The 57671-nt window shown below is 61.4% G+C and carries 49 protein-coding genes and 1 pseudogene (2 of these 50 cut by a window edge); 26 read left to right on the top strand and 24 right to left on the bottom strand.

Annotated features, from left to right (window positions below):
• Positions 1–538, top strand: the 3' portion of a protein-coding gene (locus tag ACQ66J_RS10765; protein ID WP_430431633.1) for a carbon-nitrogen hydrolase family protein. The gene continues 299 nt to the left of window position 1, outside the view; the window shows 538 of its 837 coding nt (coding positions 300–837); its start codon lies beyond the left edge, outside the window; it ends in the stop codon at positions 536–538.
• Between the two features lie 241 nt (positions 539–779).
• Here the strand turns inward: ACQ66J_RS10765 and ACQ66J_RS10760 are convergent, their stop codons facing one another.
• Positions 780–1625 (bottom strand): LysR family transcriptional regulator, encoded by an 846-nt coding sequence (locus ACQ66J_RS10760; protein WP_430431632.1) that lies wholly within the window; start codon positions 1623–1625, stop codon positions 780–782.
• 295 nt (positions 1626–1920) lie between these two features.
• Between ACQ66J_RS10760 and ACQ66J_RS10755 the strand changes: the two genes are divergently transcribed.
• On the top strand, positions 1921–2154 hold the full coding sequence (locus ACQ66J_RS10755; protein ID WP_430431631.1) for a hypothetical protein: 234 nt from the start codon (positions 1921–1923) through the stop codon (positions 2152–2154).
• 324 nt (positions 2155–2478) lie between these two features.
• Here the strand turns inward: ACQ66J_RS10755 and ACQ66J_RS10750 are convergent, their stop codons facing one another.
• A complete protein-coding gene (locus ACQ66J_RS10750) occupies positions 2479–2775 on the bottom strand; it encodes an aspartate decarboxylase (protein WP_273146001.1) in 297 nt (98 codons plus the stop codon).
• Positions 2776–2998: 223 nt separating this feature from the next.
• Between ACQ66J_RS10750 and ACQ66J_RS10745 the strand changes: the two genes are divergently transcribed.
• On the top strand, positions 2999–3916 hold the full coding sequence (locus ACQ66J_RS10745; RefSeq protein WP_430431630.1) for a DUF4349 domain-containing protein: 918 nt from the start codon (positions 2999–3001) through the stop codon (positions 3914–3916).
• On the opposite strand, the gene ACQ66J_RS10740 is transcribed toward ACQ66J_RS10745, so the two are convergent.
• On the bottom strand, positions 3913–4335 hold the full coding sequence (locus ACQ66J_RS10740; protein ID WP_430431629.1) for a secondary thiamine-phosphate synthase enzyme YjbQ: 423 nt from the start codon (positions 4333–4335) through the stop codon (positions 3913–3915). The two genes, ACQ66J_RS10745 and ACQ66J_RS10740, sit on opposite strands and share 4 nt — an antisense overlap.
• 99 nt (positions 4336–4434) lie before the next feature.
• Between ACQ66J_RS10740 and ACQ66J_RS10735 the strand changes: the two genes are divergently transcribed.
• Positions 4435–5283 carry a methyltransferase domain-containing protein gene (locus ACQ66J_RS10735; RefSeq protein WP_430431628.1) on the top strand — a complete coding sequence of 283 codons (849 nt, stop codon included), beginning with the start codon at positions 4435–4437 and terminating at the stop codon, positions 5281–5283.
• Between the two features lie 4 nt (positions 5284–5287).
• On the opposite strand, the gene ACQ66J_RS10730 is transcribed toward ACQ66J_RS10735, so the two are convergent.
• From ACQ66J_RS10730 to ACQ66J_RS10705, 6 genes are all read right to left on the bottom strand, one after another.
• Positions 5288–6400, bottom strand: a complete 1113-nt coding sequence (locus ACQ66J_RS10730) for a serine hydrolase domain-containing protein (RefSeq protein WP_430431627.1) — start codon at positions 6398–6400, stop codon at positions 5288–5290.
• A 98-nt stretch (positions 6401–6498) separates the two neighbouring features.
• Positions 6499–6957, bottom strand: coding sequence for an N-acetyltransferase family protein (locus ACQ66J_RS10725; protein WP_430431626.1), 459 nt, complete (start codon positions 6955–6957; stop codon positions 6499–6501).
• 46 nt (positions 6958–7003) lie between these two features.
• Entirely contained in the window at positions 7004–8374 is a 1371-nt protein-coding gene (locus tag ACQ66J_RS10720) for a mechanosensitive ion channel domain-containing protein (protein ID WP_430431625.1), read from the bottom strand.
• 141 nt (positions 8375–8515) lie between these two features.
• Entirely contained in the window at positions 8516–10576 is a 2061-nt protein-coding gene (rpoD, locus tag ACQ66J_RS10715) for an RNA polymerase sigma factor RpoD (RefSeq protein ID WP_430431624.1), read from the bottom strand.
• Positions 10577–10639: 63 nt separating this feature from the next.
• The gene (dnaG, locus tag ACQ66J_RS10710; RefSeq protein ID WP_430431623.1) at positions 10640–12478 is read right to left on the bottom strand and encodes a DNA primase; all 1839 of its coding nucleotides are present in this window, start codon (positions 12476–12478) and stop codon (positions 10640–10642) included.
• A gap of 58 nt (positions 12479–12536) precedes the next feature.
• Positions 12537–13004, bottom strand: coding sequence for a GatB/YqeY domain-containing protein (locus tag ACQ66J_RS10705; RefSeq protein WP_430431622.1), 468 nt, complete (start codon positions 13002–13004; stop codon positions 12537–12539).
• Positions 13005–13210: 206 nt separating this feature from the next.
• Here ACQ66J_RS10705 and carA point away from each other — a divergent pair, with 206 nt between their 5' ends.
• The 3 genes from carA to ACQ66J_RS10690 all read left to right on the top strand — a co-directional run bounded on the left by carA (position 13211) and on the right by ACQ66J_RS10690 (position 16648).
• A complete protein-coding gene (gene carA, locus ACQ66J_RS10700) occupies positions 13211–14386 on the top strand; it encodes a glutamine-hydrolyzing carbamoyl-phosphate synthase small subunit (protein ID WP_430431621.1) in 1176 nt (391 codons plus the stop codon).
• A gap of 63 nt (positions 14387–14449) precedes the next feature.
• The gene (locus ACQ66J_RS10695; RefSeq protein ID WP_430431620.1) at positions 14450–16012 is read left to right on the top strand and encodes a peptide ABC transporter substrate-binding protein; all 1563 of its coding nucleotides are present in this window, start codon (positions 14450–14452) and stop codon (positions 16010–16012) included.
• Between the two features lie 3 nt (positions 16013–16015).
• On the top strand, positions 16016–16648 hold the full coding sequence (locus ACQ66J_RS10690) for an HD domain-containing protein (protein WP_430431619.1): 633 nt from the start codon (positions 16016–16018) through the stop codon (positions 16646–16648).
• Here ACQ66J_RS10690 and ACQ66J_RS10685 read toward each other — a convergent pair.
• Together ACQ66J_RS10685 and ACQ66J_RS10680 are read right to left on the bottom strand one after the other, a co-directional pair.
• Positions 16645–16863, bottom strand: a complete 219-nt coding sequence (locus ACQ66J_RS10685) for a helix-turn-helix domain-containing protein (RefSeq protein ID WP_133723826.1) — start codon at positions 16861–16863, stop codon at positions 16645–16647. The genes ACQ66J_RS10690 and ACQ66J_RS10685 overlap by 4 nt on opposite strands.
• The gene (locus ACQ66J_RS10680) at positions 16860–17429 is read right to left on the bottom strand and encodes a hypothetical protein (RefSeq protein WP_430431618.1); all 570 of its coding nucleotides are present in this window, start codon (positions 17427–17429) and stop codon (positions 16860–16862) included. The genes ACQ66J_RS10685 and ACQ66J_RS10680 overlap by 4 nt, the downstream gene beginning before the upstream one ends.
• Positions 17430–17498: 69 nt before the next feature.
• Here ACQ66J_RS10680 and ACQ66J_RS10675 point away from each other — a divergent pair, with 69 nt between their 5' ends.
• The 3 genes from ACQ66J_RS10675 to greA all read left to right on the top strand — a co-directional run bounded on the left by ACQ66J_RS10675 (position 17499) and on the right by greA (position 22613).
• Positions 17499–18620, top strand: coding sequence for a serine hydrolase domain-containing protein (locus ACQ66J_RS10675; protein ID WP_430431617.1), 1122 nt, complete (start codon positions 17499–17501; stop codon positions 18618–18620).
• A 211-nt stretch (positions 18621–18831) separates the two neighbouring features.
• The gene (carB, locus tag ACQ66J_RS10670; RefSeq protein WP_430431616.1) at positions 18832–22092 is read left to right on the top strand and encodes a carbamoyl-phosphate synthase large subunit; all 3261 of its coding nucleotides are present in this window, start codon (positions 18832–18834) and stop codon (positions 22090–22092) included.
• Positions 22093–22139: 47 nt separating this feature from the next.
• Positions 22140–22613, top strand: a complete 474-nt coding sequence (gene greA / locus ACQ66J_RS10665) for a transcription elongation factor GreA (protein WP_107711379.1) — start codon at positions 22140–22142, stop codon at positions 22611–22613.
• 115 nt (positions 22614–22728) lie between these two features.
• Here the strand turns inward: greA and ACQ66J_RS10660 are convergent, their stop codons facing one another.
• Both ACQ66J_RS10660 and ACQ66J_RS10655 read right to left on the bottom strand, forming a co-directional pair.
• Positions 22729–23892 carry a M56 family metallopeptidase gene (locus ACQ66J_RS10660; RefSeq protein WP_430431615.1) on the bottom strand — a complete coding sequence of 388 codons (1164 nt, stop codon included), beginning with the start codon at positions 23890–23892 and terminating at the stop codon, positions 22729–22731.
• Positions 23893–24149: 257 nt separating this feature from the next.
• Entirely contained in the window at positions 24150–24545 is a 396-nt protein-coding gene (locus ACQ66J_RS10655) for a BlaI/MecI/CopY family transcriptional regulator (RefSeq protein ID WP_430431614.1), read from the bottom strand.
• A gap of 117 nt (positions 24546–24662) precedes the next feature.
• Between ACQ66J_RS10655 and ACQ66J_RS10650 the strand changes: the two genes are divergently transcribed.
• The 6 genes from ACQ66J_RS10650 (at position 24663) to ACQ66J_RS10625 (ending at position 31003) form a co-directional block, all read left to right on the top strand.
• The gene (locus ACQ66J_RS10650) at positions 24663–25565 is read left to right on the top strand and encodes a mitochondrial fission ELM1 family protein (protein ID WP_430431613.1); all 903 of its coding nucleotides are present in this window, start codon (positions 24663–24665) and stop codon (positions 25563–25565) included.
• A 92-nt stretch (positions 25566–25657) separates the two neighbouring features.
• Positions 25658–26635 (top strand): thioredoxin-disulfide reductase, encoded by a 978-nt coding sequence (gene trxB, locus ACQ66J_RS10645; protein ID WP_430431612.1) that lies wholly within the window; start codon positions 25658–25660, stop codon positions 26633–26635.
• A 230-nt stretch (positions 26636–26865) separates the two neighbouring features.
• Positions 26866–28074 carry a DUF547 domain-containing protein gene (locus ACQ66J_RS10640; RefSeq protein ID WP_430431611.1) on the top strand — a complete coding sequence of 403 codons (1209 nt, stop codon included), beginning with the start codon at positions 26866–26868 and terminating at the stop codon, positions 28072–28074.
• A 40-nt stretch (positions 28075–28114) separates the two neighbouring features.
• Positions 28115–28837 (top strand): ABC transporter ATP-binding protein, encoded by a 723-nt coding sequence (locus ACQ66J_RS10635; protein ID WP_430431610.1) that lies wholly within the window; start codon positions 28115–28117, stop codon positions 28835–28837.
• Positions 28837–30096, top strand: coding sequence for an ABC transporter permease (locus ACQ66J_RS10630; protein ID WP_375550164.1), 1260 nt, complete (start codon positions 28837–28839; stop codon positions 30094–30096). Before ACQ66J_RS10635 ends, ACQ66J_RS10630 begins: the two co-directional genes overlap by 1 nt.
• Positions 30097–30109: 13 nt before the next feature.
• Complete coding sequence (locus ACQ66J_RS10625) at positions 30110–31003, top strand: LysR family transcriptional regulator (RefSeq protein ID WP_430431609.1); 894 nt, start codon at positions 30110–30112, stop codon at positions 31001–31003.
• 389 nt (positions 31004–31392) lie between these two features.
• Here ACQ66J_RS10625 and ACQ66J_RS10620 read toward each other — a convergent pair whose 3' ends face one another.
• From ACQ66J_RS10620 to ACQ66J_RS10610, 3 genes are all read right to left on the bottom strand, one after another.
• The gene (locus ACQ66J_RS10620; RefSeq protein ID WP_430431608.1) at positions 31393–31860 is read right to left on the bottom strand and encodes a Dps family protein; all 468 of its coding nucleotides are present in this window, start codon (positions 31858–31860) and stop codon (positions 31393–31395) included.
• 95 nt (positions 31861–31955) lie between these two features.
• On the bottom strand, positions 31956–33194 hold the full coding sequence (locus tag ACQ66J_RS10615) for a pyridoxal phosphate-dependent aminotransferase (RefSeq protein ID WP_430431607.1): 1239 nt from the start codon (positions 33192–33194) through the stop codon (positions 31956–31958).
• A 37-nt stretch (positions 33195–33231) separates the two neighbouring features.
• The gene (locus ACQ66J_RS10610; protein WP_430431606.1) at positions 33232–33771 is read right to left on the bottom strand and encodes a prephenate dehydratase domain-containing protein; all 540 of its coding nucleotides are present in this window, start codon (positions 33769–33771) and stop codon (positions 33232–33234) included.
• Positions 33772–33963: 192 nt separating this feature from the next.
• Here ACQ66J_RS10610 and ACQ66J_RS10605 point away from each other — a divergent pair, with 192 nt between their 5' ends.
• The 4 genes from ACQ66J_RS10605 to ACQ66J_RS10590 all read left to right on the top strand — a co-directional run bounded on the left by ACQ66J_RS10605 (position 33964) and on the right by ACQ66J_RS10590 (position 38666).
• On the top strand, positions 33964–34131 hold the full coding sequence (locus ACQ66J_RS10605) for a hypothetical protein (protein ID WP_430431605.1): 168 nt from the start codon (positions 33964–33966) through the stop codon (positions 34129–34131).
• Positions 34132–34219: 88 nt separating this feature from the next.
• Positions 34220–35161: a hypothetical protein gene (locus ACQ66J_RS10600; protein ID WP_430431604.1), complete on the top strand. Its 942-nt coding sequence runs from the start codon at positions 34220–34222 to the stop codon at positions 35159–35161.
• Between the two features lie 83 nt (positions 35162–35244).
• The gene (locus tag ACQ66J_RS10595; RefSeq protein ID WP_430431603.1) at positions 35245–37587 is read left to right on the top strand and encodes a methyl-accepting chemotaxis protein; all 2343 of its coding nucleotides are present in this window, start codon (positions 35245–35247) and stop codon (positions 37585–37587) included.
• Between the two features lie 59 nt (positions 37588–37646).
• Entirely contained in the window at positions 37647–38666 is a 1020-nt protein-coding gene (locus ACQ66J_RS10590) for a threonine aldolase family protein (RefSeq protein ID WP_430431602.1), read from the top strand.
• Positions 38667–38737: 71 nt separating this feature from the next.
• Here ACQ66J_RS10590 and ACQ66J_RS10585 read toward each other — a convergent pair whose 3' ends face one another.
• Entirely contained in the window at positions 38738–39025 is a 288-nt protein-coding gene (locus tag ACQ66J_RS10585; RefSeq protein WP_430431601.1) for a hypothetical protein, read from the bottom strand.
• A 91-nt stretch (positions 39026–39116) separates the two neighbouring features.
• The gene (locus tag ACQ66J_RS10580) at positions 39117–39626 is read right to left on the bottom strand and encodes a response regulator (RefSeq protein WP_375549803.1); all 510 of its coding nucleotides are present in this window, start codon (positions 39624–39626) and stop codon (positions 39117–39119) included.
• Between the two features lie 176 nt (positions 39627–39802).
• Here ACQ66J_RS10580 and uvrB point away from each other — a divergent pair, with 176 nt between their 5' ends.
• From uvrB to ACQ66J_RS10555, 5 genes and pseudogenes are all read left to right on the top strand, one after another.
• The gene (gene uvrB / locus ACQ66J_RS10575) at positions 39803–41938 is read left to right on the top strand and encodes an excinuclease ABC subunit UvrB (RefSeq protein WP_430432249.1); all 2136 of its coding nucleotides are present in this window, start codon (positions 39803–39805) and stop codon (positions 41936–41938) included.
• A 125-nt stretch (positions 41939–42063) separates the two neighbouring features.
• Positions 42064–44475, top strand: coding sequence for a hypothetical protein (locus ACQ66J_RS10570; protein WP_430431600.1), 2412 nt, complete (start codon positions 42064–42066; stop codon positions 44473–44475).
• 1422 nt (positions 44476–45897) lie between these two features.
• Positions 45898–46134: pseudogene (locus ACQ66J_RS10565) on the top strand (hypothetical protein); the annotation flags it as partial.
• A 144-nt stretch (positions 46135–46278) separates the two neighbouring features.
• Positions 46279–46719: a hypothetical protein gene (locus ACQ66J_RS10560; RefSeq protein WP_430432267.1), complete on the top strand. Its 441-nt coding sequence runs from the start codon at positions 46279–46281 to the stop codon at positions 46717–46719.
• 512 nt (positions 46720–47231) lie between these two features.
• The gene (locus ACQ66J_RS10555; RefSeq protein WP_430431599.1) at positions 47232–49874 is read left to right on the top strand and encodes an Ig-like domain repeat protein; all 2643 of its coding nucleotides are present in this window, start codon (positions 47232–47234) and stop codon (positions 49872–49874) included.
• 55 nt (positions 49875–49929) lie between these two features.
• On the opposite strand, the gene ACQ66J_RS10550 is transcribed toward ACQ66J_RS10555, so the two are convergent.
• The 6 genes from ACQ66J_RS10550 to ACQ66J_RS10525 form a co-directional block, all read right to left on the bottom strand.
• Entirely contained in the window at positions 49930–51243 is a 1314-nt protein-coding gene (locus ACQ66J_RS10550) for an ATP-binding protein (protein ID WP_375549810.1), read from the bottom strand.
• Positions 51244–51248: 5 nt separating this feature from the next.
• A complete protein-coding gene (locus ACQ66J_RS10545; protein WP_430431598.1) occupies positions 51249–51959 on the bottom strand; it encodes a response regulator in 711 nt (236 codons plus the stop codon).
• A gap of 63 nt (positions 51960–52022) precedes the next feature.
• Positions 52023–52325, bottom strand: a complete 303-nt coding sequence (locus ACQ66J_RS10540) for a hypothetical protein (protein WP_160092200.1) — start codon at positions 52323–52325, stop codon at positions 52023–52025.
• Positions 52326–52450: 125 nt separating this feature from the next.
• A complete protein-coding gene (locus ACQ66J_RS10535) occupies positions 52451–52831 on the bottom strand; it encodes a hypothetical protein (RefSeq protein ID WP_430431597.1) in 381 nt (126 codons plus the stop codon).
• A 146-nt stretch (positions 52832–52977) separates the two neighbouring features.
• Positions 52978–53109: a hypothetical protein gene (locus ACQ66J_RS10530; RefSeq protein WP_430431596.1), complete on the bottom strand. Its 132-nt coding sequence runs from the start codon at positions 53107–53109 to the stop codon at positions 52978–52980.
• A 60-nt stretch (positions 53110–53169) separates the two neighbouring features.
• The gene (locus ACQ66J_RS10525) at positions 53170–56517 is read right to left on the bottom strand and encodes a PAS domain-containing protein (protein ID WP_430431595.1); all 3348 of its coding nucleotides are present in this window, start codon (positions 56515–56517) and stop codon (positions 53170–53172) included.
• Between the two features lie 290 nt (positions 56518–56807).
• Here ACQ66J_RS10525 and ACQ66J_RS10520 point away from each other — a divergent pair, with 290 nt between their 5' ends.
• Positions 56808–57671, top strand: the 5' portion of a protein-coding gene (locus ACQ66J_RS10520) for a calcium/sodium antiporter (protein WP_430431594.1). The gene runs 141 nt beyond the window's last position; 864 of the gene's 1005 nt are visible here — the first part of the coding sequence; the start codon lies at positions 56808–56810; its stop codon lies beyond the right edge, outside the window.

Genomic DNA, 57671 nt, shown 5'->3' with positions numbered 1-57671 from the left:
CGCCTCCCCCGTCATCGATGCCGACGGGACCGTGCTGGGCGTCAGCGACATGGTCCATGTAGCCCAGTTCGACGGCTTCTGGGAGAAAGACTATTACGATCATGGCGAGGGGTTTGAGGTCTATGACACCGCCGTGGGCCGGATCGGCGTGGTGATCTGCTATGATCGGCACTTCCCCGAAAGCTGGCGCGCCTGCGCCCTGAAAGGCGCGGAAATCATCGCCACCCCCGCCTGCAATCTCGCCCATGAAAATCTCGATCTCTTCGCCCATGAGATCGGCGTCATGGCCATGCAGAACTCCGTCTACGCCGCCATGGCCAATCGCTGCGGCGTCGAGGACGGCCAGGCCTATGCCGGCCATTCCGTCATCGCCGGCCCCGACGGCGCCCTCCTCGCCCGCGCCGGCAGCGACGAGCAGATTCTGGTCGCCGAGTGCGACCCAAGACACCGCCTCAAAATCGCCCGCAAAGCCGGCTGGCTCGCCGAACTGCAAGACTGGCTGAAGCCGGGAGCGGAGGGGCCGGTGGGGGTGTCGTGAGGGAGGAAGGCCGCGCAGACTGTTCCGTGGCGCACGAGTTGTTCTACTCCATAGCCAATGACTGTCACAGCACCGAAGTTGACTTGGTCGAGACGCTTCCTAAGGCGGGTTATGCATATCAAGATGCGTTCACGAAGCGCATCTTGATCGAAGGTCGCAGGCTTCACCCCTGATTTCCTCAAGTGCCAGCAGATAAGGTCTGCGTCGGGACAGAAAGACCGTATCGCACTGCAGAGGCGCGTCAGCGCATGGCTTTAGGGCCTCTGGCCCCGGCTGCTGTGACGGCCCGCAACACCACGTCATCCAGCGCATTGCCAGACTCATGATAGATGAAAGCAAGCTCGCGCACAGGCGCCATATTGACGACCGACATCTCAAGCCCACCTACAGAATCAAGGGCTTTCCAATGGGGCAGATAGGCGGCTCCCAAACCTGTCGCGACGAGATTGGCGATTACGAGAGGTTCATCCATCTCACATAGAACCTCAGTCGCCCCCCCTGATGTGACAAGCCAGTTCCAGATCAAGGCCCCGCCCCAAGCCTGCTTGTCATAGAGTAGGATCGGCAGTGAGGCTGGGTCATCATGGCCCTTGGGGCTGATGAAGACCGTTTGTGAGCGGTCGACCGTCTTGAATGTGAGCCCGCGACTGACACTGAAAGGCGGCCTGACGGCCAGGATAGCATCGAGGCAGCCGCGAGCGAGCTTCTCGTAAAGATCAATCGAGCTTCCCGGGATAATCGACAAGTTCGCACTGGGCGCTTCATGCTGAAAGCTGGACACAATCGCCTTCGAGTGGTCCGCGAGCGCGGTTCCGACCATGCCGAGCCTGTAGGGTCCCGACAATCCGTCAGGGTCCGCAAGATGTCTGATGTCGTTAGCGGTTTGCGCCAGCGCCAAAAAAAGGGGCATCAGGCGCTGGCAAGCGCGCGTGGGCTGAGAACGATGTTTGGCGCGGACGAGTAATTGCACCTTGAGCTGGTCTTCAAGGGCCGTAATTCTCTGCCCCAAGGCGGGAGCGGACAGGTTTTCCAACTGCGCAGCCTTGGCGATCGACCCCGCTTCAATCACCGATAGAAGCGTTTTCACATAACGCACATCCAAAAGAATTTCTTTCGTTTGATGAAGTGAAAATAATCTAACTCATTTTTCCAGGATCGAATAGATACCTCCCACCACTGTCAGGAGGGGTCTATGACAAACCGGTTTCACATCTCGATTCCCGTTACGAATCTGCGAGTCGCGAGCACGTTCTATCGCCGTGTGCTAGAATGTAGGCCAGGCCGCACCGGGCCGAATTGGGCCGAATTGGGCCGATTTCAATTTCTTCGGCCACCAGTTGTCCTTGCATGAAACTAAAGCGCAGCAATCCCAAGCGGAGGCGATGGTCGACAAGATCAAGGTGCCCATCCCGCATTGGGGCATTATTCTGACCATGGACGAATGGGTGCTGTTGATCGACGATCTTGTCTCCAAGCGGTTGACCTTTCTGGTCGAGCCGACAGTGAGATTTGCGGGCGCCGTGGGAGAACAGGGAACTGTATTCTTCGCCGATCCCAGCAACAATGTCATAGAGGTGAAGGGCTTCCGGGATTTGGGAGCATTGTTCGAAGACTAGCTGGAGCAGTCTTGTAGCGCCATGCTTCGACTGACCGCCTGAAGCCCAAAGGGGCCTTCACCTGGCAAGAGCGGACGAAGCGGCGAGTCAAGCGAACAGCCGCACTGGCCGCGCAGCCGGCCCCGCGCCCGATTGTTCTGATTGTGCTGGGGGGGGTATAAACCGCGCTTCCTAACTCTCTTTCCCCGCTAAGGCGGGGACCCAGAGCCGCAAGGCGCGGCGCTTGATAATCTCTGGGTCCCGGATCAAGTCCGGGAAAGAGACATCCTGTCAGCGCTGGCGCGCCTCCCTCCCCTATGCCCAAGGGAGAAGAAGCAGAGCCCCCTATTTCGGGTTCTGGCCGCGCCAGGCTTCCATGGACAGGGAGATGGCGAAGGTTTCGCGGTATTTGGGGCTGCCGGCGGGGCGGGGCGGTTGTTCGCGGGTCAATTCCATGATCTCCGCCAGCTTGTTATGGGCGGCGCCCGCCTGGCCCGCACCGATATAGGCGTGCAGCTCCACAAGCGCGTTCGCCAGCGGATCGTCGGCGCGGATGACGAAATAGGGCTCGTCATCGGCGAGGTCGGGCAGGCAGTCATGTTTGCTGGGATTGGCTTTGGATCCGAGCGGGGCGGTGGTCATAGCAGAGCTCCTTGGCGAGGCGGCGCGAATCAGCACGCCGCGCTTTGATTGAGACTAGCAAATCGCGGCGCGCGCGCACCCGCCCAACTGACGCAGGCGCTGACGAGGGGAGGCGGAGGGGTCGCCTCGCAATCGCCTTGAAATCGCCTCGCCCTTTCAACTCCCGTTCAGCTAGGCTCTGCCCATGATAGGGTTCACACGGGCGACCAGAGGGGATGATCACATGGTTCGGACGGCAGGACTGGTTTTGATCGCGAGCGCGGCGCTGACCGCGTGCGGTCAGGATACGCGCTACACCAATGATTCCGAGGGCTATATGTCTGAGGACATGGCGATGATGGAGGCCCCGCAGGCGGCCCCCGCCCCCATGCGCGCGCGACTGGACTCGGTCTCAGGCTCCGGCCCCGCTCAGAACGCGCCAGAAGACGTCTCCGCGCCCTTGCTGGCCTACACCTATCAAACCAGTCTTGAGCTGCCGGGCGAGGTTCTGGCGGCGACGCAAGGCGCCCATGTGGCGGCGTGTCAGACCGCAGGACCTGTGACCTGCCAGGTGATCCGCGCGCAGGTGAACAATGCCGACGGGCCGCGCCCCAGCGCCTATCTGCAGCTGCGCGCCGCGCCGGACTGGATCGTGGAGTTTCGCACCGGGCTGGAAACCGAGACCGAAGATCTGGGCGGCACGGTGCTGTCAGACCAGACCTCGGTCGAGGATCTGACCACGCGCATTGTGGACACCGCCGCGCGCGTTGCGGCCCAGACCACCTTGCGCGACCGCCTGCAACAGCTTTTGGAAACCCGCGACGGCGATCTCAGTGACCTGCTGGCGGTGGAGCGCGAGCTCGCGAATGTACAGGCCAATCTCGACGCTCAGGCGAGCGTTCTGGCCGCCCTGCGCCAGCGGGTGAACACCTCGATGCTGACGCTCAACTATCAGGCCGAGCGTCAGGTGGTGGAGCCTGAAACCTTCAACCCGATCGGCCGCGCGTTCAAGGAGATGGGCGAGGTGTTCGCCAATTCCGTCGCCAGCCTGATCCTGTTCCTCGCCGGCGCCCTGCCCTGGCTGGTGATCGCGGTGCCGGTGATCTCCGGCGTCGTCATCGGCTTCCGCCGTCTGCTGCGCCGGAAAAAAGCGGCGAGCTAGGCCGACAGGTGCAGCACCATTTGCCGGACATGCAGCCGGTCACGATGCTCAAACAGGTAGAGCCCCTGCCAGGTTCCGAGCATCAACCGGCCGCCGCTGACTGGCACGCCCACAGAAACCGCCGTCAGCGCGGACTTGATATGGGCGGGCATGTCATCCGGCCCTTCGGTGGTGTGGCTGAGCCAAGCCATGGACGGATCGTCCGAGCGTGGAACCAGCCGCGCGAAAAACGCCTGCAGATCGCGCTGCACGTCCGGATCGGCGTTCTCCTGAATCACCAATGACGCTGAAGTGTGGCGCACGAAACAGGTCAGAAGCCCCTCGCCCATGCCGGACGCCTCAACAAACCGCGCCGCCTCGCGGGTGACCTCATACAGCCCCGGCCCGCGGGTTTCGATCTCCAGCAGTGTCTGCGGCATGTGCGCGTCTCCTCAAGCCTCACCAGTCTGTGTATCGACCCTGAGGGGTAAATCTGAAACAGTCCGCCATCAATTCAGCGGCGGCTTGAAAGGTCAGACATGCGCGAACAGGTTCGGGATTATTATGGCGATGTGCTGCAATCGAGCGGCGATCTGAAATCTGACGCCTGCTGCGAGATTTCCGCGCCCGAACCCCATATCCGTGACGCGCTGACACACATCCACCCCGAAGTGGCGAACAAATACTATGGCTGCGGCCTGATCGCGCCCGACGACATCACAGGCAAGCGCGTGCTCGATCTGGGCTGCGGCACGGGGCGGGATGTGTTCTTGCTGGCGCAGCTCGTGGGCGAGAGCGGCGAAGTGGTCGGCGTGGACATGACCGACAACCAGCTTGCCGTCGCGCTGGAGCATGAAGCCTGGCACGCGGACCGCTTTGGCTATGCCAAGCCCAACACCCGCTTTCTCAAGGGCTATATCGAGGACCTCGACCAGCTCGACCTTGAGCCGGGCAGTTTTGATCTGATCATCTCAAACTGCGTGATCAATCTCTCCACCGACAAGCCGGCTGTCTTTGCAGGCGTGCGTCATCTTCTGAAACCTGACGGCGTGATGCATTTCGCGGATGTCTATGCCGAGCGCGCCGTGCCGGAAGCGCTGCGCACCGACCCCGTGCTCTATGGCGAATGCCTGGCGGGCGCGCTGGCCTGGTCAGACTTCCTCGCCATCGCTGAAGACACCGGCTTTGATGCGCCGGAGCTCGTCGACCACCGCCCGCTTGCGATCAGTGATGAAGCCCTGATCGAGAAACTGGACGGCCTGAAATTCGTCTCCGCCACGGTGGAGCTGCGCCCGGCTCCGGCCAATGACGCCCCGCGTCAGGAGACCGGCGACCCCTTCACGCTGAAATCCCCGCATGCGCCCTCTAGCGGCTCGTGCTGCGGGTAAAGGCCTAGCGCCAGCAGGTCAGGCCGCCTTCGGGGACGTCCATCCCGGCGGCATGGCCTGCGGCCCAGGCGATGGCCATGGGGGAGATCAGACCCTCCCCGTCCTCGCGATTGGTCAATACGATCACCGACTGCCCATTGGTCATGTCGCGCACATAGGCCGTGCCCGAATACCCGGCATGGCTGGTGATCTGGCGACCGTCCACATCATGGCTCCACCAGCCGCGCGCATAGCCCCAGCGTTCGCAGCTCTCACCGGCGTCAAAGGCGCGCTGGATTTCGGCGGCCTGTTCGATCACCGCAGGCGCCAGCACCTGCGGGTCATCTAGCTCGGCCTCCCAGATCATCAGATCGTTGAGTGATGAGGTGACGCCAAAGTGAGAGGTCAGGCCGAATTGCCAGACCCGGCGGTTTCTCGCCAACTCACCCTCATAAACGCCATAGCCTTCCGCGCGATGAGCCACGATGGCGGATTGATCAAGAATGGCGGTCTGAGACATGCCCAGCGGCGCCCAGAACCGGTCGCGAAGGGCCGTCTCGTAGGGATTGCCCGTCACCTCTTCGATCACCAGACCGAGCAGGAAATAGCCCTGATCGGAATAGCGCCAATCCGTACCCGGTTCGGACTCCAGAGGCGTCTCGATCGCCGAGGTCAGCATCTGATCGGTGGAATAGGCGATCTGGAACTGCCCGTTCGGCATGGCCTCAAACCGGTGCGCCAACCCGCCCATATGGCTGAGGAGCTGATTGACCGAAATCTCTGACCAGGCCTCAGGCGTATCGTCGACATAGCGCGAGATCGGATCTTCCAGCGACAGACGCCCCTCTTCAGCCAGGCTGAGCACCATCAGGGCGGTCATATGCTTGGTCAGAGACGCCAGCTCGAACACGGTCTGGGCGGTTGCGGGCGCCTGATGCTCAAGGCTGGCGAAACCGTGCTCGCCCACATGCACGGGCTCACCCTGCTCAAGCACCGCCACCACGACGCCAGGAAACTGCCCCGCATGCAGGATCGGTTTGACGGCCGCATCCACCGCCTGAAGGCGCGGCGCGGGCGATGTTTGCGCCAGGGCCGGCGCGGTCGTCAGCGCCAGCATCATCAAGCCTGTTCTGAGCATGCCGTCTCTCCCCCTATCGTCGCTCGCCTAACATGGCGGGCGTCTCGCCCCTAATGACAAGCCCTCAAGGTGAAGACTGCAAGACAGGCTGGGTCCTCCTAAAGCCCGTTCAGCTCCCAGCGCCTTACGGGTTTCGCGAAGCCGCCCGAGCTTTCATAGAGCGCTTCGGCGGCTTCGGTTTCAGAGCTGGTCCACATCAGGAAGGTGGCGGGGCTTTCGCGCACATCCTCGACCACCGCTTCAAACAAGGCCCGGCCGGCGCCCTCGCCCCGGCCCGCCTTGCCTACGCATACTTCGGCCAGCCAGGCGCCGGCGCCGCCATGGCCAGAATCGTAATAGGCGTGCCAGACGGCATAGCCGATCGGCTCGCCATCCGCGGCCGCGGCGACCAGAACGTGAAAGCTGGCGTCATGACCAAACAGGGTGGTTTTGATGTTTTCAGGCGTGCAGTGCTCGGTTGAATCGCCGACGACTTGATTGAGTTCGCGCGACAGACGCGCGATCTCCGCCGCATCGCGGGGGCGCGCGGCCCGGACGGTCAGGTCTGACTGGCTCATGGAATCTCCTTTGAGATGTGAAATGAAGCTGAGGGCTCGCCCTCGGCTATTCGCTCGGCGCGTCTTCGGACAGCAAATCGCCTGAGGTGTCCTCCCGGCGCTCTTCCTCGACGCGTTCGGCCAGAGAGGTGTCTGGCGCCACGTCCGTGATCTCAGGGCTCGGCGCCTTGGCGGGCCGCGCGGATGCGCGATTTGAAGTTGGCGCGGATTTTGGCTGCGCCGCCGTCGCTGGCAAGGCTCCGCTGTCGATGCGCAAACGATAGGTCGGATCGGGCAAGGTGAAGCCCGCCTGATCGAGCGCCGCCTTGACGGTCGCAATGGCCACCGAGCGCGATTTGAGGAAGTCGGAGTTAGTCTGGTCGATCCAGGCGGAGAAGAACAGATTGATGGTGGAATCGCCCACTTCGCTGATGCCGGCCGCCGGATCGGGCTCCGCCATCACGAAGTTCAGAGCCTTCATCGCCTCAAGACCCGTTTCGAGCGCGGATAACGGATCATCCTCGGGGTCCACGCCGAGGGTGAAATCAAAGCGGCGCTCAGGGTTGCGGGTGTAGTTGAGGATGACCGCCTTGAAGACCAGCGCGTTCGGCAGGCGCAGATGATTGCCCTCCAGCGTCATCAGCACGGTGGCGCGCGAGGTCAGACGGATCACCCGCCCTTCCTGCCCGTCGATGACCACATGGTCATTGGGACGAAAGGGCTGACGCACCGACAGCATGATCGAGGCGATGTAGTTCTCGATCGTGTCCTTGACCGCGAACCCGACCGCCAGGCCGATCACCCCCGCGGCGCCCAAGAGCGCCCCAAGAAAAGCCGTCGCGTCCAGCAAGGTCAGCGCCGAGACCAGTCCGAACACCACAAACAGGCTGAACACCGTGGAGCCCAGAAGATCCGCCACAAAGCTGTTGGGCGCGAGCAGCCGCCACAGGCCGTCCCACCGGCTCAGAATCCAGCCGATCAGGCCAAGGACCAGAAACACCGCTATCGCCAGCGCCAGCAGCGGAATGATCCGCACGAGGTCCTGCAGCGTCGTCTCCAGCTCGCCCATGGCGGGCGCGACGCGGGTGGAGACCGACAGATCACGATCGATCCGGTTCTCCACCGTCACCACACCCTCGACCCGAAGCGCCAGCGCCTCGGCGCGGCTTGCCGCGTCTGCAGTCAGGGTGTCTCCCATTAGGGTCACAACGCCTGACTCAACACTGATCTCGACGCCGGACAGGGTGTCGATTTCGCCAAAGATCGTGGCGATGCGTTGCGCGATGGCGGCGTCGGACGGCGCGTCGGTTTCAAGCGCGATCTCGCCGCCGGTTTGCTCCCCCTCGGTTTGCGCAAACGCAGGAGCGCTCACCATCAAGACGGCGCTCGCCAGAAGGATCAACAGGGCGAGAGGACGGGACAGGATCAATGAATTCATCCAGAAAGCCTTGCGCAAGGCGCAAGAAAAAGAAAGTCGCTCAAGATGAAACGCCCGGGCGCCCTCTTGGTTGCGGCCCAGACAGCAAAAAGCCCCGGCTCATCGAACCGGGGCTTTGTGTGTCAGCAATCTGCCAGCGCTCTAGCTGTCGAGGAAGGAACGCAGTTTGCGGCTCCGGCTCGGGTGCTTGAGCTTGCGCAGGGCTTTGGCTTCGATCTGACGGATCCGCTCGCGGGTCACGCTGAATTGCTGGCCCACTTCTTCCAAAGTGTGATCAGTGTTCATGCCGATGCCGAAGCGCATGCGCAGCACGCGCTCTTCGCGCGGGGTGAGCGAGGCGAGCACCAGCGTCGTGGTCTCACGCAAATTGGAGTGGATCGCGGCGTCGATGGGCAGAACCGCGTTCTTGTCCTCAATGAAATCGCCCAGATGGCTGTCTTCCTCATCCCCGATCGGGGTTTCAAGGGAGATCGGCTCCTTGGCGATCTTCATCACCTTGCGCACTTTTTCGAGCGGCATGGAGAGCTTTTCCGCCAGCTCTTCCGGGGTCGGCTCGCGGCCGATCTCATGGAGCATCTGACGGGAGGTGCGCACGATCTTGTTGATCGTCTCGATCATGTGCACCGGAATACGGATGGTGCGCGCCTGGTCGGCGATGGAGCGGGTGATGGCCTGACGAATCCACCAGGTGGCGTAGGTGGAGAATTTATAGCCGCGGCGATATTCGAACTTATCCACCGCCTTCATCAAGCCGATATTGCCTTCCTGGATAAGGTCGAGGAATTGCAGGCCGCGATTGGTGTATTTCTTGGCGATGGAGATCACCAGGCGCAGATTGGCCTCCACCATTTCCTTCTTGGCGACGCGGGCTTCGCGGGCGCCTTTCTGGACGGTGGCGACGATGCGGCGGTAATCATCGATCGGAACGCCGGATTCCTGAGCCAGAGTGGCGATCTGTTCGCGCAGCTCGCCCGCCTCAACCTCTTCACGCTCGACAAAGCGCGTCCAGGCCTTGGTCTTGCCCGACATGTCTTTCAGCCATTCAGGATCAAGCTCATGGCCCTGATAGGATTTGAGGAAGTCGGTGCGCGGCACGCCATGGGCTTCGGCCATGCGCAAGAGCTTGCCTTCCATGCCCATCAGCTTCTTGTTGATGGCGTCGAGCTGTTCGACCAGCGCCTCGATCCGGGCGTTGTTGAGGTGCAGCGAATTCAGGTTCGCCACGATGCGTTCAAACACATCGTCATAGGCGGACTGATCCTTGTCGCTCAGATGCTTGCCGGACAGGCGCGAGGAGACCAAGCGGTCCTGCAGCTGACGGAAGACGTCGAAATCGGTGGCGATGGCGTCCAGGGTCTCCATGACCCCGTCGCGCAGTTCAGCCTCCATGGCGGCAAGCGACATGTTCGCGCCGTCATCATCATCGTCGTCATCGCTGTCGCCTTCAGACTCGCCTTCGGCTTTTTCGCCGTCTTCGCTGTCTGAGGTCTCGCTGTCAGAGGTCTCATCATCAGACTTGGCGTCAGCGTCGTCAGCCTTGGTCTCATCACCCTCGGCTTCGCCGTCTTCACCCTCTTCGGCCACCGCGGTGGCGTCTTCGCGCACGCCGCCATAGGTGGCGTCCAGATCGATGATGTCGCGCAGCAAGACCTGGCCTTCGCGCAGCTCGTCGCGCCAGACCATGATGGCTTCAAAGGTGAGCGGGCTTTCGCACAGCCCGCGGATCATCGCATTGCGGCCCGCCTCGATGCGTTTGGCGATGGCGATCTCGCCCTCGCGCGACAACAGCTCGACCGAGCCCATCTCGCGCAGATACATGCGCACCGGGTCATCGGTGCGGTCTTGCGCAGAGGTGGTGTTCTGCCCCGCGACGACGTCCGCCTTGGCTTTCTTGGTGACGGCGGTGGACTTTTCCTCGTCCTCCTCGTCATCGGCCTCGGCGCCGGACGTTTCGTTGTCCGCATCCTCTTCGGAATCCACGACCGTGATCCCCATTTCGGAGAGCTGTGCGAGGATGTCCTCGATCTGCTCGGAGCTGAATTCTTCGCTCGGCAGGACCTTGTTCAGCTCGTCATGGGTCACATAACCGCGTTTTTTCGCGGTTTTGATCATGGCTTTGACGGTCTGATCAGTCAGGTCCAGCAGCGGGCCGTCCTGATTTTCAGAGGTCGCTTCAGCGTTTTCAGCGGCGGCTTTGCTCATTCGGTGATCATGCTCCCGGAGGATTTCATTGGCTGCGCGCACAAAGGGCGGCGTGGGCGCGCGCTAGCGCTGTCGACCCCGCCGCTCCGCGACGAGGTAATTTTTGAGGGCGTCAGAATCACCCTCTTCAAAGAAGTCGGCGTGTCGTGGTCGGTCCTGAGCGTCTTGCGCAACTCTTTCCATATAAGAAGCCGAAAGCCTGCGCCAAGCCTCAAGCCGGCTGTCAGCATCCGCTTCACTCCCCCCAAGGCTGGCGCGCATCGGCGCTTTGTCTACCGCCAACCGTGTCAGTTGAGGACCGAACCCCCGTCGAGACAACGCATCACGCAGTCCGCCGACAGGCAGAGGTTCCCCAGAGAAACACGCGTCTAGAATCGCGTCCCTAAGGCTGTCAAGCGTTCCGAACGAGATTTGCAGCAAAGTCTCGGCGTCCGCCTCGGCGATTTCGGGGTATTCGATCACCGCCAGAAGCAGCTGGCGCAAGGGCGCGGACGGCGATTTGTGCTTGCGCTGCGCCACCAGTTCGGCGGTCGGCGGCTGCAGCGGGGTGAAGCGCCGACCGGCGCCGCGCCCGGCGTATCCGCCGCGATTTCGCTCGGACTGGAACCCGGCCTGCGGCGTGCGCCCGAACTGCGCATCGATGCGCACATCAAACTCGGCGCGGTATTCCGCCTTGATGTCGGGATCCTTGATCTTGGCGACCAACGCCCTGATCCGCTTTCGGAACCCAGCGCGGCGATCGGGATCGTCCAGCGGTTCCAGCTCCACTTCGCGCCGCCAGAGCACATCGATCAACGGCTTGGCGTCGCTGATGGCGTCTTTCAGCGCCTGGGCGCCCTGGTCGCGCAACAGGTCATCGGGATCCTGTCCATCGGGCAGAAACACAAAGCGCAGCGTCCGCCCCGGCTCCAGCAATTCAAGCGCCCGCTCCGCCGCCAGCGCGGCTGCGCGCGTGCCCGCCGCATCGCCGTCCAGGCACACCACAGGCTCCGGTCCGGCGCGCCATAATAAACGCAGCTGGTTTTCCGTCAGCGCCGTGCCGAGCGGCGCCACAGCCTGGCCCAGCCCGGCGCGCGCGAACGCGATCACGTCCATATAGCCTTCGGCCACGATCAACCCCTTGGCTTTCACCTTGGGATCGTGGGCGAAGGCGCGCGCTTCGGGATAGCGGTATAAAAGCGAGCCCTTGTGAAACAATTCGGTCTCGGGCGAGTTGAGATATTTCGCCCGGACATCCTTGCTCATCGCGCGGCCGCCAAACGCCACCAGCCGGTCGCGCGCATCCTTGATCGGAAACATCACTCGGCCGCGAAACCGGTCATAGGGCTCGCCGCCATCCTCGGGCAGGATCGACAGGCCGGCGTCCGACAAGTCTTGTGCGCTGGCGCCCTTCTGGGTCAGCGCGCGGGTCAGGCCGCGGCGATTATCCGGCGCGAAGCCCAGACCAAAGCGCTCCATGTCAGACCGGCTGAGCCCGCGGCGCTCGAGATACATGCGCGCCTGTTCGCCTTCGGGCGCATACAGAGAGCGCGTGAAATACTCCTGGGCGAGCGCGATCCAGTCCAGAAGCGTCTTGCGATGCTGTTCCTGCTGAGGATCGCGCGGCTCCATACGCGGCACTTCCAGCCCAGCTTCCTGGGCCAAAGCCTCGATCGCTTCCATGAAGCTCAGGCCTTGGGTTTTCTGAAGCCAGGTGAAGATGTCGCCATGCTCCTGGCTGGCGAAGCAATGGTAGAAGCCCTTCTCGTCATTGACGAAAAACGAGGGCGTGCGCTCTTTCTTGAACGGAGACAATCCGACGAACTCGCGGCCCTGCCGCTTGAGCGGCACCGTACGCCCTATCAGCTCGGATGGGCGGATGCGCGTCTTGATCTCGTCTTTGAAACCGTCGGGAATCGCCACGAACTGAACATCCTCCAGCCCGACAGCATAAACCGGCCCGGGTCAGACGGCTAGGAGCCTAAGCCTGACCTTGCAGCAAAGTTTTCACTTCCTTGCCAGCCTTGGCGAAATCCATGCGGCCGGTATAGCGCTCTTTGAGCGCCGCCATGCAGCGCCCCATGTCTTTCAGGCCGCCCGCATCCAGCTCGCTGACCACAGATTGGGCGGCCTCGGCGATCTCGGCGGGCTTCATGGGTTCGGGCAGGTACGAGCTGACGATCTCCGCTTCCGCGCGTTCGCGTTCGGCGAGATCGAGCCGGCCCGCATTTTCATACGTCTCGGCGCTCTCTTCGCGCTGCTTGAGCAGTTTTTGCAAGATCGCCTGAATCTCGGGCAAGTCGCAGCCCTCGCAGCGGTCTTCCGCCCGCGCGGCGATGTCGCGATCCTTGATGGCGGCCTGGATCAGGCGCAGCGTGGAGACGCGCGTGCTATCCTTGGTGCGCATGGCGTCTTTGAGGTCAGAGAGGATGCGGTCGCGAAGCGACATGAGGGCACCTATTTTCGGCGGCGCTGCTAATAAGCGCCAAGCCATTGGAATTACAAGAATTTGCAGCGCTGCCTTTAGCTTGACCCGGCCTCACCGCTCGCCTACGTTCCGCGCGTTTAACCGCCCGCCGCTGGAGCCCAGCTCGCGGTCCCGCGCGTGTCAGGAGGCGAGCACCTATGCCGGAAGCGATCAAGAATCAAGAGCCGATGCAATCAACTTCTTCCGATTCCCAGCCCGATTGGGCCACCGCCGCTCTGATTTTAGCAGACGGCACAGTGTTTTACGGGACGGGAGCCGGCGCGACCGGCTCCGCCGTCGCCGAGCTCTGTTTCAATACCGCGATGACCGGGCATCAGGAAATCCTGGCCGATCCCTCCTATGCGGGCCAGATCGTGTGTTTCACCTTCCCTCATGTGGGCAATGTGGGCGCCAACGCCGAAGACGAAGAAGCCGCCAGCGTGATCGCCCGCAAGGCGGCCTTGGGCATGGTCAGCCGTGAAGAGATCACCCCGCCCGCGAGCTGGCGCGCGGAAACCGGCTTTGACGAATGGCTGGCGGCGCGTGAGATCATCGCCATCACCGGCGTCGACACCCGCGCCATCACCCGCCGCATCCGCGAGACCGGCATGCCCATGGCCACCATCGCCCATGCGCGTGACGGCAAGCTCGACATCGCCGCGCTGAAAGCCCAAGCCAGCAAGGCCCCGCCGATGGAAGGCGTCGAACTGGCGAGCGCCGTCGCCTGCGACGCCGCCAATGACTGGACAGACGGCGATTGGGGTTGGTCGGAAGGCTTCGCCAAAGGCCCTGAAGACGGGCCGCTGGTCGTGGTGCTCGATTATGGCGTAAAGGCCAACATCCTGCGCCGTCTCGTCTCCGCCGGCGCCCGCGTACAGGTCGTGCCGGGCAAGGCGAGCAAGGACGATGTCCTCAAACTCAATCCGGACGGCGTTCTGGTCTCCAATGGTCCCGGCGATCCCGCCGCCACCGGCGAATACGCGCTCGATACGGTTCGTGGCGTCATCGACGCCGGCGTTCCGGTTCTGGGCATCTGCCTGGGCCATCAGATGCTGGCGCTGGCGCTTGGCGCGAAGACCGAGAAAATGGTTCAGGGCCATCATGGCGCCAACCATCCGGTGAAAAATATCGAAACCGGCCAGGTGGAGATCGTCTCCATGAACCACGGCTTCGCGGTCGATCGCGACAGCCTGCCAGAAGGCGCGGTCGAGACCCATGTGTCGCTGTTTGACGGCACCAATTGCGGCTTCAAGCTGACCGACAAACCGGTCTGGGCGGTCCAGCACCACCCTGAAGCCAGCCCCGGCCCGCAAGACAGCTTCAAGGTCTTTGAGAGCTTTGTGAGCGCATTGAAAGCCGGTTAAGGCGCTAGCGGCTCCGTCCGGCGCAATGCTAATCTCCTCACTGTGTGAACGGGGGAGACGCACATGGCGGAGCTGACACGGCGACAGACGCTGGCCACGGGATTGGCGGGGCTGACAGGCCTGACGGTCTCCGCCTGTTCTGGACGCACGGATGCGCCAGACAATCTTTTGCGCGTGGCGATCGAGACCGAGCCTGACAGCCTGGATCCGCTGCGCGGTCAGTTCGCCTCCTCAGCCCTTCTATACAAACAGCTTCATGCGCCTTTGACCGAATACGCCCCGTCTGGCGGTTTGGCGCCGGGACTGGCCCTGACCTGGCGTAGCGAGGATGCCCGCACCTGGCGCTTCACCTTGCGACCCGATCTGACGTGGTCTGACGGCGCGCCCCTGACCGCGGACGACGTGGTGTGGACCGCAAGGCGCGCTGTGGATCCGACCACAGGCTTTGCAGATCTGGGCGACTTTTTCGCTGTCATCGGCGCGCGTGACGCGCTGGCGGGCGAGCGTCATCCCGACACCATCGCCGTCACCGCCCCTGACCCGCGCACCGTCGTGTTCGAGCTGGACCGCCCGGTGGGCAATTTCCCGGTGCTGATGCGCGAGTTCTACCCCCTGCCCCGCCATCAGGTGGAGGCCTATCCCGATGACTGGATCCGACCTGAGCACTGGGTCTCAGCGGGGCCCTATGTGCTTGATCGCTATGAAGCGCTGTCTTTGCAGCTGGTGAAGAACCCGCGCTTCCCCGCCACCGACAGCGTCAAGATCAACGCCATCAGCGTGGATGTGATCGACACGCCCTCCGCCCGCGCGCGTCGGTTTCGAGCGGGCGATTATGATCTGGCCGAGCGTCCGCCCACCGACCAGATCGGCTTTCTGCGCGAGACAGTGGGCGATCAGCTGCACGCCTATCCCGCCCCGATCCTGACCTATCTCAAGCTCAATTGCGCCCAGCCCTATCTGAGCGATCCGCGGGTAAGGCGCGCGCTGAGCCTGGGGCTCGACCGGGCGTTCCTGAACACGCATTTCTTCAATGACGAGGCGCACGCCTCAGACACCGTGATCCCGCGTCAGGGCGACGCCTATACGCCGCCGCGCCCAGACCCGGAGCGCGCCCGCGCTTTGCTGGCCGAAGCAGGCTTCACCGCGCAATCGCCCCTGAGACTCACCGTACGTGCGACCGCTGGCGACCGCGACCGCCTGGCCATCGCCCTCCTGGATGACTGGTCGCGGATCGGCGTGGAGGGCGAGCTGCTCGCCAGCTATCCGCTCGATCTCTATCAGGCTGTGGATGCTGGCGATTTCGATGTGGCGCTCGCAAGGTTTGATCGCGGGCTGAAATCGGACCCCGACTTCATGCTGCAGCCCTTCTCTCGCAACGGCTTCGCTGACAACACCAATTGGTCCGGCGCGGCGCGGGAGACGTTCGACGCCTTGATGGCGGACGCCTACGCCATGATCGACCCCGAAGAACGCGCCGCGCAGTTCCGACGCGCGGAAGCGGTTTTTCTGGAAGCGATGCCGAACATCCCGCTCCTGCATGAGCGGGCCTATTGGCTGGTCTCGGACCGGACGCGGACATCGACCGAGATCCAGCCTCAGCTCTGGCGGGATCTGGAGCTGAGATAGACCATGAATAAAGACTTCGCCCTCACCCTCTGGCGCGCGGATCTGGTCCGGTTCGCGCTTGATGATCGGCATTTGAAAACCGGCAAGGCCGTGATCGCCAACCAGTCTGGCTGGCTGCGGCGCTATCATGGGCTACAGCATCTGGGCTTTCTATTCGCCGAGATCGAAGCCCAGGCTGATCAGATCAGCGACCTGCCGCGCCTGACCTACGCCGCCTGGTTTCATGACGCGATCTACAAGAGCTGGCGCAACGACAACGAACAGCGCAGCGCGGACTGGGCGCAGGCGGCGCTTGTGGACATGGGCGCGACCTCAGACCTGGCGTCGCGTGTGCACAGCCTCATCCTGGCGACGGCGGATCATGCCGGCGGCGGGATCGATGCAGATGACGCGCTATTTCTGGACATGGACTGCGCCATTTTGGGGACCGCCCCTGACGCCTATGATCAGTATGCGCGGCAAGTGCGCGCAGAACATCTCTGGGCGCCGCCGCAGTCTTACAAAAAGGGGCGCGCAGCGTTTCTCACACGCCAACTCCAGCGAGAACGCCTGTTTCACACCGCCGCCTATCAAGATCGGTTTGAAGCGCAGGCGCGCGCTAATATGCAGCGCGAACTGGCGAAGCTGACGCGCTAGTCGGCGTCCCGCACCCGCACCAGCAAATCCCCAGGCTCGCACTCCAGCGCCTCACACAGCGCCAGCAGGGTGGAAAAGCGCATGCCTTTGATCTTGCCGGTCTTGATCTGGGACAGCGCGACTTCTGACACGCCGATCGCTTCAGCCAGATCCTTTGATTTCATGCGCCGTTCGGCGAGCAGCACATCCAGCCTGACATCAATGCGTCCGCTCATACAAAAGCGTCCAGCTCATCGCGCTGACGCACCGCCTGTTGCAGCACATGCGCGACGCTGACGAAGACCAGCGCGAAAAACAGCATCGCCAGGTCATGCGTCCCCAGATCCACAATCACAGACCCGCCCTCGCCAGGCTCACACCAACTCAGAAACGCGCTGAGCGCAGCCAGCTCAAACGGGCGCACAATCACCAGCGACACAAGAATCCAGGCGAAGGCGCGAAAGCCAGTGAGCGCAGGGATCGAAAACGCACGATCGGTAGCGCTGCAGATGAAAAATCCGCGCAAGCGCCACAGCCCATACGCCAGCAGCAACGCATTCACACTGGTGATTGCTGTGGCCCCCAGCGCGATGGGGAAGTCAAACCAGCTCATATCCGCCTGGCCGGTGAACCGCTGCAAAGGCTGAGCATGAAGCGCTTCCGGTCCCAGCCAGACCACCAGGTTCAAGACCGGTGAGGCGACAGCGCCCAGCGCGCACAGACCGGCCAGAAACCAGGCCAAACGATGCCCGGTCGAGGGGGACGCAAAATCGCTCAGATCGGGGGGTGCGGGATTATTCATAAAGTTTCACTTTAATTTTTCATAGCGTAACTTAATCTAACCCGGTCTGCTCCTGAAGGGAACCTCATCATGTTGCTCGCACTCCTCCCGGCCGCGCTCTGGCTCAGCGCTGCATCTGTTCAGGCGTGTCATGCGGGCCAGGATTATGACGGACCGCCCGCAAGGCCTCGTCCGAGCGAGATCATCTTGCCGGCTCCCGGCTTTGCTCAGGACACAGCGCGTTTCACAGATGAAGAGCTTGCGCGCCTGAACGCGGTGGTGGACCGCATCTCAACTCAGGCGCCTGATTGGAGCCTGAGCGTCAGCCGCACCGATGGCGCCGCATGGAGCCACAATCCCGAGGGCCGCGTGTTCGCGGCGGCCTCCATCGGCAAATCCATGACCGCGGCCCTGGTGTTTCAGTTGATCGAGGAGGGACGGCTTTCCGCGGAGGATACGCTGGACGCCTGGCGGCCTGACCTGCCCCATGCGGAGCTGGTCACGATTGACGACCTGCTGAGCCACCGCTCGGGTTATTTCATCGCCCAGGACAGCCCCGGGAGCGCGCCTCAATCCCCCGATCAGCTTTACGCCCGACTTCAGCAGGACGGCGTGCTCTTCTGCCCTGGCACGAACTGGGCGTACTCGAATGTGGGCTACATGCTTCTTGGCGACATCATCGCGGCGACTGAAGGGCGCAGCTTCGCCGAGAGCCTTGAAGCGCGCGTGCTGACCCCGCTGGGCCTTGAGCAGACCTATGCCGTCGAGACCGGCCGCATCCGGCCTGGCCTCATCGCTGGCCATCATGACGGCCAAGTCTTGCCAACCGCTGATTACGCCTGGCCCTATGCGGCGGGCCCCGTGCTCAGCACGGCGGAGGACTTGGTGATCTGGTGGCGCGCCCTGCTGTCGGGCGCCGTCATCTCAGAGGCCTCGCTTGAACTGATGTCGGCGAAGAGCTGGCCCTTGTTCGGCCATGACCAGCTCAGCTATGGCCGGGGCGTGCAGATCGCCGATTTTCCCGTAGGCCCCGGCGCCATGCTGATGCATTCAGGCGGGATCAGCGGCTTTGTCAGCGTGGTCGCCTGGTCGCCCCGGCACAATGTCTATGTCGCCGCCATGGCCAATGAAAAAACCACCTCCGCCGAAGCCGCGCTGTGGGCGTTGATGCAGGCGCTGGATGCCGAGCTCCCGCACGAAGCAAACAACTAGGCGAGCAAACAAATCACTTGCGGGCGGGATGGCGCTCGTCAGGTGACTCAATTGCGGAAAAGCCCGCAATCGCCTCTCGCCAAGCGACCGATTCCGGTCTAAGCACGGGTTTCAGCGTACATCATCAGCGCCGCACGCCGCCTCCGCCCCGTTTCGGGCTTGTCAGAGGCTGCGTTTTCGCGCGCGCGTGCAAAACTTTAAGAGGCCGGCCATGCCCAAGCGCACAGACATCCAGTCCATCCTGATCATCGGCGCCGGTCCCATCGTGATCGGCCAGGCCTGCGAATTTGACTATTCGGGCGTTCAGGCGGTGAAAGCGCTCAAGGAAGAGGGCTACCGGGTGATCCTGGTGAACTCCAACCCCGCCACGATCATGACCGACCCGGACCTGGCCGACGCCACCTATATCGAGCCGATCACCCCTGAAATGGTCGCCAAGGTGATCGAGAAGGAGCGCCCCGACGCGCTCTTGCCCACCATGGGCGGGCAGACCGCGCTCAATTGCGCGCTCGAGCTCGACAAGCGCGGCGTGCTGGAATTGTTCAATGTGGAGATGATCGGCGCGAAGGCCGACGTCATCGACAAGGCGGAAAACCGCGAGCGCTTCCGCGTGGCGATGGATTCCATCGGCCTTGAAAGCCCCATCTCCCGCACCGTGCACACCATGGCGGAAGCCGAGATCGTGCTGGAAGAGCTGGGTCTGCCGGCGGTGATCCGACCCTCCTTCACCATGGGCGGCACCGGCGGCGGCATCGCCTATAATGTTGAAGAATTCCGCGAGATCGTCACCTCAGGCCTGTATCACTCTCCGGTCACAGAAGTGCTGATCGAGGAAAGCGTTCTGGGCTGGAAAGAATACGAGATGGAAGTGGTTCGCGACAAAGCGGACAATTGCATCATCATCTGCTCGATCGAAAACATCGACCCGATGGGCGTTCACACCGGCGATTCCATCACCGTCGCCCCGGCCCTGACCCTGACCGACAAGGAATACCAGCGCATGCGCTCGGCCTCGATCGCCGTGCTGCGCGAGATCGGGGTGGAGACCGGCGGCTCAAACGTGCAGTTCGCCGTGAACCCCAAGGATGGCCGCATGGTGGTCATCGAGATGAACCCGCGCGTGTCGCGTTCGTCCGCGCTGGCGTCCAAAGCCACGGGCTTTCCCATCGCCAAGGTCGCAGCCAAGCTGGCCGTGGGCTATACGCTCGATGAGATCGACAATGACATCACCGGCGGCGCGACCCCGGCGAGCTTTGAGCCGACCATCGACTATGTGGTCACTAAAATCCCGCGCTTCGCCTTTGAGAAATATCCCGGCGCCAAAGCCACGCTGACCACCTCCATGAAGTCGGTGGGCGAAGCCATGTCCATGGGCCGCAGCTTCGCCGAAAGCGTGCAGAAAGCCCTGCGCAGCCTGGAAACCGGCCTGTCGGGTTTTGACGAGATCGAGATTGACGGTCTGGATCAGGCCGAAGACGAAGCCGCGCGGCATCAATCCGTGCTGGCGGCGCTGTCACAGCCCACCCCGGATCGGCTGCTGGTGATCGCCCAGGCCTTCCGCGAGGGCCTGAGCGTGGAGCGCATCCAGAGCGCATGCCTGTATGAGCCCTGGTTCCTGCGTCAGATCGAAGCGATCGTGCACGCCGAGGAACAGGTGCGCATGCTGGGCTTGCCGCAAAATGGCGATGAGCTGTTAAAGCTCAAATCCATGGGCTTTTCCGACAAGCGCCTCGCAACCCTCGCCAAGGTCGAGGAGACCGAGGTAAAGGCGCTGCGCAAAACCTTCGGCGTCCGCCCGGTTTATAAGCGCGTGGATACGTGTGCGGCCGAATTCGCCTCGCCCACCCCGTACATGTATTCGACCTATGAGCGCGGCGGCGAGTGCGAAAGCGCCCCGACCAACCGCAAGAAGGCGATCATTCTGGGCGGCGGTCCGAACCGGATCGGCCAGGGCATCGAGTTTGACTATTGCTGCTGTCACGCGGCCTTCGCCTTCGCCGAGATGGGCATTGAATCCATCATGGTGAACTGCAACCCTGAAACCGTCTCCACCGATTACGACACCGCCGACCGGCTCTATTTCGAACCGCTGACCGCCGAAGACGTGCTCGAGCTGATCGAGACCGAAATGCAATCGGGCGAGCTTTTAGGCGTGGTGGTGCAGTATGGCGGCCAGACCCCGCTGAAACTGGCGCCGGAGCTCGAAGCAGCCGGCGTGCCGATCCTGGGGACCGCGCCGGACGCCATCGACCTCGCTGAAGACCGTGAGCGCTTCAAGGCGCTGCTGGACGATCTGGGTCTGAAACAACCGCCGAACGCCATCGCCCATGACGAAGCCGAAGCGCGCGTCATGGCCGAAGAGCTGGGCTTCCCGCTGGTGCTGCGCCCCTCGCACGTTCTGGGCGGTCGCGGCATGGAGATCGTGCGCGATATCGAGAGCTTCAGCCGCTATATCCGCGAAGCCGTGCATGTGTCGGGCAAGGCGCCGCTGCTGCTGGATCGCTATCTGTCAGACGCCTCCGAAGTGGATGTGGACGCGGTGTGCGATGGCGAGGATGTCTGGATTTCCGGCATTATGGAGCATATCGAGGAAGCGGGCGTGCACTCGGGCGACAGCGCCTGCTCGCTGCCGCCTTACTCGCTCTCTGACCAGACCGTCAGCGAATTGCGGCGCCAGACCAAAGCCCTCGCGAAAGCCATCGGCGTCAAAGGCCTGATGAACGTGCAGTACGCGGTGAAGGACAATATGGTCTACCTGATCGAGGTGAACCCGCGCGCCAGCCGCACCGTGCCGTTCGTGGCGAAAACCATCGGCGCGCCGGTGGCCAAGATCGCCGCCAAGGTGATGGCCGGCGCGAAGCTGTCTGAATTTGAAACCCCGGCCATGCCCAGCCGCCATATCGCGGTAAAGGAAGCGGTGATGCCGTTCTCGCGCTTCCCCGGCGTTGATCCGATTCTCGGCCCGGAAATGCGTTCCACCGGCGAAGTCATGGGCATTGACGAGCGCTTTGAAGCCGCCTTCGCCAAGGCGGAGCTCGGCGCGGGCGTGAACCTGCCCAAATCGGGCACGGTGTTCGTCTCGCTCAAAGAATCAGACAAGCCGATGATGATTGAATCCTGTCATCGCCTGACCGCTCTGGGCTTCAAACTGCTGGCGACCTCCGGCACGGCGGCGACCCTGCAAGAGGCCGGCGTCGCGGTTCAGCCGATCAATAAAGTCTTTGAAGGCCGTCCTCATATTGTGGACGCCATCAAGAACGGCGAAGTCCAGCTGGTGTTCAACACCACAGAGGGTCAGCGGTCGATGATCGACAGCTATTCGATCCGCAGAACTGCGCTGGAAATGAAGATTCCATGTTATACGACAGCGTCGGCTTCACGGGCTGCTGTGAAGTCAATTGCGGCGATTGATGCAGGCCAGCTTGAACCGCGCTCCTTGCAATCCTATCGTAATAGGCCGTCTGGCGGCTGAGTAGAGTTGTCAGTTCGTCAGAGCACTGATCACGAGACCGGACATTCATGCAGAAAATTCCGATGACCGCCGAGGGCCATAAAGCGCTCGACGAAGAACTCAGACACCTCAAGAGCGTGGAACGGCCTGCCGTGATCGCCGCGATTTCCGAAGCGCGCGAACATGGCGATCTGTCCGAGAACGCCGAATACCACGCCGCCAAGGAGCGGCAGGGCTGGATCGAAGGCCGCGTGCAGGAGCTTGAAGACAAGATCGCTCGCGCCCAGGTCATCGACATCTCCAAGATGTCGGGCAGCCAGGTGAAATTCGGCGCCACCGTCACCGTGGTGGACGAGGACACCGACCAGGAGAGCACCTACAAGATCGTCGGCGATGACGAGGCCGATGTGAAATCGGGCAAGATCTCGCTCTCCTCCCCCATCGCCCGCTCCATGATCAACAAGGAAGAAGGCGATGTGGTCGAGGTCAACGCCCCAGGCGGCGTGAAAAGCTATGAGATCCTCAAGGTCGAGTGGAAATAGGCTCGGCCAAATTACAGACGACATGAAGAAGCCGGCGGAGAGATCCGCCGGCTTCTTGGCGTCAGGCGGATCAGTCCTGTCTGACCCGCCTGACTGAGGACCGTTCGGGGCGGCCCTATGGAGCAGCTATCGAATGAAGGCCCGGCAGATACATTTCCGGGTCGACCCGTTCGCCATTCTGATGCACTTCCACGTGCACATGCGGGCCTGTCGACAGTCCTGTCTGGCCCACATCCGCAATGACGAACCCGGCTGTGACCTGGTCGCCGACAGCCACATGCATGTCGCCCAAATGGGCGTACAGAGTGGTCCAGCCAGCGCCATGATCAATCCCGATGACATGTCCCCAAGCTGGCGAACCCTGATAATTGTCGCCGACGTAAAAGACGTGGCCGGGTGCGGGGGCATACACGGGTGAGCCGAGCGGCGCAGCGACGTCCACACCGCCATGGTCCCGCGTCCGATCAGGCAGCCCTGAAGGTATGTTGCGAAGGCCATACCCGGACGTGAACCGTCCCTCCAACACGATATGCGAAAAAACTGGCGTGCTGATCGCCCGACCTGACGCCTGGGCCATTTGCAACCCCGCCGAGCCGATGACCAGGCTCATCGCCCCGAGCCCGCCAAGAGCAAGCCGTCGCCATTTCGGAGATGGAGCGGGAGACAGAATTGAAATCAATCGCATTTTGAGCGCCTCTTTGTACGTTACGCCGAAACTGACAGCAGGTGAGGACCCCGACTCCATACGCACTGTGTCCAAAAGCGCCCGGGCGTAAGAACGGACACTTTCAGTATCTTTCCGGCGTAACACGTCTGCATCGCACGCTATTTCCACGGCGAGCTGGCGGCGCTGTTCACACGCCCACCAGGCCGGGTTGAACCAGAAGACGAGCCCGAAAACTCTCATCAGCAGAGCTGTCTGAACGTCATGCCGGCGTGCATGCGCTAACTCATGATCAACGATGTCCAGATGTGCCTGCGTCATACGAAAGTAGAGCGGCAGCACCAAGCAGGGCTGAAACACGCCGCAGATAAAGGGCGAGCCGATCTGCCCGGACTGACGTATCTGCAGATGCACGCCCTGATGCTTGGCCCGAGGTGAAACCACCTGCCTCAAATCAGAGGATGCGATCGAGGCGCGCATTACGGCCCTGTGCAAGCGCCAGGAGCGGCTCAGTTCGATTGCGAGCCGCAAACTTGCCCCCGCGCCCCACATCAGTGCGAGGATACCGGTGAGAGAGTAAGTTTCAGCCATCTGGCCGAGCGGCGCCAGGCTCACGGCCCCTTCCGAAGGTGACGGCAAGACAGGCAGCCCACTCAAGGTCGGCCAGACCTGCAGAGGCCCCCAAAGCTCACCCGCGAAATGAGTCACGACTGCGAGGGGAAGCGGGGCAAGCGTAACCAGAAGGGCCAGGGTCCAGACCCGATCTGCCCGAGAGCCGGCAGCCCCTTCAAGACGGGTCGCCAGTTTGTAGCTGAGCAGACCGAGAGGCAGACTGAGCAGCAAGCCGGTCAGCACTTCGCCCCATAGCGCACTCATGAGTATGATCGCTTCTCAGAGCTGGGCGTAGCCGGCGCTTCCAAAATCTGCTCAAGCTCTTCAAGCTCTTGAGCGTTCAACAAAGCACTTCCGGTAAAAGCTGAAACCGGTAGAGCTCCGTCTACCTCAAGCACACGCTTGGTGAAGCTGCGCACCAGACGGCTGATCAGATCGACCTTGCGATCCGCCGCCGCGAACACGGCGAGGCCGTGGACGCTGTCTTTGTTCACCAGGCCTTTGTCGACCATGCGCTGAATCACCGTGCGGGTTGTGGAATAGGACCAGCCTTGCGCTTCTCCGATCTTGTCGTGGACTTCGCGCGCGCTGAGCCGGTCATGGGACCAGAGCGCCTTGAGCACTTCAAGCTCGCTGGGATTGGGTTCGGCCGCCATGTGACACCTCGCTTGCTTACGTTACAAGTGTCGCACGATTCCGACAGGCGTCAACACATATCTGACTCACCGCCCTTCGCGCTTGACCCAAAAGGCATTCCGGCGACGATGGCGGGCATGGACACACGCTCATGCATTGTGGTCTCGGACGGGCGTCGGGGCATAGAAAATCAGGCGCTTGGCCTGGCCGAAGCGCTTGGGCGGCTGACCCCGCTCCAGATCCTGCCCATCCATGTCCCCCGCACCGGGAAATTGCCGGATGCGAGCATGATCGAGCCCGATCTGTGGATCGGTTGCGGCCGGGCGGCGGTGCGCGCGGCGGCGCTGCATCGACGACGCTGGCGGCGGACGCGCTTTGTCTATGTGCAGAAACCGCGCAGCCAGGCCGACCTCTTTGACCTGATCATCGCGCCGCGCCATGACCGGATGCGCGGATCAAACGTGCTCAACATTCTGGGCTCACCCAACCGGATTACGCCGCAACGCCTGAATGAAGGCGCCAGTGCTTTCGCCGAGCAGCTTCAGGCTCTGCCCGGACCGCACGCGGCCTTACTGATCGGCGGCGACAGCAAGCATCACCGCTTTACCGACGCCGCCTGCGCAAATCTGCTGGACGAGGCGGACTCCATCAGGCGTCAGGCGGGATCGCTGATGATCACCGTATCGCGCCGCACGCCGGATGCGCTGACCGAAGCGCTGCGCAGTCGCTACGCGCAGGCCGAGCGGGTCTGGTTTCATGACGATGACGGCCCCAACCCCTATTTCGCCTTTCTGGCCGCGGCGGACTGGATCTGCGTGACGGAAGACTCAACCAACATGCTGTGTGAGGCCGCCGCCACCGGCGCGCCGGTCTACCGGCTGGGCGTGGACGGCGATCCGGGCAAATTTCGTCTCCTCTATGCCGGGCTTGAAGGCGCCGGCGCCGTGCGCCCCTATCTGGGCCGGCTTGAGAGCTGGAGTTATGATCCGCTTCACGAAACCGACAGGGCAGCGCACACCGTGCTTGATATTCTGTCTTAGGAAGGCGACATCAGGGCCATCAAACTTGATCTGCCTGCGCACGGCCCGACTCAGGGTTTATTGCGCGGCCCATGAATACGAAGGAGCCGGCCATGGCCGAGACCCGTCACGCCAAACTCGTCATCATCGGTTCCGGTTCCGCCGGCTACACCGCCGCGATCTACGCCGCCCGCGCCATGCTGGAGCCGCTCTTGATCGCCGGCATGCAGCCGGGCGGCCAGCTGACCATCACCACCGATGTGGAGAATTATCCCGGCTTCGCCGACCCCATTCAGGGCCCGTGGCTGATGGACCAGATGAAGGCCCAGGCGGAAAACATGGGCACGGCCTTCGCCGACGATCTGATCGTCGACGCCGACCTCAGCGCCCGTCCGTTCAAGCTCACCGGCGATAGCGGCACGGTGTACACCGCCGACGCGGTGGTCATCGCCACCGGCGCCAGCGCCAAATGGCTCGGGCTGGACAGCGAGCAGGCGTATCAGGGCTATGGCGTCTCCGCCTGCGCCACCTGTGACGGCTTCTTCTATCGCGACAAGGAAGTCTTCGTGGTCGGCGGCGGCAACACCGCTGTGGAAGAAGCGCTGTTTCTGACCAATTTCGCTTCAAAGGTGACGCTGGTGCACCGCCGCGATTCCCTGCGCGCGGAAAAGATCATGCAGGACCGCCTGTTCAATCACCCCAAGGTGGAAGTGGTCTGGGACAGCCAGCTGGAAGAGGTCACGGGCGAGGACAAGCCGGTCAAATCGGTCACCGGCGTGCGGCTCAAAAACGTCAAGACCGGCGAGATCGAGGATCGCCCCGCCGACGGCGTCTTCATCGCCATTGGTCACGCCCCGGCGACGGAATTGTTCACCGGTCAGCTGGAAACCAAGGAAGGCGGCTATCTGGTCACGGCCCCCGATTCCACCTCCACCACCATCCCCGGCGTTTTCGCCGCGGGTGATGTGACCGATGACAAATATCGCCAGGCCATCACGGCGGCTGGCATGGGCTGCATGGCGGCGCTGGAAGCGGAACGCTATCTCGCCGCGCTCGACGCTGCGCGCGACAAGGCGTCTGACGCAGCCTAACCCGGTTTCAATTCACGGGGCGCGGCGTCCACGCTGCATGAGCATGTGTGATGCCAATGAGCGCGCCTCGCGTTCCAGGCCCGTCTTGCACGGATGAATTTGGCCGCCTGCATCGCGCAGGCGGCCTTTATACTGGGCCTGAGAAACCGTGACATGACACGAATTTCACTTGAAAAGCGTGTGGTCTCAACCACTTTGAATTTTGCATTTTTCACAAGGGGCGTGAGATCATGAGCAAAACGTGGACACATATGATTGCTGCAATCATGGCTTGGTCTCTGAGCAGTGCAGCCGTGGCGAGCGCCCAAAATCAGCCCCCCTCATTTGACGTTTTCGCGCCTTATACCGCCGATAGCGAAACCATGATCGATTACCAGGTCTGGAGCGAAATGCTCGAAGCCATCACCTTTGATGTGGGCATGAGTGACCGGTACGTTCCGAAGGGCCGGATTATTGAAACAGGCAGCCGCATTACCGGGCAAAGCACCTCTCGTTATCGCACTGAGGGCAATCGAGTCATTTTTCACTTGCTCGAAGACTTTCATAAAGAAGCGATCAGTTCATACCGCCAGGATCTGGAAGTCCTGCCGGACAGCATGCCGCTTTCAAATCTGGGGCGGAACGAACAACTCGCCTACTGGATTAACTTGCATAACGTCATCGTCATTGACGAAATCGCCAAGCGCTATCCGTTGCGCAATGTAGACAGAATTCGACTTGAAGACGGCGGCTCTTTGCACGAAGGCCATGTCACCACCATTCAGGGCGTCCCGCTCAGCCTGAATGATATCCGGTTAAATATCGTAGCGCGACATTGGGATAATCCCGTTGTCCTGTACGGGTTCTTCTCAGGTGGGGTGAGCAGCCCCAGCCTTCAGGCCCGCGCCTATACCGGCACGAATGTGATGCGTTTGCTGAACCGGAACGCCGAGGAATATGTGAACGCGCTGCGAGGGGTGGAAAACACCGCGCCGCCTTTGCGCGTATCGCCGATGTATTTTGAAGCGCAACACATGTTTCCGAACTGGCCTCAGGACCTGATCGCGCATCTGGACCGCTTTGCTGATGACGATGTGGCTGAACTTCTCGAGGGTTCAAATCGGGTTGTCAGAAGCCAGTATGATTGGAATGTTGCTGACCTGACCAATGGGGCCGGCCCATGCGGCGGCGGGGTTCGCAGAAATATTGAACAAGTCGCTGGCGTATCCAGCGGTTCAGAAGGCTCGGCGTCCTCCCTCGCAGGATGCAATCCCATCCCGCCAACGACGCGTAATTTTATCGTCGATGTTCAACAACGCCGCTTGCGCCTGCTGCGTAGCGGGCAATTGGGACGCGTCATCGTGACGGATATCGCGACAGAGGATTCAGATCACTCTCGCAGCGGCGGCGCTCAGGGACAACTTGTGGACAGGGACGACAACCCACCCGAAGGACGCTAAGGATAAAGCCCCAGTCGTTCGTAGACTTCCGCAGGGTAAAATGTCCTCTCCCCCTAAAACGCAGACTGTCCTGTCGATCCAGAATCTGACTTTCGGATACACAGCCAATTCAACGGTCTTAAGCATCCATGGGTTTGACGTTCAGGCGGGGGAGCGGATTTTCCTGCGCGGCGCCAGCGGGTCAGGCAAGTCCACCCTTCTGGGGCTGATCTCAGGCATTCTGGCGCCGCGATCTGGCGATCTGGAAATCCTGGGTCAGGCGATGCAAACCCTCTCCCCTGCGGAGCGCGACGCGTTCCGGGCGGCGCATCTGGGCGTGATCTTTCAGATGTTCAACCTGCTGCCCTATCTGCCGGTAGGCGAGAACGTCATGCTGCCCTGCCGGTTCTCATCCGAACGGGCGCGCCAGGCCGAAGCTGCAGGCGGCGAACAGGCCGAAGCGCGCCGTCTGCTGGAACGGCTGGGCCTTGACGCCAAAGCAGTCTGGTCCCAACGCGCCGCCAATCTTAGCGTCGGCCAACAACAACGCGTCGCCGCCGCCCGCGCCCTGATCGGCAAGCCGGGGCTGATCCTGGCGGATGAACCCACCTCGGCGCTGGATGCCGACAGCCGGGACGCCTTCATCGCCTTGCTCAAGGAAGAATGCACCGCCTCGGGCGCCGCCTTGGTGTTCGTCAGTCATGATGGCGGCCTCGCGTCCCAGTTTGATCGCGCGCTTGATCTGAGCGAAATCAACACCGCTGGCGCGAAGGAGCCTGCATGATGGCGCGTCTGCCTGTCCTGAACCTCGCCTTGCGCTCCATCGCCAACCGCCGCGCCACCGCCATCCTGACAGTCCTGACCGTCGCCATTTCGGTGATGCTGTTTCTGGGCGTGGAAAAAGTGCGTCATGGCGCGCGCGAGAGCTTTGAGAACACCATTTCCGGGGTGGACCTGATCGTCGGCGCACGCTCCAGCCCGGTGAACTTGTTGCTGTATTCAGTGTTTCACATCGGCGACGCCACCAACAACATCACCTGGGAGAGCTATGAGACGGTGGCGGGCGCGCCAGGCGTGGCCTGGACCGTGCCGATCAGCCTGGGCGATTCCCATCGCGGTCATCGGGTGATCGGGACGAATCCGACCTTGTTTGAGCACTACCAGTATGGCCGCGGACGCCATCTGGAGTTTGCCAGCGGTCGCTCTTTCGACAGCCTGTTTGAAGCCGTGATCGGCGCCGCCGTCGCGCGGGAGCTGGGGTATCAGACAGGTGAAGACATCATCGTCGCGCATGGCATGGGCGATGTCGGCTTTATCGAACATGACAGCAATCCGTTTACCGTCGTGGGCGTTCTGGCGCCCACCGGCACGCCGCTGGACCAGTCCGTCATGGTCACCCTTGAAGCGATCGAAGCCATCCATCTGGGCGGCGCAACCGGATCTGGCGCGACACTCCCCGCTGATGAATTGCGCGCCATGGACCTGACGCCGGACCAGCTGACCGCGTTTTTCGTGGGGCTCGACAGTCCGGTGGCGGCGCTCAGGCTGCAGCGCGCCATCAACACCTATCCCGAAGAACCGCTGCAGGCCGTGATCCCCGGTGTGGCGCTGGCGCAGCTGTGGAGCATTGTGGGTGTGGCCGAACGCACCCTCGCCGCCGTCGCCGCCTTTGTGGTGCTGACGGGCCTGGTGTCGATCCTGACCGCCATTCTGACCAGCCTGAACGAGCGACGGCGCGAAATGGCGATCCTGCGCGCCCTGGGCGCACGGCCCGGCCATGTCTTCGTCCTGCTGGTGGCGGAAGCCGCCATTGTCGCCCTCGCCGGCGCTGTTCTGGGCGCCCTGGCGACCTATGGCGCGCTGAACGTGCTCTCCCCAGTTCTGGAAGCGCGGTTCGGCATCGTTTTGCCGGGGCTGACGCCGGGCCTTTACGATTTGGCCATTGTCGGCGCTGTTACTGGGGCTGCAGCCCTGCTGGGCCTGTTTCCGGCCTGGCGCGCCTATCGCAATTCGCTCGCTGACGGCATGACGATCAAACTGTAAAGGCGCTCCCCTCATGGATTGGGACAAGCTCAAAACCTTCCACGCAGCCGCCGAAGTGGGATCGCTGACCGGAGCGGCGGAAGCGCTGGCGCTGTCGCAATCCGCTGTCAGTCGCCAGATTTCAGCGCTTGAAGGCGAGCTGGGGGTGAAACTGTTTCATCGCCATACGCGCGGCTTGCTTCTGACCGAGCCGGGGCGCGTTCTGTTTGAAGCCAGCAAGGATGTGGCGGGCAAGATCGCGCTCGCCGAAGCCAATGTGCTCGACTGCCGCGATGAGCCCAGCGGCTTGCTGCGGGTCACCGCGCCCACCGCCATGGGCGCCACCTGGCTGGCGCCGCGACTGGCGCGCTTTAATGCGCTCTACCCGCATATCCGGGTCCGCTTGCTGCTGGTCGACCATGAACTCGACATCGCCAATCTTGAAGCCGATGTGGCGCTGCGCCCCTGGGCGGCGACCCAGAATGATCTGATCCAGCGCAAGCTGATGGTGGTGGACCAGCATCTCTACGCGTCCGAAGCCTATCTGCAGCGCAAGGGCAAGGTGGAGAGTTTTGACGATCTCGACCGCCATGACTTTGTCGGCTACGGCCCGCGAAATCTGGCGCCGATCCCCAATCTCAACTGGCATCTGGATCTGGGCCGGGAGCCGGGCGACAAGCCGCGCGAGGCGCTGGCCGAAGCGAGCACGATTCACGGCATGATGCGGCTGGCCGAAGCCGGGCTGGGCCTGGTGGGCCTGCCCGATTATGTGGCCCGCGAAAACGACAAGCTCAAACGCCAGTTTGACACCATCGAGGGGCCGCCCTTCGAAGTGTATCTGATCTTCCCTGAGGAATTGCGCGCGTCTCGCCGGGTGAAAGCCTTCCGTGATTTCATCATGGAAGAGGTCAAACTCTGGCGCGAATAGCCGATTTGACCCGTTTTGAGCCGGTTTCGGTCCAATTGCGACACGATTGCGGCGGGGAGCTGACACAATTGTTGCAGCCCCGCAAAAACGCATAACGGCTATGGCGAACGGTCTGTTGTCTCACATGCGGGAGGGGGGCATATATCCCCCCGACAGCAGGTGCTCATCTGCTTTCCCCTTTGAGCGCATACCGTCTCCTCCCCGATAGGGTATGCAAAACTGAGCCGGTCACCGCAGACGCGGGGCCGGCTCTTTTCTTATTATATAAGGCTTAGTCAGCCGCCATGGACGTCATGGACGTGCGCACCCTCCCCCTCGAGCGCACGTACAGAAAACCCCGCCAGCGTCTTCGCTGGCGGGGTTTTTCATGCCCGGCAAAGCTCGAAGGCCTAGCCCAGCGTCGCGCGCAGCATCCAGGCCGTTTTCTCGTGCAAAGTGATGCGCGGGGCGATCAAGTCCGACGTCGCCTCATCGCTATGCTCTTCAGCCAGCTTCAATGCATCGCGCGCTGTACGCACCACTTGCTCATGGCCCGCCACCAGATTGGCGACCATGGTGTTGGCGTCCGGCGTGGAGCTGTCATGCTTGATCTTGGCGGACGCGCCCATCTCTTCGTATGAAATCGGCGCCAGGACGCCCAGCGCCCGGATGCGTTCGGCGATCTCGTCGGTGGCCGTCCACAGCTCGGTATACTGCTCTTCAAACATGGTGTGCAGGTCGTGGAAGCGCGGCCCGGTGACGTTCCAGTGATAGGCGTGCGTCTTGAAATAGAGCGCATACGTGTCCGCCAGGAGCGCCGTGACCGCCGTGGCCATGGTTTCGCGTTGCTCTTTGCTCAGGCCCATATTGATGTCCATTGCCGCCTCCTTTGCGGTGAAATCCATAACGACAATGTGGGGATGAACGCCCCCGAACGCCAACTGAGATTTTGACGGAAACCTATAGAGTTTCTCTATCCCTCAGCGGCGGCCTGACAGAAACGGACAATACGCTTGCCCGCTTCTTCCAACGCAGCGTCATCGGTGGCGTAAGACAGGCGGAAGCCCGCAGACGCGCCGAACGCCGTGCCCGGCACCACCGCCACGCCCTCTTCGGTCAGCAAGGCGTCGCACACATCCAGATCGGATTTCAGGAATTTGCCGCCTTGAGAGGTCTTGCCGATCAGACCGCCGCAATCCGCGAAAATGTAGAACGCCCCTTCCGGCGTGGGCGCGATCAGACCCGGCGCATCCTTCAGCTTGTCGAGCATGGAATCCCGGCGCGCCTTGAACGCGGCGTTGCGCGGCTTGAGGAAGCCGTGATCGCCATTGAGCGCCGCGACCGACGCCCACTGGCTGATCGAGCAGGGATTGGAGGTGGTCTGGCTCATCACCTTGGCCATGGCCTTGATCAGCTTTTCAGGCCCGGCGGCGTAGCCGATCCGCCAGCCCGTCATGGCGTAGGCCTTGGACACGCCGTTCATAGTCAGCGTGCGGTCATAAAGATTGGGCGCCACCTGAGCGAGGGTGGCGAACTCAAACCCGTCATACACGATGTGCTCATACATATCGTCGGTCAGGATGAGCACCTGGGGATGACGCTCCAGAACCGCAGCGAGAGCTTTGAGATCGTCGGCTGTATAGGCGACGCCGGTGGGGTTGGAGGGCGAATTCAGGATCACCCAGCGCGTGCGGGGCGTGATCGCCGCCTCCAGCGCTTCGGGCGTCAGCTTGAAGCCGTCTTCCACCCCGGCCGAGGCGAACACCGGCTCCGCGCCGCACAACAACGCCATTTCCGGATAACTGACCCAATAGGGCGCGGGGATCACCACCTCGTCGCCCGGGTTCAGCGTCGCCAGGAAGGCGTTATAGATGACCGGCTTGCCGCCCGGCGACACATTCACCTGGGCTGGCGTATAATCAAGACCGTTATCGCGCTTGAACTTGGCGCAGATCGCTTCTTTCAGCTCCGGCAAGCCGTCCACATTGGTGTATTTGGTCTGGCCGGACCGGATGGCGTTGATCGCGGCTTCCTTGATATGGTCCGGTGTGTCGAAATCGGGCTCGCCCGCGCCCAGACCGATGACATCCTTGCCGTCCGCCTTGAGCTGGCGCGCCTTCTGGCTGACCGCAATGGTGGCCGACGGCTTGACGCGGGACAGCGCCTCAGAGGCGCGCAGCAAATCCTGCGCGGCGGATGCAGACTCGGTCATGGACATACTCCTCAAGAACAAATTTCGCTGCAGCGCATCAATCAGGCGTACGCTGCAACAAAACAAAGCGGGTCACCAGCCGCGCCGGCGCCTCAATGGCGCGCTCGGCCACCCTCAACCCATAGGCCCGGGCCAGGCCCGACGGACCCACAGCGCCCCATCCGGGCTCGGACTCAGCGCTGATCGCCGTCAGGCCGGCAGTATTTGAAGCAAACGCGCGCGTGCGCAAGCGCTTGTTGTCGATATAGGGCGCCAGCTGAGCCAGCGCTTTTTCATGACCGACCAGCCCGATCAGCGGGGTCTCGTCCACAATGCGGCGATACAGATCAAAGCGGATCTCGATGGCGTGCTCGGCCAGCACCTGCGCCCAGCCTTCTTCTACCGCCGCGACCGTTTCAGCGATCGGCCCGGCGGCGCTGTCGATCGCAGCGACCGCATACCGCGCGGCGCCGCCGCGCAGGGCGTCCAGCACCGATTCAAGCGTGTCATGAGGATCCAGCAGGCTGGTTTGCGGGACCAGCTGCTCGGCCGCCTGATGGGTGAAACTGCCCTCTGGCCCCAAAAACGCGGTCAACATGGCGACATACTCCCGTGATCCATCGCCAGCCTAGCCCCCCGGTCATCGCGCACAACCGCTCCGCCCACAAATCAACACATTTGACCTCGCCTTCGCCCGATTTCAGCCCCGGAGCCGCCTCGGGACAGGCTGAGGCTGATTCATGTTCGGTTCACACGCCGCACACTAGGCAGGTCAGGGGAGGGCGAGACGATGAAGCAGAACACATCCAGCATGGGCCTTTTGGGCCTCAGCCTCGCGGCCCTGTGCCTGGTCGCCGCCGCCTGGACGCTGTATGCGGGCTCGGCCAGCGGCGCAGACTCCCTGTTTATCGCCCATGAGGCGCCACGAACGACAGTGCTCGGCGCCCTCAGAGACTGATACGAGATTGAAACCCCGGCGCAATGGCCTCATCTGTTGCGCTGTGAGTCTCTCCGCTTCCCCGCTCCCCGCCCTCAGCCCTGACCGGTTGCGCGACGCGATCCGGCGCAGCCTGCCGCTCGGGCTGGCGATCAGTGTGCACTTGGCCATGCTGGCGCTGCTGATCCGCACCCCTCCGGCGGAGCTGTTTCGGATCACGAACGTCATCGAAGGACTGGATGTGCGCTTTTACACAGTCAGCGCCCCGGACGCCGAAAGCGACGCCCGACTGGTCGAACCGCCCTTGGCGGACATTGAAACCGACCCGGCGACAGCTGAGCCGGCGCCGGTGAACGAGATCGCCGCCGCTGAGCCCGTCACCTCTGAAGACCCCGGCGCGGACGCCCCTGTGGACGAGGCTCTGTCGCCTGACGAACCCGTACCCGGCCCGGCGGCAGAGACAACCGACCCAGCCGTCACGGCCGACGCGCCTGCGCCCGGCGCCCGTTCGCGCGCCTCTGGCGCGGGCCAGACGGTCTCGCCCGCCCTAGCGTCCGCAAATGGTCCTGTCGCCACAACCCAGATCACTCCGTCGCCGCCGCGCGCCGCCGCCCGGCTCCCCAGTTTCGCCGATATTCTGGCGCGGGCTGAAACCCGTCTGAACCCTGCCGATTTTCAAATCGCCCTGTCCCTGAACGGCGTGGCGGGCACTGTACGAGAGAGCTTTTGTCTGTCCTCATCCCAAGCCAATCTTGAAGCGGGGGAGTGTCCGGACGGTCCTAATCCGCGATCCGCCGAGCTGGCGCGCTTCGGGCTTCAGGCCCTGAGCGAGGCGTCGCCGGAGTTCATCGAAGACATGGATCGCATGGCGTTCCAGTTGCGTCAGCTGGGGGCGAACCCCTCTCAAGTGGAGCGGATCATGCTGGCGCTCAGCGAAGCGCGTCATGAAGCGATCGCAACTCCCGGCGTGACCCGCGCCATGCAGCGCGATCAGGACGCCCGAACGGACAATCTGGGCAATCCGGTTTCTGATCCATACGCGCCTGACTGACCGCATGCGCGTTCCACGCGAGTGGTTAATCGCTAAGCAACCCAAGAAGGCGACGCTCTGCGCGCGCTCTGGGAGATCTTGCGATGTTGTCCAACTTGTCTGTGACTGTGCGGATGGTCCTGTCCGCCTTATTGCCAACACTGGCGCTTCTTTTCTTTGCTGGCAGTATGGTCCTTGGCCAATGGGCCATCTCCGAGGACATGAAGAAGGTTGAAAAAAAGACGCAATTCAGTCGCGAGATAAGTCTTTTAGTTCATCAACTTCAGCGCGAGCGCGGTCGTTCCGCCGGATTTGTCGGCAGCCAGGGCGGCGACACATACCGACGCTTGTTGGACAATCAGCGCGCCGAAACCGACAGCGCCCTCAATCAATACCGGACATCGCGAATCAGAGCCGGCGTCATGCTCGACCACCCCAAACTCAATCATCTGCTTGAACAGGTGGATGAACACCTGGCGGAGCTGAGCCCCCATCGCATGCAAATTGACGACTTGTCGCTGACGACGGGTCAAACAGTCGGACACTATACCCAAACCATCACATTGATGCTGGAGACCGTGGCGGAGCTGTCTCACTTAACAAGTTCGGCGGATCTGGCGGGACAATTGATCGGCCTGCTCAATCTGATGTCCGCCAAAGAGAAAGCCGGCATCGAACGCGCTGTCGGCTCCAATGTATACGCCTCACGTTCCCTATCTCAGGCGCGTCACCAAAGCGCGATCAATCTGATGGCGCAACAGTCCGCCTATTTCGTCGAGTTTCGTGAATTGATGGGATCAGATTGGACGCAAAGGCTCGATACCCTTCTCGCGCAACCCGAGGCTGTGGCCGTTGAGGCGGCGCGTGAGAACCTTATCGCTGCGGGCTATGGCGCGCCGCTGGCGGATATGTCCGGCACCGACTGGTTTGAACTGACCAGTGCGCGCATAGAACTCTTGATGTCGCTGGAAACCGACCTTTCCCAAGCCATCATTCGCAACGCCTTTGACTTGCGGGCAAGCGCCCAATCGAGCGCCCTTCAAATGCTGGCGCTGACTGTCATCATCGCAGTGATTACGCTGCTGGCGACCACTGCTCTCATGTGGTCCGTGGTCCGCCCTCTAGGGGTGATCACCACCTGCCTTAATAAATTGGCGGACGGCGATACGGACGTGGAGATCACTGGCGCGGACCGTGGCGATGAGATCGGCGTTCTGGCGCGAACCGCGGAATCTTTCCGTACGGCGACGCATGAGCGAGAGAAAGCGGTCCAGGAGCGGGCAGGCATGGAACAGGCGGCCATGAGAGAGCGCCGCAAGGTCCTTAGCGAGATGGCGATCCACGTGGAAGCGGCGACACTGGAATCAGTCGGGTCCGTCGCCGACGCCGCTCAATCACTCAAATCCAACAGCGACACGATCCGCGGCACGCTGGAATCGGCCGGTCACAGGGCGGATCAGGTCACCCAGGCGACTGAGCAAAACGTCAAGCATACCGGCCGCGCCGCAGAACTGGCGTCTGAACTTTCGGCGGCCATTGGCGAAGTCACCCAGCAAATCACACGCGGCGACGCCCTGGCGCGCAACGCCATGGGCGAAGCGAACCGCTCGCGGCAAAGCGTGGAAGAGCTCAATGAAGCTGCGCAACAGATCAGCGACTTCATCGGGATCATCACCGATATCGCCGAGCAGACCAATCTTCTGGCTTTGAACGCCACCATCGAAGCCGCGCGGGCCGGAGACGCCGGCAAGGGCTTCGCGGTGGTCGCAAGCGAGGTGAAGGCGCTGGCCGCCCAGACCAACCAGTCCACCACCCAGATCGCAGAGCGCGTCTCCCAGATTCAGAACCGCACCCAATCGACAGTGGAGGCGATGAACGCCATCAGCCAGTCCATCGAAAATATTGGCGAGGTGACAGCGTCCGTCGCCGCCGCGATGGAAGAGCAATCCGCGTCCACAGGGTCGCTCTCAAGCTTTGTGGACCAGAACCGCGAAGCGCTGACGCGCGTGAGCAATGATATCAGTGAACTGGTCGAGATGACCACGCGCTCCGCCAAGGATGCGGAAGGCATGGCGGGCCTGGTGCAAACCATGGCCACGACAGCGAATGAAGCCAGCACGGCGATTCCCAAGATTGTTCAGCAAGCCGTCGCTGCGGCGGATAGCCGTGGTGAAACGCGTCAGCCCTCCGACCACAACGCTGTACTGCTTGTGGGCGACCAGCGGCGCAGCGCCGACCTGATCGACGTCACGAAACGTGGATTACGGGTCAGCTGCAACGGGCTGAAGGAAAGCCAGAGCATCAAGCTGGCCAGCCCCTCGCTGGACAACCAAGCGACCGTGATCTGGGTGCAAGATGACGAAGCGGGCCTGCAATTTGCCGAGCCGCTGACGGACACCGCCCTGAAAACAATTATCGCCGCCGGCGCTACTCCAGCTGCAGCCTGATCCTGGCTCGCCCCCTTGCGGCATTGACCGCAAGGGGGAAATACCGCTTGCATGCGGCCATGAACTTCCTGTCCGACACCACCGCCCCCGCCCACCCCGCTTTGCTGGATGCGCTCGCTCGCGCCAATGAAGGCTTCGCCCCCAGCTATGGCGCCGACCCGGTCAGCCAGGCCGTAAAGCAGCAGCTTTGCGAGCTGTTTGAAACGGACCTTGAGGTGGTCTTCACGGTCTCCGGGACAGCATCCAATGCACTGGCGCTGTCTGTTCTGTGTCCGCCCGACGCCATGGTGTTGTGCCATGACGAGGCGCATATCCATCGCGATGAACGCGGCGCGCCGGAATTCTTCACTCGCGGCGCCAAGCTGCTGCCGCTGGCGGGCGAGCACGCCAAAATCCATCCTGACGCGCTGGCCGACACATTAAGGCAATGGCCCAGTGATTTCGTCCACGCCACGCCGCCCGCCGTGCTCAGCCTCTCCCAGCTCAATGAGTCAGGCTGCGCCTATACGCTGGACGAGTTGGACGTTTTGATCGGCCAGGCGAAAGCGCGCGATCTGTTGGTGCATATGGATGGCGCGCGCTTTACCAACGCGTTGGTCTCCCTGAGCTGCACGCCCGCCGAGATGACCTGGAAGCGCGGCGTGGACGCGCTCAGCCTGGGCGCCACAAAGAACGGCGTGATGGCCAGCGAGGCGATCATCCTGTTCCCTTCGGTCAAGGACCGCCTGCCCCAGCTGCTCGCCAATCAGAAACGCGCCGGGCTGATGCTGCCCAAGATGCGGTATGTCTCCGCCCAGATGGGCGCCTGGCTGAACAAGGGGCTCTGGCTGGATCTGGCGCAACAGGCCAACGCCGCGGCGAAGCGTCTGTCCGACGGGCTGTCGGCTGTGGACGGCGCCGAGCTGGTGCATCCCACGAACGGCAATGAAGTCTTTATTCGCCTTGAGGACGGGCTTGCGGCTCGCCTGCGCGAGGCGGGCGCAGGGTTCTACAGCTGGCCGGACGGCTCGGCCCGCTTCGTGACGAGCTGGTGTACGACAGATGCCGACATCAGCGCCTTGCTGGACGCCGCGCGCTGAAGTGCGATCCAGCGCGCGCGTCTGTTATGCCTACAGGCGCGGCGCAGAGCGCCGCGCCTGACAGACCAGTGTTACAGTCCGAACTCCCAGCATTCATGCAAGGACCAGAAACCACCCGGCGGACGGCAAATCACATAGTCGCACTGAAGGTCGCCCGTAACGGGCTCGAGGCCTGAATACGCTTCGCAATACTCGGGCAGCTGGCCGGGGATCAGGCGCGTCAGCTCAGCCGAGCTCAACCGCTTGGACATGTCCACGGTCTGCTCGGCCTGTGCAGGCTGAAGCTGGGTTTTATCCTTGAGATCCGCGTCCGGCGAGCTGAAGGCCAGCGCCATGGAGACAGTGATTAGCGTAAGCATGTCGGTCACTCCCTGTTCAATCAACAGGAGAACCGTGGCACGTATTACGGGAAAAACAATCCCCTGAACGCGAATTTTTCAACCTGGATGGCTAGCCCTTGCCCTCTTCCTTGTCGCCATGGCGGCGGAACGGACCGGCATAACGCGGGTCCTGACGGCGGCGGCGATCCGGACCGAAATAGCCCGGCGTCTTCACAAAGCGCCGCGGCTTTTCAATTAGCGTCACAAGGCGATTATATAGGTCCACCGGACGGACCGGCTTGGCGAGATATTCGTTCACGCCCGCATTGATCGCTTCAAAGACTTTCGAGCGGTCGGTGTGGCCCGACACCATTACGATCGGCAGATATTTGTTGGGGCTGTCGGATGCGGTGCGGATCAGCCGGGTGAATTCCAGCCCGTCCACATCGCCGAGCATGTAATCGACCAGCGCCAGATCCGGATTGGCGTTGCGCATCAGCTCGAACGCGTCCGCCGCATCGCGGGTTTCGATCACCGAGCGCACCCCGAAGCCCTGCAAAATCGTGCGCAAGATCGAGGACATGTGGGCGTTATCCTCAACGATAAGCACCCGGATTCGTTCAAAACTGCCTTGAGACATGGCGCTTTAGCGACCCTGCTGATTGATGTCCGTGACCCGCACATTGCCTCACAAACGGTTAAACAAGACTTGCAGCTCCGCGCCCCCTGTTCAAGCCGTTGCAGCGCCCCCATATTGCGCTCATGCCCAAGCTGACCCGTGATGATAGCGCCCTCGCCCCGCAAGGCGTCGAGGACATGGCCCAGGCCGATTTCGTTCTGGACAAACCCGTGTCCGGATCCATCAAGGATCCGCTGAGCCTGCCTGCGAACTGGACCCCGCACCGCCCCGACCGCCCGGACAAATCCGAAGGCGGCCAGAAATTCCAGATGGTCTCCGACTACGAACCCGCCGGCGACCAGCCCCATGCGATCGCGGAGCTGGTGGAGGGGGTCAATCAGTCGGAGAAGGACCAGGTTCTCCTCGGAGTCACCGGCTCCGGCAAGACGTTCACCATGGCGAAAGTGATTGAAAACGTTCAGCGTCCCGCTTTGATTCTGGCGCCGAACAAAACCCTGGCCGCCCAGTTATACGGCGAGTTCAAGGCGTATTTTCCCCATAATGCGGTGGAGTATTTCGTCTCCTACTACGACTACTACCAGCCTGAAGCCTATGTGCCGCGCACCGACACCTTCATCGAGAAGGAATCCACCATCAACGAGGCCATCGACCGGATGCGCCACGCCGCCACCCGCGCGATCCTGGAGCGCGACGACGTCATCATCGTCGCCTCGGTGTCCTGCATTTACGGCATCGGCTCGGTGGAGACCTATACCGCCATGGTATTCGATCTGGAGGTGGGGGCGGAGAAAGATCCCCGCCAGGTCATGCGCGACCTCGTCTCGCTGCAATACACCCGCAACGACGCCGCCTTCCAGCGCGGGACGTTTCGTCTGCGCGGCGACGTGCTGGAGATCTTCCCCGCCCACTATGACGCCCGCGCCTGGCGCATCAGCTTTTTCGGCGACGAGATTGAGTCCATCACCGAGTTCGACGCCCTCACCGGCCATCCGATCAGCACGCTCGACAAGGTCCGCGTCTACGCGAACTCCCACTATGTCACCCCGCGCCCGACGCTGAACCAGGCCATTGTCAGCATCAAGACCGAGCTCCAAGAGCGCCTGGAATGGATGGAGGCCAATGGCAAGCTGCTGGAGGCCCAGCGCCTGCAACAGCGCACCGAGTTCGACCTTGAAATGCTCGAGGCCACCGGTTCGTGCATGGGGATCGAGAACTATTCGCGCTATCTCACCGGCCGCAAGCCCGGCGAGCCGCCCCCCACCATGTTTGAATACATGCCCGATAACGCGCTGGTCTTCATCGACGAAAGCCATGTCACGGTGCCCCAGCTCGGCGCCATGTATAAGGGCGACTTCAGCCGCAAGCGCACCCTGGCCGAGCACGGCTTCCGCCTGCCCTCATGCCTCGATAACCGCCCCCTCAAATTTGAGGAATGGGAGGCCATGCGCCCGCAAACCCTGCACGTCAGCGCGACGCCGGGCAAATGGGAATTAAACCAGACCGGCGGCGTCTTCACCGAGCAAGTCATCCGCCCCACCGGCCTGATCGACCCGCCCGTCGAAATCCGCCCGGTGCAGACCGAGACCTCCAGCCAGGTCGACGACATCATCGAGGAGGCCCGCAAAGCCGCCGAAAAGGGCTTTCGCACCCTCATCACCACCCTCACCAAGAAAATGGCCGAGGACCTCACCGAATACATGCATGAGCAGGGGCTGAAGGTCCGCTACATGCATTCCGATATCGACACGGTGGAGCGGATCGAGCTGATCCGCGATCTGCGCCTCGGCGAATACGACGTCCTCGTCGGCATCAACCTCTTGCGCGAGGGTCTGGATATCCCCGAATGCGGCCTCGTCGGCATTCTCGATGCGGACAAGGAAGGCTTCCTGCGCTCTGAAACCAGCCTTGTGCAAACCATTGGTCGCGCCGCAAGGAACGCCGACGCCAAAGTGATCCTCTATGCCGACCGCATCACCGGCTCCATGGAGCGGGCGATGGAGGAGACCGAGCGCCGCCGCGAAAAACAGATCGCCCACAATCTCGAACACGGCATCACCCCGCGCACCGTGGTCCGCGGCGTCAGCGACATTCTGCAAGGCGTGATGGAGCAAACCGCCAAAGGCCGCGGCAAATCCCGCGACAAGAAACGCGAGCGCGCAGTGGCGGAGGATCAGGCCCGCTTCGAGCCCAACAATCTCAAGGCCACGATCGCGCATCTGGAGAAGCGCATGCGTGTGGCGGCGGCCGATCTGGAGTTTGAGGAAGCGGCGAGGCTGAGGGATGAGATCAAGAAGCTAGAGGGGGCTTCTTGATAGCGCTTACGTGAGTTGATTCCGGCAAACATACCTCCCTACAGTTGCAAGCTCACTTTAGGGTAAATAACTTTCTTATTGATGAGATAGCTTAGAGATTCGAGAAGTAGGCACGGAGCATTTAAATGACTTCAACGTCCAGCCAACCAGATTTAGATACGCAAACTGAAATAATTTTAAGTGAGATTTCTAGCGCCAAGAATCAAAACTTCAATGAAGCGCAAACACGATTCAAAATCATAGATAGAGTAGTTTTCGAATTTCTTGGCTGGGATCGAGATGATGTAAATGTAGAAATCAGAACGCGAGAAGATGGCTCAGATAAGTTTATCGATTACACCATATCAACTGCTCAACACATTATAGCGATTGAAGCAAAACGAATTGGTGCTGACTTTTCAAACGCACCAACGTCACGGAGAATTCAATTAAAGGGCGAATGGCTCAACAGCGCTCTAGGTCAGGCCATCAGACAAGCACGCGATGGAGCTAGGTCAAAGGGTGCTGGCTTTGCTGGAGTAACAAATGGCCAAGTGTGGGTGTTTTTTCCCGTTAATCGTCGTGATGGAATAGCATTTGAGGATAGTTCAGCAATTGTATTCTCAAGTGCCGAATCCGCATTGAGAAATAGCAGACAAGAATTTCTTTCTCTTTTTTCACGCTCAAGTGTGATTTCCGGATCTCTTGACGATTCATTACTTGGAGGCATAGAAAATCAAAAAGATACTCGACGTATAAATCAAATTTACCCTACTCACTTCTCCAAACCATCTAGGACTAGCCTCTATAAACACATTGAACCAGCAATGGTTACAGCCTTCGCCGAAGATTTACTTACTACGAACCCTGAGGTGATTGAACATGCTTATGTTCAAACCCCGGATCGCATACGTTTCGACGAACGAATTGGCATGACTATTAGGAAAAGAGACCAAGTTCTTAAAACACGGCCAATGCGCCCCCTCTCAAACAAAGGCCTAAGAGAAGCCAAGCAAAAAATTGAGTCAATAGCAATAATATCGAAACCCACCGCAACCGTGACTCTAGGCTTAGTGGGTGCCGGAAAAACCACATTCATACACCATTTAAGAAATGTTTCTTGCTCTGAAGTTTTTGACAGGTCCAACTCAGGATTCGCCATTTGGATTTATTGTGACTTTAGGGATTTTTCTCCATTTTCTTCTCCGCGTGATTTTCTGTATAAATTAATACATGAATTCATTTTGCATGATGAAGAGTTGGGAGATTTTGAAGCATATATCAAACCTGCGTACGAAGCGGAAATAGAAGGTCTTAAACGAGGCCCCCTATCACTTCTCACTGATGAGAGCGTTCAAACTACAGCAATCTACAACCATATTCAAAAAGACTTTAAGGACATAGAGCCATATGTCGATAAAGTCTTAAGCTTCATTTCTAACAATCACCCAATTTACCTGGTCGTCGACAACGTTGACCAAATTGATAGTGATGACGTTCAAGGGTCTATTTTCAGCGAGGCTATATCACTCGCTCGAAATATTAATGCCCACTTACTCTTAGCAATGAGAGATCAAACTTTTGTAAAAAATAGATTCTTACCTATATTTGATGCATTTGATTATGATGCTTTTTATATCGACTCACCACCAGTCGAAGCAGTTTTGTCATCAAGATTCAAAATTGCTGAAAAGCTGTTACACGCTCAAAAAGTTGAGGATTTTGACAGAAGAGGAAAGAAAATAATTATAGACAATGCTGCTGACATTGTCTCAGTGTTGAAAACAAGTATTTTGGGTACAAATGTTGGGCGCTTCATCTCCATTGCGTCCACCGGAGACATCCGCCTTTCATTGCGTATGACGAGGCAATTTCTTCAGTTTGGATATTCATCATCGATCGAAAAGTATTTTCGTCTTAGATATGACGATCCCAGATCCGCCTCTAGCTTTCGCTTAGCGGAACACGAGGCTATTCGTGCAATCATGCTTGGAAATAGCTCTGTATATTCAGATAATCACTCTGAATTTATGAATATTTTCGATGCAAAGTTTCATAGATCAGAAATCCAGTTTTTGAGACTAGTGTGCCTCAATGCTATTGTAAACCTAGCAAGTGATCAAAAATTTGAAGGCGTAGAGGCGCGGGAAATAATTGAAGATTTAGAAAAAATTGGCATTAGCCAAAAATTTAGCCTCAAAGTACTTCAAGACCTTGTACGAGGCAGGTTAATATTTACTAACTCACATCAGGCCGTTACTATTGATGCAATAATTTCTCCTACGCGTTTAGGCGGATACACCATGAGGGAACTAGTGACTCTATTCGTGTATCTGGAAAATATGCTGTATGATACATTTATATCAAATAGCGACAGCTGGTCTAAAATTAAAACTCTTTTCTCTGATATTTACAAAGAGAAAGATCCAACGAAACGGCTTAAGATGCGTAAAGAAGCCGTTCGCGAGTTTTTTGATTATTGCGAATCTGAAATTGATCCGATTATTGCTGCATCGCAGTCCGATTATTGCTGCATCGCAGAAAGCAGGCCTAGGTAGTCATTGGCTTAAAAATCCAATAACACGAGCTAGAGTTGATTTCGAAAAAGAAATAAACCGCGTAATGAGGGCTGCCGACAGGCAAAAAAACAATGAGAGCTGATTATCTACAACACTAAAAATATTGCCTGATTTTTATTTGGCCCTTTGCAATCAGCGAGGTGCGCTTTATAGCTCCCTGTATCCCGGCTCAACTCTTAGATGACAGCTGGGCAGGCTAGGGATTAAACGGCAGCATCTTATTTGGCAGCCTTTCCGGTACGGGCAAATTCCGAGCCTTCAAGTGCTCCAGAATTTTCGCCTCGTGATGAGGCGCCCATCCATCGTGATTGCCGACCTCGCACCAATCACAGACCCGCATGTCATAGGCCTCTAGCCTATGCCCTTCATACTTATGAGGTCCGTATTGGTACTGCTCCCCACATACAGGGCAAACTTCCATATGCTTGTACGATGACAGTCCCATATTGCTTCTCCTTCTAGAAAGCGTTGAGCCTTATTTATGCTTCAGGCCCTTCCGGCGGGGCCTGCACCTGACCATCAGAAATCCTCTCAGATGATGTCAGTTGGGCCAGGGTAACTGCGCCCGTGGAGGGGGTGGCTACGATCTCTATTCAATCACCACCCTCTCATGTCATCCCGGACGCGCAGCGCGCCGGGATCTACCGGAAATGCTCTGTTCTGATCGCTGAGACGCTTGCGTTAGATCCCGGCTCAAGGCCGGGATGACGAGTGGGGAGCAATCCCCACTTCTCTTCCCCGGCGAAGACCGGGTTCCAGAGCCGGTTACGCAGCGCTTCATAATCTCTGGATCCCGGCCTGCGCCGGGAAAGAGGGGGTGTGTAAGGCCGGGATGACGATTGGGGGTATGGGGGTGATTGCCCCCAACCTCTCGGCCTTCGGACTTGACCCGGAGGCCCATGCGGCGGCTCGGCTGGGTCTGGGTCCCCGGGTCAAGCCCGACGACCGAGGGGAGAAGCTCTTCTTCTCTTCCCCGGCGAAGGCCGGGGCCCAGAGCCGGTTACGCGGCGCTTCATGATCTCTGGATCCCGGCCTTCGCCGGGACAGAGGGGGTGTATATGGCTTGCGGGTGGGCCTGAGCGGGCGACGCGCGTCCCTCTCCCCTTTCCTGAGGGGAGAGGACAGGTGAGGGGTGAGCGGCGGGGCAGGCTTGAACCGCAGCGCGGTTGAAACGCACCCTCTCACCCGGCCTCTCCCCCTTGGTCAAGGGGGAGAGGGGACGCACCGCCCTTCCAAAACTGAATTCCCGGACGCGCGGAGCGTGAGCCGGGACCTCCATCAGGATAAAGCGCCAGACGCGGAGAGAGGCCCCGGCGCGGTCGCAGTATCTGGGCCAGGGATTCACTCCCTCTTCTCTTCCCCGGCGAAGGCCGGGGCCCAGAGCCGGAGTCGCAGCGCTTGATGATCTCTGGGTCCCGGACGGAGTTTACCCTCAACTTGATTGGGGGCCGGGAAAGAGGTTGTTTAAAGCGGAAAACGCCACCCCTATCCCCCACCCCGCCCTCACCCCCTATCCTTGCGGGCATGAGCGCTGAGAGTCCTGACATCACAGATCCGAGGATCGCCCGGGCCAGGGCGATGCGGGAGGCGGGGGCGGAGACCGCCGAGATCGCGCGCGCCTGCAGCGTGGGGGTGAGCACGATTTATCGCTGGGCCGAGGCGTATGGCTTTCGCGTCTGTGATCTGGAGGCAGCGGCCTGGGCCGCGTCGGGGCGGGGTGACGCGCCCGCCCCTCCTGAAGTCCCGGACGCGCGCAGCGCGAGCCGGGACCTCCCGCCGCGTTTGGCGCTCCATTCTGATGGAGGCCCCGGCTCAGGGCCGGGGATTCAAGTGGAGGTGGAGGGGGACAGCGACGCCGCCGAGATCACGCCCGCGCAATGGGCGGCGATGGCGCGGGGGTTGAAACAGCGCGCCCTGCGCCTGACTGAAGCCGGGCGGTTGCGCCAGGCCGAGCAGGCGCTGCGGCTGGCCGAACGCTACGAGCGGATGCAGAGCTGCGCCGCGCCGGCGCCCGAGGCGGCGGAGGAGGACGGCGCGCGCTATTATGACGAGCTGGACGCCCGGCTCGACCGCCTCGCCGCCCATCTGCGCCAGCAGGCCGGGCTGAAGCCGGACGCAGAGTTCAGCCCCGCGCACCGCGCCGCACTGGGCCTCCCGCCCCGGCCGGAAGACGGGGCGGGTGAGGCGGGGCACGACTGCCAGACAGGGAGGGGCAGACGCTGAGGAATAATCTTAATACTTTCTAAACATTGGTTTTCAGGACCGGGTTTCCCGCTATAGTGCGCGTCAGATCAGGGTGCGCAATCTGGAGGGGAAGTATGCTGCATTCATCCATCAAGGCCGGGCTTTGCGCCGTGTTCGCAAGCGCTGCGGCGCTGACGGGATCGGCGCTGGCGCAAGACAGCGGTGACGCTACAGCCGGCCAGGCGCGGCTTGAGATGCTGGACACGCTCGCCGCCCGCGCCGCTCTGGTTCGGGACTCTTCACCAGTTGCGCCGTACGGGCTGCAGGCCCTGACGGCTGAAGCGCTGCATCCCTACCGGCTGGCCCTCGCCCGGTGCGCAGATGCGCAGACGGAGGGCTGCGCGGACCTTCTGAAGACGCTGGACAGGCTGGCGCTTGAATGGAGCGTCGCACTGGACCAGCACGCTGCGCCCGTCCCTTCCGTCCGCGCGGCCGCAGGGCCGCCGGTCTCTGCTCCAAGGGCTGACACCACAGGCCCGGTGGTCAATTCCATGTCGATCAGCCCCGGCGAGATAAATATGGATACGGGAGAGACCAGCTTTGAGGTGACTTATGATGTCGCCGATCCGGAGTCAGGGCTCCAACACTTGTCCATGCAGCTCGTGCAAGTGGACTGGCAGGCGCGGCAGCCGACGATCCAGTCGTCAGGCGTCAGCTTTAATCAGGCCAAGACCGGACAGGGCACAGTCACGATCACAGCCAATGAATTCGCCTGGGACCATGACTATGAACTTCGCATAAGCCTGTGGGACGCGGCCGGCAATTATTCCTACATCTACAGACGGCCGCCTATGACCGGTCGGTCCACGGTGCGAGTCCGCAATTCCAACGAGGATCGCGACGCCCCTGTGATCCACACGCTGAGCGCCGAGTCCGACACAGTGACTCTGAGAGGCCAAAACGACCAGATTCATTTCCGCTATGATATCCAGGACGTAGGGCCCTCTGGGCTGAAACGCATGCAGATCCGGCTTGTCCGGCAAGATGGAGGCTCGGCAACCCCCATCCAGGATCAGGGCATCTATTTCAACGGCGCGCCGACCGCTCAGGGCGTGTATAGCCTGAACATTCCCGCCGATACGCCGCCCGGCGATTACCAGCCTGTGGTCTATCTCGACGACGTAGCTTGGAACTGGGGGTATTTCGGCGTCAATGAACCGTTCGAACAAGAGACGCTGACAATAATCAATCCCGACGGGGATACGTTCGCGCCACGGATCAATCGCCTCAGCCTGTCTCCCGACCAGCTTGATGTGACCACGGACCGCGTATACGTCCGAATTGAGTATGACCTGAGCGATGCTGGCGGATCGGGCCTGGACAGCCTGGTCGTGCGCCTGCGGCACGAGGATCATTCCCTCACCGGCGCACAACGCATGACGCCGGACATCCCCTTGAACGGCGCCAACCATGCGACAGGCGTAACCTTTCTCACCATGCCGCAGGGCTTCACCACCGGCGCGTATGAGGTGGAGGTCACTCTGAATGACAAGGCCGGCAATTTCACCGGGTTTTTCGACACCGGCATGTCCAGCCCCCAAATTATCAGGATCAATAAGAGTGAACTGCGCACCTTCGGCCCGTTCGACTGGGTCAATGACACCACGGCGCAGAGCTCAGACATTTTTCGTCTAACCGGCCTAGCGGAAGGACCTCCCCGCAGCATCACGGTGTGGCTGAGAGGACAGGCCGGTTCATCATCCAATGTCGACGAGACATCGTGCACGCTTGATATCCGCCCCGAACGTCATTCCGGCGCAGAGTATCTGATCACGACGGGCGACCTGGCAGATTGCGGCGCATTTGGACGTGCCAGCTTGCGTTTTGAAGTCATACCTCGGATCGCAGACTTAACCCGTGTGCAGGCGTTACGCCGTTTCCGCCTAAGCCCTTCAGGCATGCTGACGGATGTCAGTTCAGACCGGAGCCCTCTGAGGAATCGAGCGACACGTACGAACGAGGTCATCGGCCCGTTTGAATGGACAGAATCGAGCTCCAGCCAGCGTCAACATCATTTTATTCTGACGAGCCTAGCTGGAAACAGCCTGCCTGAGTCATTTCGCGTGTCCATAGACAACGCCTCTGAACCGGGCTTTGAAGGGACGCTTGATGATTGCAGTCTGCCCGTAAATCCGGACAATCGGGTAGGCAGTCAATACTGGATTACGCCTGAAGACCTCGCCCAATGCGGCGAGTTCGGACGCGCTGATATCAGCTTTGAAATCAGTGACGTCTATGCAATTCAATCGAGGCCGTTATTCATCCGACGCTTGGTGGTCACGCCGCAAGGCGCGGTCAGCGATTTTTCCTTCGATCATGCCGACAGCACGCCGTATCCACCGACCCCCACCCAAAACGGTGAAGCTGAAATCATTATGGGACCGTTTGAGTGGACAGGTGACGCCAGCGCCCCCACCCAGAATATTTTCCGCATAGCAGGCCTTGAGGGCGCTCCGCACCGGATCGATGTGGCTCTGAACAACGCTAGCTCTTCTGGTTTCTCAGGTACTTTCGATGATTGTTCTTTGACCATTAATCCTGCTCGTTCAGGTGCCTACGACTATCTGATATGGCAGGAGGACCTCGCCGCTTGCGGTGCATTCGGAAGAGCCGATCTGCGATTTCGCATATCAGCGAACGAATCCCAAATGTCCGATGGAATACGGATGCGCCGCTTTGCGTTGGGCGCTAATGGCGACCTCACAGATTTCGGTTTCGACCATGATCCAACCTCAGCTATAGAGCCCGTCGCGCTTCAGTCTGGTCAGGCTCGTGTGGACTTCGGCACATTTGAATGGACTGGAGACAGCTCAGTCGGAACGCAAAACGTTTTCAGAATTTCCGGGCTGTCCGGCGCGCCCACAACCATCCAAGTGGCGCTCGAGAACGCCGCCGGACACGGTTTCACCGGTCAGTTCAGTGACTGCACGCTGACCCCCCTTCCAGAACGCGGCACTGAAAACGATTACGTCATCTTGGCGAACGACCTGAGAGATTGTGGAGCCTTTATTCGTGCGGATGCGCGCTTCCGCATCATCGCCAGTCAAGATCAGTTCGCTGACAGAGTGCAAATGCGGCGCTTCGCCGTCACACGGACGGGCGGGCTGACTGATTTCGGCTTCGACAATCAGTAAACCGGCAGACGGCGCTCTTTCTTGACTGAGGTCTTGGAAGAGCGCCCGTCCGCGCCTAGGCCGGCAGGCTGACCCGCGCGCGCAGACCGCCCAGAGGCGAATCTTCAAGGCGCAGCTCGCCGCCATGGGCGCGCAGGGTGTCGCGGGCGATGGCGAGGCCGAGGCCCACCCCCTTTCGATTGGCGTTGCGGCTTTCATCCAGGCGCGAGAAGGGTTTGAACGCCTCCTCACGCTGATCGCCGGGAATGCCGGGGCCATCATCGTCAATCAGGATTTCAATGCGCGAGCCATTGCGCCGGGCGCTAAGGCGCACGGTCTGGGCATGGGCGGCGGCGTTCGACACCAGATTGGCGAGGGCGCGCTTGAGCGCGCTTTCGCGCGCCGAAGCGGTCAGCCCGTCCTCCAGCTCCAGCTCCAGATCCACGCCTTCGCGCGCCGCGTCGTCGGCGAGGGTTTCGCACAGGGCGGTGAGGTCGAGCGCATCCGCCTCCTCCCCCGCCTGGCCGCGGGCGAAGGCGAGATATTCCTCAAGCGCCGCCTCCATGTCCGCGAGATCGCGGCGGGCGGCGTCGCGTTCTTCGCTGGCGGGCATCAAGGCGAGCTGTAGCCGCAAGCGGGTCAAGGGCGTGCGCAGATCATGGCTGACGCCGGCGAGCAATTGCGTACGCTGCTCGATATGGCGTTTCAGCCGGCCGCGCATATCGAGGAAGGCGGCGCTGGCGCGGCGCACTTCGCGGGCGCCGGCGGGTTTGAACCGCTCCACATCCTGGCCGCGCCCAAAGGCTTCGGCGGCTTCGGCGAGCTGGCGGATGGGTTTGACCTGATTGCGGATGAACAAGATGGCGACGATCAGCAACAGCCCCGTGGCGATAAACAGCCAGATCAGGAAGATATGCCCGGTGGTGGCGAACACCCGGTCGCGCACGGCGATAAAGCGCAACACGCCGCCATCCACCTGCACCCGGATGTCGACGTAGGAGGGATAGCGGGTGGTGTCGAACCAGAAGGCGTGATCGAGCTCCGCCCCCAGCGCGCTTCTCAGCGTGCGGTCGAGGGCGCGGAAAAACGCCGTGCGGCGCGTGGTGGGCAAGGTGTCGCCCTCGCGGTACTCGACGCTGAGATCGGTGGTGGCGAAGGCGAGATTGGCCAGCGCGTCAAACTGTTCGGGGCCGTCGCGCTCATACAGCCGGACCACCAGCGCCACCTCGCCGGCGACGCTTTCACTCAGGCGCGCCGTGGTGGTCTGCCAATGCTGCTCAAAGAACGCCCAAGTCACCGCCCCTTGCATCAGCGCGACGGGCAGCACGATGATCAGGAGCGAGCGCTCAAACAGACCTTTGGGCAGATAGGGTTTGAGGGAAAAGCGCATCGGGCCTAGGGCTCGGCGCCGTCATAGACCGGATCGGCGACCAGCTTGTAGCCCGAGCCGCGCACGGTCTGGATATAGAGCGGGGATTTGGGATCGGTCTCGATCTTGCGCCGCAGACGGGTGATCTGCACGTCCACCGCCCGCTCCCCGGCGCCATTGGCGGCCTGTTCAGACAGGGCCTGGCGCGACACCGCCTCGCCATTGGACCGGGCGAGCGCGGCCAACAGCGCCGTCTCCCCGCCGGTCAGGCGCACCGAGGCGCCGTCCTGGCTCAACTGCCCCGCTTCGATCTCGAACCGCCACGGGCCGAACGCCACCGCCGACGGCCCGCGCATCTGCGGCAGGGCGCGGCGCAGGATCGCCTGCACGCGCAGCACCAGCTCTTCAGGCTCAAACGGTTTGGCGAGGTAATCGTCCGCCCCCAGGCTGAGCCCCTTGATACGGTCTTCGGGCTCGCCGCGCGCGGTCAGCAGCAAGATCGGCGTGGCGTCGCTGCGGCGCACGGTCTCGGTGACTTCAAACCCGTCCGCGCCGGGCATCATCACATCCAGAATGATCAGGTCAAAGCGCATCTGCGCCAGCAAAGACAAGGCCTTCGCCCCATCGCGCGCCGCGGTGACGCGCAAGCCGCGCGCGCGCAGGAACTTCGTCAGAAGATCGCGAATGCGGTCATCATCATCGACAACCAGAATATGGGCGGGGCGCATGTCCGTCATAGGGGCGAGACTGCCCAAATCCGTCACGATTGACCAGTTGCGTTTCTGCGCCTGAAACGCCCGCTAATGCTTCTTGAACGGAGAGCTGAGCGCGGTGCCCACGATCGCCACCAGAATACGCGCCACCATGGTGAAGAACAGCAAGAGGATCGCGCCCTCTTCAATCAACAGGTCGAGCCAGACCTTGTAGCGAACCGGAATGCCGGGACGCACGACCATCGCTTCGACTTCCTTGGCGCGCTGCACCAGCCAGTCGAGCCCCTCGGGCCATAGAATGCCCATGGCGATCAGCATGATGTAGGACAGGACGAATGACAGAAAAATCGTGAATGTCGCATTGGTTGCGCGCGCGAAGATCAGCCCCATTTCGGCCTCCCTCAAATCCGTAGCGTCCACCTCCCCACGGGCGACGCGAGACGACCCTAGCATTGCTTGTGGCCAGGACGCAGCTTTAATTAAGAGGGCTTTAACCTCGCCCAGCGGCGACGGCCCTATTGAATGCGGGTGATGCGAGCTGGTGCGCCCTGCGCCGTCCAGTATCGGCTGTCATAACTTTGGCCGATCTCAAGATCGCGCCAGGGCGTGCACACTTCATATTCGGGCGCTCGGGGACCCGCAGCTGCGATCAGCATGCACAAGGTGCGGCCGTCAAACTGCCAACGCCCCGTTCGCGGCCTGTCGTCCTGATACACGCCGCCGGGTTGAAACCGGGCCGTATAATTGTCTCGCTCCGTCCGAACCTCATAGACGCGCCCTTCCGGCCCCGTCATCTGCGCCTGAGCCGGGCTGCATGCGAGTATCAGACATGCCAGAACCAGCGCCCCGACGCACGCGTGGCCGCTCTGTCTGATCATCCTGTACAACAGTGTCATCCCTCTTCCCCCATGGGCGCTATGAAACGCCACACACGCCGCGGGGGCAAGGGCTTAGCTCGAATTCGCGTCGCGGTGGTCGGAAACGGGCTTCGCTACGTCACCGGAACTTCAAAGAATTCCAGGCCGGAAATTGGAATAAAAAATCAGGCGATGAATACGATGGCGGCAATAGCCAAAACAAGCGCCGACCCCGCCAAGGATGCGTACAGAACTTTTTCCTGCCAACCCTTTCGCACAGCTTGGCGTGCTTCGTTCTTTTCAAGACTCTCCGTCATATCATCTCCTTTATGATCTTCGATACACTTCACATAGTGTGAAACGACCACGTCTCAAGTTCAGGAAGAGGAATCGGCCAAGCTGGTCGCCTGTGACAGAGGACGGCCCTTCAACCCATTCAGCGCTTCCACCAGCGCCTGCATCTCCACAGGCTTTGTGAAATATCCGTCCACTTCCAGCGCCCCGACACGCGTGAGCGTCTCCAGAGTGGCGTCTGCGCTGATCACATAGACGGGAACCCCGGACGCCCCCGCCTCGCCTGCGCGAATGCGCCGGATGGCCTCTTCTCCGCCCATGCCGGGCATGTGCAAATCCATCAGAACGGCGTCAAACCGTTCCGCCTGCAACAAATCAAGCGCTTCGCGTCCGCTGGCGGCGACGACGGGATGGCAGCCGCCCTGGCGCACCATTTCGGCCGTCACATCAAGATTGACCGGCTGGTCATCCACCACCAGCACACGCATGTGCGTGTCATCATCAGCGCCATCAGGACGGATCAAACGGTCAGACGCCATCGTCTCGACCGGAGCGTCATCCGCGCTGGCCGGCGGAGCCGGTATCTCAAACCAGAAGCACGCCCCCTCGCCGACACGGGAATCCACCCCGATGCGTCCGTCCATCAGCTCCACCAGCTCGCGCGCGATGGCCAACCCCAGGCCGGACCCTTCATGGCTGCGGCTGTGGGACATGTCGGCTTGCTCGAAACGACCAAAAACGCGGCTCTGTACGGTCTCGCTCAGCCCCGGGCCGGTATCTCGCACCTCCACGCGCAAGACGTCGTCTTCAAACCGCATCGCCGCCACATGAACCGTGCCGGCCTCTGTAAATTTCACGGCGTTGCTCAAAAGATTGCTGAGCACCTGCCGCAAGCGATTGGCGTCAATCATCGAGATGCCGGACAGCTCCGGCGCCAGGTTCACGGTCAAGGCCAGAGCTTTGCGCGCCGCTTCGGGCGTGTGCGCCTGACAGGTTTCAGAAATAATGTCTGACGGGCGGCTTGGACGCTTGACCAGATTGAGCTTGCCGGCCTCGATCTTGGACAGATCCAGGATGTCCTCGATGATCGACAGCAGCGCCCGGCCTGACGTGCGGATGGTCTGCACGAACTCTTTTTGCCGCTCGGTCAGATCGGTCAGCGCCAGCAATTGCGCGATCCCCAGCACCCCGTTCAGAGGCGTTCGGATTTCATGGCTCATATTGGCGAGGAACAGGGATTTGGCGTCGCTCGCCGCCTCGGCGCGCGCCAGGGCGCTTTTCAGCGTGTCCTCCGCCGCCTTTTGCTGAGAGAGATCCTCGACAATGCCGACAATACGCGAGGGGGCTCCGTCTTCGTCGCGATCCGTGACCCGGATATGCACCTTGATCCACACCACCGCGCCTGACGGGGTGATCACCCGGTGCTCCATGACCAGCTGGTCGGCGGCCTCGGTCAGCAGGCTGTCAAAGAGTCTATGGGCCAGCTCCACATCATCGGGATGCGCCAGACTGAACAGCTCTTCGGGATCCCTCAGCCCGTCTGCAAGCGCAGGCGCGCCCACGATAGACGCCAGCGTCTCATCCACACGCACCATGTTTTGGGGCACATCCAGCTCCCAGACGCCCAGGCCCGCCACGCGCAAGGCCATCTGCGCCCGCACCCCCGCCTCACGCGCGCGTTGCTCGATGCGTCGGCGCTCGGTGATGTCGCGCAAGGTGCCGGACATGCGCTCGGGACGCCCCTCGCTGTCGCAGACCACTTCGCCGGCGCCTTCAATCCACACATAGCCGCCGTCGGCCCGGCGCAATCGGAACACCAGATTCTGTTTGTGAGGGCCCTCTCCGCTCTCATCCAGATCAGGCTCCCGCATAACACGCTGCACGTCGGACAGATCATCTGGATGCACGGCTTGGAGGAAATCGGTCATCCGCCGCGTGGCGCTGGGTTGCGGATGGCCCAGCATCTCGTAATAGCCCGGCGAGGCGAAAACCTGGTCCGCCTTGAAGTCAATGTCGAAGACCGCCTGGTCGGACCTCGTGATCGCAAGCTCATAGAGGCGGCGCAATTCGTTGGCTTCGTCTTCCGCCTTGCGCAAGGGGGTATGATCGGCGGCGATTCCCGTCATTTCGCGGGGCCTGCCCTCTTCGTCCCGGCGAATGACGGCGCCGTCCACCTGCAGCCACACCACCTCTCCGTCCGTCCGGATAATGCGATGCGACACGCTCAGGCGTCCGCTGGGCGTATCGAGCGCCGAGGCGATGTCGGACACCAATCTGTCGCGGTCCTCAGGCACCGTCAGAGACAACATTTCAGACAGTGAAAAGGACTTGCCGCCCAGTTCAGACCGCCCAATCAGCGCTGCAAACCGGGCGTCCAGATGGATCGCTTCCTCATCAACGGAATACAACCAGCGTCCCATATTCGCGCTGGAGATCGCCACCTCCGCGGTCAACCGGGCCTTCAGCGCATTGTCCTCTGCATCCGCCAGATCGCTGACATCGACCATGGTGCCGACCATGCGCCGAAGCACGCCATCTCGGTCCTGTTCCGCCTGGCCGTGACAATTGACCGTGATCCAGACGCCGTCCGCGCGCCGCAAGCGGACGCGCAGCTGGAACGGTTCGCCGCTGATCATATGACTGCGGAGCGTTTCGCGGTATCGCGGCAAATCCTCAGGATGGACGAAATCTGCACCGAGCCTGGAGGCCGGCGGCTCATATCCGGGAGGAAAGCCGAGAATCGCCTTCAGCCGGGGCGACCAGTACTGCGTCTGATCGTCCGCATTCCATTCCCAGACCCCCGCGCCCGTCCCCCGGATTGCGAGCGCGTAGCGGCTCTCTGAGTGCTCGAGCTTCTGCTGGACGCTCCGGGCGGCGTCTTCGAACCGGCGCGCCTTGATGAACGCGCCCATCGTATTGGTCAGCGTCTTCAGGAAATCGGGGAAGTCTGGATCATATCCGCCATTTCGATTGGCGACGCCGGCCACGCCCAGCAAGGCGTCACCGCTCATCATCGGCAGGCCGAGAAAAGAGGTCATGGGCGGATGGCCATCTGGCAGCCGGACGTCCAGGGTCTCGCCCGGCGCGGCGTTGGCGATCACCGCCTGACTGTCTTTCAGAACCGAGGCGAACAACAAATCAGTGTTGGTGAACTCCATGACGCCGGAGGCGCCATAGCGCTCGCGGGAGGCCTCATCCCAGCTGATATCGGTCATCGCCCAGGTGCGCAGCCAGGGATTCACCCCGTCGCCCGCGCCGACGACCTCGCCGACAAAGCCGTATTCGGAGTCCGTGATGTCGAGCAGAATATCCAGCAAGCGTTGGAAAAAGGCGTGCGCGTCCTCATCGCCGCCGATATAGATCGCCTGGACTTCGGAGATGGCTTCCAGAAGACGGCGGCTCTTGGATTCAGATGTGGTGTCGTCCGCCATGAACGAACTCCCCGCTTGGGTAATATCCATACAAGCGATCATCGCTGACCGGTGTCAATGACTGGTGAACTTCGAGCGGGGAGTCTTCCTCTCAACGCTGCGGCGCGCTATATGCGCGGGTGAACGTGCGCATCGCGCAAACCCGACTCATCAGAAGGACCGGTTTCATGGCAGCTCTTGTCGCCCTTGGCCTCGCTTTCGGCATTTTTGCGATCCTCAACCTGATCGACAACAAGCGCCTGGATTAAGGTCGCCGGCGGGAGCAGATCCCGTCCGCGCCGGATACATCCATGCCTGATATATTCCTGTTCAGCCTGATGGTGCTTGGCGGCATCGTCGTCCTTTTGACGGGCGGCGACATTCTGGTGCGCGGCGCAACTTCGCTCGCCAGCAAGATGGGTGTGCCGCCGCTTCTGGTGGGGCTGACCATCGTCGCATTCGGCACCAGCGCCCCTGAAATGATGGTTAGCGCCGCCGCCGCCGTGGAAGGCGCGCCCGGCCTCGCCATCGGCAATATTGTCGGCTCCAATATCGCCAATGTCCTGTTGGTGCTCGGGCTGCCGGCGATCCTGGCGCCGATCGCCTCCACCACAACCGGGGTTCGACGCAACGCCCTGATCGCCCTCGCCTTCACCGCGCTGTTCATCGCCTTGTGCTGGGATGGCGGGCTAGGCCTGGTGGATGGCGCGATCCTGTCTGCGGGCATCATCGGATATATCGGGTTTCTGGCCCTGACCGCGAGAACCCATCGCGATGACCCCATGATCGCCGAGCTCACCGACATCGACCAGATGGAGGGACTGCCCCGCAAAGCCCCGATGGTGGCGCTGTTCCTGCTGGGCGGCCTGGTCATGCTGCCTGTGGGGGCAAAGCTGATCGTGGACGGCGGCGTCGGCATCGCCGAGCTCTTTAATGTGTCAGACGCCGTCATCGGCCTGACCATTCTGGCGTTCGGCACGTCCTTGCCGGAACTGGCCACTGCTTTCGTCGCCGCCATGCGCAAACAAGGCGGCATGGCGATCGGCAATGTAGTCGGCTCCAACATCTTCAATATCTGCGCCGTCGGCGGCATCACCGGGATTGCAGCCGGGGCAGTGACGGGCGCCCCCGCGCCTGTGGAGGCGGAATTCCTCCAGCTCGATTTCTGGGTGATG

Origin of the sequence: Oceanicaulis sp. (assembly GCF_965284345.1) — a bacterium.
Classification (GTDB): Bacteria; Pseudomonadota; Alphaproteobacteria; order Caulobacterales; family Maricaulaceae; genus Oceanicaulis; species Oceanicaulis alexandrii_A.
This window is presented reverse-complemented; position numbering and strand designations above follow the sequence as displayed.

What these genes read in the sequence shown, in the direction of transcription:
- ACQ66J_RS10730 (WP_430431627.1), bottom strand. Translation starts at nt 6,400, where the DNA reads ATGCTCAGAACAGGCTTGATGATGCTGGCGCTGACGACCGCGCCGGCC.
- ACQ66J_RS10525 (WP_430431595.1), bottom strand. Translation starts at nt 56,517, where the DNA reads ATGGCGGACGACACCACATCTGAATCCAAGAGCCGCCGTCTTCTGGAA.
- ACQ66J_RS10705 (WP_430431622.1), bottom strand. Translation starts at nt 13,004, where the DNA reads ATGTCGCTTCGCGACCGCATCCTCTCTGACCTCAAAGACGCCATGCGC.
- rpoD (WP_430431624.1), bottom strand. Translation starts at nt 10,576, where the DNA reads ATGAGCAAAGCCGCCGCTGAAAACGCTGAAGCGACCTCTGAAAATCAG.
- ACQ66J_RS10535 (WP_430431597.1), bottom strand. Translation starts at nt 52,831, where the DNA reads ATGACACTGTTGTACAGGATGATCAGACAGAGCGGCCACGCGTGCGTC.
- ACQ66J_RS10630 (WP_375550164.1), top strand. Translation starts at nt 28,837, where the DNA reads ATGGCGCGTCTGCCTGTCCTGAACCTCGCCTTGCGCTCCATCGCCAAC.
- ACQ66J_RS10625 (WP_430431609.1), top strand. Translation starts at nt 30,110, where the DNA reads ATGGATTGGGACAAGCTCAAAACCTTCCACGCAGCCGCCGAAGTGGGA.
- ACQ66J_RS10725 (WP_430431626.1), bottom strand. Translation starts at nt 6,957, where the DNA reads ATGAGCCAGTCAGACCTGACCGTCCGGGCCGCGCGCCCCCGCGATGCG.
- ACQ66J_RS10570 (WP_430431600.1), top strand. Translation starts at nt 42,064, where the DNA reads ATGACTTCAACGTCCAGCCAACCAGATTTAGATACGCAAACTGAAATA.
- ACQ66J_RS10655 (WP_430431614.1), bottom strand. Translation starts at nt 24,545, where the DNA reads ATGGCGGCCGAACCCAATCCCAGCGAGCTTGAAGTGCTCAAGGCGCTC.
- ACQ66J_RS10610 (WP_430431606.1), bottom strand. Translation starts at nt 33,771, where the DNA reads ATGTTGACCGCGTTTTTGGGGCCAGAGGGCAGTTTCACCCATCAGGCG.
- ACQ66J_RS10735 (WP_430431628.1), top strand. Translation starts at nt 4,435, where the DNA reads ATGCGCGAACAGGTTCGGGATTATTATGGCGATGTGCTGCAATCGAGC.
- carA (WP_430431621.1), top strand. Translation starts at nt 13,211, where the DNA reads ATGCAATCAACTTCTTCCGATTCCCAGCCCGATTGGGCCACCGCCGCT.
- ACQ66J_RS10555 (WP_430431599.1), top strand. Translation starts at nt 47,232, where the DNA reads ATGTCGATCAGCCCCGGCGAGATAAATATGGATACGGGAGAGACCAGC.
- uvrB (WP_430432249.1), top strand. Translation starts at nt 39,803, where the DNA reads ATGGCCCAGGCCGATTTCGTTCTGGACAAACCCGTGTCCGGATCCATC.
- ACQ66J_RS10745 (WP_430431630.1), top strand. Translation starts at nt 2,999, where the DNA reads ATGGTTCGGACGGCAGGACTGGTTTTGATCGCGAGCGCGGCGCTGACC.
- ACQ66J_RS10640 (WP_430431611.1), top strand. Translation starts at nt 26,866, where the DNA reads ATGAGCAAAACGTGGACACATATGATTGCTGCAATCATGGCTTGGTCT.
- ACQ66J_RS10750 (WP_273146001.1), bottom strand. Translation starts at nt 2,775, where the DNA reads ATGACCACCGCCCCGCTCGGATCCAAAGCCAATCCCAGCAAACATGAC.
- ACQ66J_RS10685 (WP_133723826.1), bottom strand. Translation starts at nt 16,863, where the DNA reads ATGAGCGGACGCATTGATGTCAGGCTGGATGTGCTGCTCGCCGAACGG.
- ACQ66J_RS10595 (WP_430431603.1), top strand. Translation starts at nt 35,245, where the DNA reads ATGTTGTCCAACTTGTCTGTGACTGTGCGGATGGTCCTGTCCGCCTTA.
- ACQ66J_RS10545 (WP_430431598.1), bottom strand. Translation starts at nt 51,959, where the DNA reads ATGACGGACATGCGCCCCGCCCATATTCTGGTTGTCGATGATGATGAC.
- ACQ66J_RS10675 (WP_430431617.1), top strand. Translation starts at nt 17,499, where the DNA reads ATGTTGCTCGCACTCCTCCCGGCCGCGCTCTGGCTCAGCGCTGCATCT.
- ACQ66J_RS10620 (WP_430431608.1), bottom strand. Translation starts at nt 31,860, where the DNA reads ATGGACATCAATATGGGCCTGAGCAAAGAGCAACGCGAAACCATGGCC.
- ACQ66J_RS10585 (WP_430431601.1), bottom strand. Translation starts at nt 39,025, where the DNA reads ATGCTTACGCTAATCACTGTCTCCATGGCGCTGGCCTTCAGCTCGCCG.
- ACQ66J_RS10550 (WP_375549810.1), bottom strand. Translation starts at nt 51,243, where the DNA reads ATGCGCTTTTCCCTCAAACCCTATCTGCCCAAAGGTCTGTTTGAGCGC.
- ACQ66J_RS10690 (WP_430431619.1), top strand. Translation starts at nt 16,016, where the DNA reads ATGAATAAAGACTTCGCCCTCACCCTCTGGCGCGCGGATCTGGTCCGG.
- carB (WP_430431616.1), top strand. Translation starts at nt 18,832, where the DNA reads ATGCCCAAGCGCACAGACATCCAGTCCATCCTGATCATCGGCGCCGGT.
- ACQ66J_RS10540 (WP_160092200.1), bottom strand. Translation starts at nt 52,325, where the DNA reads ATGGGGCTGATCTTCGCGCGCGCAACCAATGCGACATTCACGATTTTT.
- ACQ66J_RS10720 (WP_430431625.1), bottom strand. Translation starts at nt 8,374, where the DNA reads ATGAATTCATTGATCCTGTCCCGTCCTCTCGCCCTGTTGATCCTTCTG.
- trxB (WP_430431612.1), top strand. Translation starts at nt 25,658, where the DNA reads ATGGCCGAGACCCGTCACGCCAAACTCGTCATCATCGGTTCCGGTTCC.
- ACQ66J_RS10650 (WP_430431613.1), top strand. Translation starts at nt 24,663, where the DNA reads ATGGACACACGCTCATGCATTGTGGTCTCGGACGGGCGTCGGGGCATA.
- ACQ66J_RS10580 (WP_375549803.1), bottom strand. Translation starts at nt 39,626, where the DNA reads ATGTCTCAAGGCAGTTTTGAACGAATCCGGGTGCTTATCGTTGAGGAT.
- greA (WP_107711379.1), top strand. Translation starts at nt 22,140, where the DNA reads ATGCAGAAAATTCCGATGACCGCCGAGGGCCATAAAGCGCTCGACGAA.
- ACQ66J_RS10695 (WP_430431620.1), top strand. Translation starts at nt 14,450, where the DNA reads ATGGCGGAGCTGACACGGCGACAGACGCTGGCCACGGGATTGGCGGGG.
- ACQ66J_RS10615 (WP_430431607.1), bottom strand. Translation starts at nt 33,194, where the DNA reads ATGACCGAGTCTGCATCCGCCGCGCAGGATTTGCTGCGCGCCTCTGAG.
- ACQ66J_RS10605 (WP_430431605.1), top strand. Translation starts at nt 33,964, where the DNA reads ATGAAGCAGAACACATCCAGCATGGGCCTTTTGGGCCTCAGCCTCGCG.
- ACQ66J_RS10740 (WP_430431629.1), bottom strand. Translation starts at nt 4,335, where the DNA reads ATGCCGCAGACACTGCTGGAGATCGAAACCCGCGGGCCGGGGCTGTAT.
- ACQ66J_RS10530 (WP_430431596.1), bottom strand. Translation starts at nt 53,109, where the DNA reads ATGACGGAGAGTCTTGAAAAGAACGAAGCACGCCAAGCTGTGCGAAAG.
- ACQ66J_RS10590 (WP_430431602.1), top strand. Translation starts at nt 37,647, where the DNA reads ATGAACTTCCTGTCCGACACCACCGCCCCCGCCCACCCCGCTTTGCTG.
- ACQ66J_RS10635 (WP_430431610.1), top strand. Translation starts at nt 28,115, where the DNA reads ATGTCCTCTCCCCCTAAAACGCAGACTGTCCTGTCGATCCAGAATCTG.
- ACQ66J_RS10755 (WP_430431631.1), top strand. Translation starts at nt 1,921, where the DNA reads ATGGTCGACAAGATCAAGGTGCCCATCCCGCATTGGGGCATTATTCTG.
- ACQ66J_RS10680 (WP_430431618.1), bottom strand. Translation starts at nt 17,429, where the DNA reads ATGAATAATCCCGCACCCCCCGATCTGAGCGATTTTGCGTCCCCCTCG.